Source organism: Chloroflexus sp. MS-CIW-1, assembly GCF_030444705.1.
Taxonomy (GTDB): domain Bacteria; phylum Chloroflexota; class Chloroflexia; order Chloroflexales; family Chloroflexaceae; genus Chloroflexus.
In genome coordinates this window covers 3,123,432-3,181,102 of record NZ_JAUBWR010000001.1, presented here as the reverse complement: position 1 = coordinate 3,181,102, position 57,671 = coordinate 3,123,432, and the positions used below count along the sequence as shown (strand labels likewise).

Annotated in this window: 36 protein-coding genes, 1 tRNA gene and 1 rRNA gene (2 of these 38 cut by a window edge); 20 read left to right on the top strand and 18 right to left on the bottom strand. The window is 54.0% G+C overall.

Annotation, left to right across the window (positions count from 1 at the left end; translation table 11 throughout):
- The 8 genes from folE to QTO31_RS12575 form a co-directional block, all read left to right on the top strand.
- Positions 1-457, top strand: partial view of a GTP cyclohydrolase I FolE gene (gene folE / locus QTO31_RS12610; RefSeq protein ID WP_031459156.1) — the 3' portion only. 224 nt of this gene lie to the left of the window's left edge; 457 of the gene's 681 nt are visible here — the last part of the coding sequence; its start codon lies beyond the left edge, outside the window; the stop codon is at positions 455-457.
- Positions 458-751: 294 nt separating this feature from the next.
- Positions 752-1,447 (top strand): SDR family oxidoreductase, encoded by a 696-nt coding sequence (locus QTO31_RS12605; protein WP_301429345.1) that lies wholly within the window; start codon positions 752-754, stop codon positions 1,445-1,447.
- A 399-nt stretch (positions 1,448-1,846) separates the two neighbouring features.
- Positions 1,847-1,922, top strand: a tRNA-Thr gene (locus QTO31_RS12600).
- A gap of 96 nt (positions 1,923-2,018) precedes the next feature.
- Complete coding sequence (gene uvrA, locus QTO31_RS12595) at positions 2,019-4,859, top strand: excinuclease ABC subunit UvrA (protein WP_301429344.1); 2,841 nt, start codon at positions 2,019-2,021, stop codon at positions 4,857-4,859.
- 134 nt (positions 4,860-4,993) lie between these two features.
- Entirely contained in the window at positions 4,994-6,484 is a 1,491-nt protein-coding gene (locus QTO31_RS12590) for a multidrug transporter (RefSeq protein ID WP_301429343.1), read from the top strand.
- A gap of 26 nt (positions 6,485-6,510) precedes the next feature.
- A complete protein-coding gene (locus QTO31_RS12585) occupies positions 6,511-7,461 on the top strand; it encodes a response regulator (protein ID WP_031459160.1) in 951 nt (316 codons plus the stop codon).
- 95 nt (positions 7,462-7,556) lie between these two features.
- Positions 7,557-15,911, top strand: a complete 8,355-nt coding sequence (locus QTO31_RS12580; protein ID WP_301429342.1) for a GAF domain-containing protein — start codon at positions 7,557-7,559, stop codon at positions 15,909-15,911.
- A complete protein-coding gene (locus tag QTO31_RS12575) occupies positions 15,908-16,744 on the top strand; it encodes an alpha/beta fold hydrolase (RefSeq protein WP_031459162.1) in 837 nt (278 codons plus the stop codon). The genes QTO31_RS12580 and QTO31_RS12575 overlap by 4 nt, the downstream gene beginning before the upstream one ends.
- A gap of 181 nt (positions 16,745-16,925) precedes the next feature.
- On the opposite strand, the gene QTO31_RS12570 is transcribed toward QTO31_RS12575, so the two are convergent.
- Entirely contained in the window at positions 16,926-17,486 is a 561-nt protein-coding gene (locus tag QTO31_RS12570) for a helix-turn-helix domain-containing protein (protein WP_301429341.1), read from the bottom strand.
- 526 nt (positions 17,487-18,012) lie between these two features.
- Here QTO31_RS12570 and fni point away from each other — a divergent pair.
- Together fni and recF are read left to right on the top strand one after the other, a co-directional pair.
- Complete coding sequence (gene fni, locus QTO31_RS12565) at positions 18,013-19,053, top strand: type 2 isopentenyl-diphosphate Delta-isomerase (protein WP_301429339.1); 1,041 nt, start codon at positions 18,013-18,015, stop codon at positions 19,051-19,053.
- Positions 19,054-19,073: 20 nt separating this feature from the next.
- On the top strand, positions 19,074-20,252 hold the full coding sequence (gene recF / locus QTO31_RS12560; RefSeq protein WP_031459166.1) for a DNA replication/repair protein RecF: 1,179 nt from the start codon (positions 19,074-19,076) through the stop codon (positions 20,250-20,252).
- Here recF and malQ read toward each other — a convergent pair.
- The gene (malQ, locus tag QTO31_RS12555) at positions 20,216-21,787 is read right to left on the bottom strand and encodes a 4-alpha-glucanotransferase (RefSeq protein WP_301429337.1); all 1,572 of its coding nucleotides are present in this window, start codon (positions 21,785-21,787) and stop codon (positions 20,216-20,218) included. The two genes, recF and malQ, sit on opposite strands and share 37 nt — an antisense overlap.
- A gap of 541 nt (positions 21,788-22,328) precedes the next feature.
- On the opposite strand from malQ, the gene QTO31_RS12550 reads away from it, so the two are divergent.
- From QTO31_RS12550 to QTO31_RS12530, 5 genes are all read left to right on the top strand, one after another.
- Complete coding sequence (locus QTO31_RS12550; protein ID WP_031459168.1) at positions 22,329-23,573, top strand: BMP family protein; 1,245 nt, start codon at positions 22,329-22,331, stop codon at positions 23,571-23,573.
- Positions 23,574-23,830: 257 nt separating this feature from the next.
- The gene (locus tag QTO31_RS12545; RefSeq protein ID WP_031459169.1) at positions 23,831-25,327 is read left to right on the top strand and encodes an ABC transporter ATP-binding protein; all 1,497 of its coding nucleotides are present in this window, start codon (positions 23,831-23,833) and stop codon (positions 25,325-25,327) included.
- Positions 25,324-26,328 (top strand): ABC transporter permease, encoded by a 1,005-nt coding sequence (locus tag QTO31_RS12540; RefSeq protein ID WP_031459170.1) that lies wholly within the window; start codon positions 25,324-25,326, stop codon positions 26,326-26,328. The genes QTO31_RS12545 and QTO31_RS12540 overlap by 4 nt, the downstream gene beginning before the upstream one ends.
- 48 nt (positions 26,329-26,376) lie before the next feature.
- The gene (locus tag QTO31_RS12535; RefSeq protein ID WP_301429336.1) at positions 26,377-27,363 is read left to right on the top strand and encodes an ABC transporter permease; all 987 of its coding nucleotides are present in this window, start codon (positions 26,377-26,379) and stop codon (positions 27,361-27,363) included.
- A 165-nt stretch (positions 27,364-27,528) separates the two neighbouring features.
- The gene (locus QTO31_RS12530; protein WP_330216972.1) at positions 27,529-27,846 is read left to right on the top strand and encodes a DUF507 family protein; all 318 of its coding nucleotides are present in this window, start codon (positions 27,529-27,531) and stop codon (positions 27,844-27,846) included.
- Position 27,847: 1 nt separating this feature from the next.
- Here QTO31_RS12530 and QTO31_RS12525 read toward each other — a convergent pair whose 3' ends face one another.
- The 4 genes from QTO31_RS12525 to alaS all read right to left on the bottom strand — a co-directional run bounded on the left by QTO31_RS12525 (position 27,848) and on the right by alaS (position 33,555).
- Complete coding sequence (locus QTO31_RS12525; protein WP_031459173.1) at positions 27,848-28,291, bottom strand: GNAT family N-acetyltransferase; 444 nt, start codon at positions 28,289-28,291, stop codon at positions 27,848-27,850.
- Entirely contained in the window at positions 28,266-28,727 is a 462-nt protein-coding gene (gene ruvX, locus QTO31_RS12520) for a Holliday junction resolvase RuvX (RefSeq protein ID WP_301429335.1), read from the bottom strand. Before ruvX ends, QTO31_RS12525 begins: the two co-directional genes overlap by 26 nt.
- Positions 28,720-30,777, bottom strand: a complete 2,058-nt coding sequence (locus tag QTO31_RS12515) for a hypothetical protein (protein ID WP_301429334.1) — start codon at positions 30,775-30,777, stop codon at positions 28,720-28,722. The genes ruvX and QTO31_RS12515 overlap by 8 nt, the downstream gene beginning before the upstream one ends.
- A gap of 93 nt (positions 30,778-30,870) precedes the next feature.
- Complete coding sequence (alaS, locus tag QTO31_RS12510) at positions 30,871-33,555, bottom strand: alanine--tRNA ligase (RefSeq protein ID WP_301429333.1); 2,685 nt, start codon at positions 33,553-33,555, stop codon at positions 30,871-30,873.
- 421 nt (positions 33,556-33,976) lie between these two features.
- Between alaS and QTO31_RS12505 the strand changes: the two genes are divergently transcribed.
- Both QTO31_RS12505 and QTO31_RS12500 read left to right on the top strand, forming a co-directional pair.
- Entirely contained in the window at positions 33,977-34,762 is a 786-nt protein-coding gene (locus tag QTO31_RS12505; protein WP_301429332.1) for a hypothetical protein, read from the top strand.
- Between the two features lie 352 nt (positions 34,763-35,114).
- Entirely contained in the window at positions 35,115-36,443 is a 1,329-nt protein-coding gene (locus QTO31_RS12500; RefSeq protein WP_031459178.1) for an acyl-CoA dehydrogenase family protein, read from the top strand.
- Positions 36,444-37,008: 565 nt separating this feature from the next.
- Here the strand turns inward: QTO31_RS12500 and QTO31_RS12495 are convergent.
- Positions 37,009-38,497 (bottom strand): 16S ribosomal RNA (locus tag QTO31_RS12495).
- Positions 38,498-39,068: 571 nt separating this feature from the next.
- Here QTO31_RS12495 and QTO31_RS12490 point away from each other — a divergent pair.
- Positions 39,069-40,217 (top strand): glycosyltransferase, encoded by a 1,149-nt coding sequence (locus QTO31_RS12490; protein ID WP_301429330.1) that lies wholly within the window; start codon positions 39,069-39,071, stop codon positions 40,215-40,217.
- Positions 40,218-40,433: 216 nt separating this feature from the next.
- On the opposite strand, the gene QTO31_RS12485 is transcribed toward QTO31_RS12490, so the two are convergent.
- Positions 40,434-40,718 (bottom strand): 50S ribosomal protein L25, encoded by a 285-nt coding sequence (locus QTO31_RS12485; protein WP_031459808.1) that lies wholly within the window; start codon positions 40,716-40,718, stop codon positions 40,434-40,436.
- Between the two features lie 131 nt (positions 40,719-40,849).
- On the opposite strand from QTO31_RS12485, the gene priA reads away from it, so the two are divergent.
- Together priA and eno are read left to right on the top strand one after the other, a co-directional pair.
- Complete coding sequence (priA, locus tag QTO31_RS12480; protein ID WP_301429329.1) at positions 40,850-43,393, top strand: primosomal protein N'; 2,544 nt, start codon at positions 40,850-40,852, stop codon at positions 43,391-43,393.
- Positions 43,394-43,660: 267 nt separating this feature from the next.
- Complete coding sequence (gene eno, locus QTO31_RS12475; RefSeq protein ID WP_301429328.1) at positions 43,661-44,941, top strand: phosphopyruvate hydratase; 1,281 nt, start codon at positions 43,661-43,663, stop codon at positions 44,939-44,941.
- Between the two features lie 274 nt (positions 44,942-45,215).
- Here eno and QTO31_RS12470 read toward each other — a convergent pair whose 3' ends face one another.
- The 10 genes from QTO31_RS12470 to QTO31_RS12425 all read right to left on the bottom strand — a co-directional run.
- Positions 45,216-46,502, bottom strand: a complete 1,287-nt coding sequence (locus QTO31_RS12470) for a citrate synthase (protein ID WP_031459811.1) — start codon at positions 46,500-46,502, stop codon at positions 45,216-45,218.
- A gap of 237 nt (positions 46,503-46,739) precedes the next feature.
- Positions 46,740-49,712, bottom strand: coding sequence for a hypothetical protein (locus tag QTO31_RS12465; protein ID WP_301429327.1), 2,973 nt, complete (start codon positions 49,710-49,712; stop codon positions 46,740-46,742).
- 13 nt (positions 49,713-49,725) lie between these two features.
- Positions 49,726-50,892, bottom strand: a complete 1,167-nt coding sequence (locus tag QTO31_RS12460) for an MFS transporter (protein WP_301429326.1) — start codon at positions 50,890-50,892, stop codon at positions 49,726-49,728.
- 97 nt (positions 50,893-50,989) lie between these two features.
- Positions 50,990-51,991 carry a formimidoylglutamase gene (locus tag QTO31_RS12455; RefSeq protein ID WP_301429325.1) on the bottom strand — a complete coding sequence of 334 codons (1,002 nt, stop codon included), beginning with the start codon at positions 51,989-51,991 and terminating at the stop codon, positions 50,990-50,992.
- The gene (locus QTO31_RS12450; protein WP_012259644.1) at positions 51,988-52,233 is read right to left on the bottom strand and encodes a hypothetical protein; all 246 of its coding nucleotides are present in this window, start codon (positions 52,231-52,233) and stop codon (positions 51,988-51,990) included. Before QTO31_RS12450 ends, QTO31_RS12455 begins: the two co-directional genes overlap by 4 nt.
- Before the next feature lie 31 nt (positions 52,234-52,264).
- Positions 52,265-52,786 carry an FHA domain-containing protein gene (locus tag QTO31_RS12445; protein ID WP_031459814.1) on the bottom strand — a complete coding sequence of 174 codons (522 nt, stop codon included), beginning with the start codon at positions 52,784-52,786 and terminating at the stop codon, positions 52,265-52,267.
- Between the two features lie 17 nt (positions 52,787-52,803).
- Positions 52,804-54,060: a vWA domain-containing protein gene (locus QTO31_RS12440; protein ID WP_301429320.1), complete on the bottom strand. Its 1,257-nt coding sequence runs from the start codon at positions 54,058-54,060 to the stop codon at positions 52,804-52,806.
- Positions 54,057-55,013 carry a protein phosphatase 2C domain-containing protein gene (locus tag QTO31_RS12435; RefSeq protein ID WP_301429319.1) on the bottom strand — a complete coding sequence of 319 codons (957 nt, stop codon included), beginning with the start codon at positions 55,011-55,013 and terminating at the stop codon, positions 54,057-54,059. Before QTO31_RS12435 ends, QTO31_RS12440 begins: the two co-directional genes overlap by 4 nt.
- Positions 55,014-55,041: 28 nt before the next feature.
- Positions 55,042-57,057 carry a PQQ-binding-like beta-propeller repeat protein gene (locus QTO31_RS12430; RefSeq protein ID WP_301429318.1) on the bottom strand — a complete coding sequence of 672 codons (2,016 nt, stop codon included), beginning with the start codon at positions 57,055-57,057 and terminating at the stop codon, positions 55,042-55,044.
- A 146-nt stretch (positions 57,058-57,203) separates the two neighbouring features.
- Positions 57,204-57,671, bottom strand: partial view of an FGGY family carbohydrate kinase gene (locus QTO31_RS12425; RefSeq protein ID WP_301429317.1) — the 3' portion only. The gene runs 1,017 nt beyond the window's last position; the window shows 468 of its 1,485 coding nt (coding positions 1,018-1,485); its start codon lies beyond the right edge, outside the window; its stop codon occupies positions 57,204-57,206.

Genomic DNA, 57,671 nt, shown 5'->3' with positions numbered 1-57,671 from the left:
AACAGCCGGTTATCATATTGATCCCCAGGCGTTGATCAACGGCGCCATCTTCAGTGTAGCTTATGATGAGATGGTGTTGGTCACCAACATTGACTATTATAGTCTCTGCGAGCACCACATGTTGCCATTCTTTGGTCAGGTCCATGTGGCCTACATTCCAAACGGCAAGGTTGTCGGTCTAAGCAAGATTCCGCGTATCGTCGAGATGTTTGCCCGACGTCTACAAGTTCAGGAACGGATGACAGTACAGATCGCTGACTTTATCAATGAGGCACTAGAACCTGCTGGCGTCGCTGTGGTTGCCGAAGGCGTTCATATGTGCGGAGTGATGCGCGGGGTGAAAAAAGCGAATGCTCGTATGGTGACCTCGGCGATGCGTGGTGTGTTCCGCGAAGACTCGAAGACGCGGGCTGAATTTATGGCGCACATCAACCGCTCTAGTAATCGGCAGGATTAAAACGTGTGCGTAAAGCGATCTATGGGTAGGCGAAGGCTCTGCCTTCATCTACCCGAGAAATTTGCGCTGAAAGATTTTGTGAACTATCCCCGTTCGCCTGAGAGTCGTTTTACCGATACGTGCGTTAAGTTAATAGGAATAAGTGGACTTCGCTTTTAGGTGTTGTCTGTCTGCCCCTTCTCGGTCAGCACAAAGGAATCCTTTTCAAGCGTATGTTTGAAGCTTACTCCCACTGCTATGCGTGAGTCCTATATTCGGATAGGCTCTTATTCCGTAAACGCAAAGGATGATCGTATGCGTTCGATTCTGATAACCGGTGCCTCACGCGGTATTGGCGCTGCTACCGCTTTAGCTTTGGCCAGACCTGGTACCCGATTGACCTTGGCTGCCCGCAATCGGGCGGCCCTCGAAACGATCGCCGATCAGGCAATTACTGCTGGCGCCGATTGTGTAGTGGTTCCATGCGATGTAACCGATCCAGATCAAGTTTCCAAAACCGTTGCTCAGGCTGCCGAAACGGGACATCTCGATGTCGTTGTGCATAGCGTAGGTGGTGCGCTGGTTGCGCCACTGTCGGCGATCAACATTGATGAATGGGAGTCCCATCTACGGACCCAGCTCACCGGTCTCTTCCTGGTGGCCCAGGCGGCGAGTGCTCGGATGGATCAAGGCGGGTTGATTATTAACATCGCCTCAGTGGCTGCCAGACAGGCATTTCCCGGTTGGTCGGCCTACGTAGCTGCCAAACACGGTGCGCTAGGCTTTGCGGCTGCCATCCGTGAAGAACTGCGACCACGTGGTATTCGAGTGTGTTCGATTTTGCCTGCGGCTACTGACACCGCAATCTGGGATACCATTCCCGGCAATTGGTCACGTAGCAACATGTTGCAACCAACCGATGTTGCAGCGGTCATTGCAGCTATCGTTGCTTTGCCACCTTATGTAACGGTCGAAGATTTGACTATCGGTCATGTCGCAGGTCGGTTGTGAAACGTTAGCGGTGTTCAACGCTTTCAGTCTCTGTACTGCCACGTATGTTTCCTCCCTTATCTTCTTCTCCTTGCCCTCTTTCTCTCCCCTTGGGAGAGGGGAAGGGAGTAGGTCGTCGTACAGGAATCCGTTCCTCTCACTCCTCCTATTTGTCCATCACCGTATTACGGAGGCATCGAGGATGTCCCGTTGCACGCCACACAATATGAACCAGCGGTCCGTCCTTCCAACACCTGCATGAGACATGGGTATGCAGAGGCGCTAGATGGCGTTCATTGTCTGTGGCAGGCCGGTCGTTCACCGTTATGGCGTCTTCAACTGAAATCTCTAAAAACCCTATGAAACCTGTCAATTGCTTGACAAACCACTGCTCTTCGACTAGAATCGTGATGGCGATGTGCCAATGTAGCTCAGTCGGTAGAGCAGCTGTTTCGTAAACAGCCGGTCGCCGGTTCGAGTCCGGCCATTGGCTCCATCTATCTAACATAGTGTAGGGACCCATGGTGATGCTTGTCATCCCGTGGGTCTCAGGCTTTTTACAGTTATCCTCGTTCAGTGGTAGACTTCTGCGATGAGCTGGATTCGTATTCGCGGTGCCCGCACTCATAACCTGAAACAGATCGATCTTGATATTCCACGTGGCAAATTCGTGGTTATCACCGGCGTTTCTGGTTCCGGTAAAAGTTCACTGGCGTTCGACACCATCTTCGCCGAAGGTCAACGTCGCTATGTCGAAAGCCTGTCGGTGTATGCCCGTCAATTGCTTGGGCAACTTGAGAAACCCGATGTCGATCTGATTGAAGGATTATCACCGGCTATAGCTATTGATCAGAAAGGTGGTGCGCGCAATCCGCGCTCTACGGTTGGCACCATCACTGAGATCTACGACTTTTTACGCCTCCTCTTTGCCCGGATCGGCCGCCCTCATTGTCCGCATTGTCAGACCCCATTGCGTCGCTATACCCCGCAGCAAATGGTCGATCTGATCGTCAATCGACCCGCGGGGCAGCGTCTGTTGTTACTGGCGCCGGTGCTCGGCGAGAGTGAGGCAGTGCTAAACGATATTCGTCGGCGCGGCTTCGTGCGCGCCCGCATCGACGGTGTTGTCCACGATCTCGATGAACCTATCCGGCTCGAGAAGTATCGCTCACATACGATTGAAGCCGTCGTTGACCGATTGATCATTCGCCAGACTGCCGATGGCACACCGGCGCTGGATCGGGTGCGGGTTGCCGATTCGGTAGAGACTGCGCTGAAATTGAGTGGTGGTCAGCTAATCATTCACGTCATTGATGGGGAAGAGCAGTTACTCAGCGAACACTACACTTGCCCCCAACACGGCCCGCTTGAACTGAGCAAGCTTGAGCCGCGTGACTTTTCGTTTAACACCCCCCAGGGAGCCTGTGCCGCCTGTCATGGTCTTGGAGTCGTGCCGGAGATCGATCCAGCACTGGTGATCCCTGATCGTGATCAACCGCTGCTTGAAGCAATCGTCCCCTGGCGTGAGAGCGAGTATTATCGTAATGTCTTGCGCTCGTTTGCTGCTCATTTTAACATTGACCCGAATACACCGGTGCGCGCTCTTCGCCCCGAACTCCTTGGCGCTCTGTTGTACGGTACCAGTGGTGAACCGATGACCTTACGGTATCACCTTCATGGTCAGATGCGCACTATCGAGACCGATTTCGAGGGCGTCATCCCAAATCTGCGACGTCGTTTAATCGAGCAACGTGCCACCAGTGAGTCATCACCACTCGAACAGTACACGACACCCCGCACCTGTCCGACCTGTAACGGCACCCGTCTGCGTCCAGAAGTACGCTCGGTTTTGATCGCTGGCCACTCCATCGCCGACATTCACCACATGACTATCGGTGCAGCTTTGCAATGGGCAAACCAGCTTCACGAACAAGCGCAGCTTCGTCCGCACGAGCAAACAATTGCGCGCCCCATCGTGCGCGAAATCACGCAGCGTTTGCGTTTTCTACAAGAAGTAGGGCTGGCATACCTGACCCTCGACCGCACGGTTATGACGCTCAGCGGAGGTGAACTGCAACGAGTACGTCTGGCGACCCAGCTTGGAGCCGGCTTGTCAGGGGTTCTCTATGTGCTCGACGAACCCAGTAGTGGTCTCCATCCACGCGATCACGACCGTCTGCTAAACACGCTGCTGAAATTACGCGACCTCGGCAACACTGTGATCGTGGTCGAACACGATGAAGCGACCATCCGTGCTGCTGATTGGATCGTTGACATTGGCCCAGGAGCCGGGCCGCATGGTGGTGAAGTGGTAGTTAGCGGTAGCCTGAACGACGTGATAGCATGCCCCCGCTCGTTAACCGGTCAGTATCTCTGCGGGCAGCGGCGCATACCGATCCCCGCCCACCGACGACCAACGCAGGGACGCTGGCTTGAATTGCGTGGTTGTCGTGCCAACAATCTCAAGAATATCGACGTGCGCATTCCGCTTGGCTGTTTCGTCGTTTTCAGTGGTGTGAGCGGTAGTGGTAAAAGCACCCTGGTGATGGACACCCTGGCGCCACGCTTGAGTCAATTGCTGCACAACAGCCATTTGCGGGCCGGCGAACACGATGCTCTGCTCGGTTACGAATATCTCGAACGGATGATTGTGGTGGATCAGAGTCCAATTGGGCGTACCCCACGTTCAAATCCAGCTACGTACAGTCGTGTTTTTGATCAGATCAGACAACTATTTGCCGCTACCAACGAGGCAAAAGCGCGTGGTTATGATGCGACCCGCTTCAGTTTCAACGTTAAAGGAGGACGCTGCGAACACTGTGCTGGCGAAGGGTTAATCCAAGTTGAGATGCAATTTTTGCCCGATCTGTTCGTTCCATGTGACGTTTGCGGCGGAACACGGTACAATAGAGAAACGTTAGATATTCGTTATCGTGGACTCAACATTGCAGAGGTGCTTGATCTCACGGTTGCCGAAGCGCTTGCATTCTTCGCTCGTGTGCCGTCAATAGCCGAACGATTACAGGCATTACACGACGTTGGGCTTGATTATCTCAAATTGGGGCAACCGGCCCCAACCTTAAGCGGCGGCGAAGCCCAACGTATCAAGCTGGCTGCTGAACTCAGTCGAAAAGGGAATGGTCATACGCTCTACATTCTTGACGAGCCAACGACCGGTCTGCATGTTGCCGACATCGAACGCTTGCTTGATGTCTTGCAACGTCTGGTTGATGCCGGAAATACGGTGCTGGTTATTGAACACCATCTCGATCTGATCGCTGCTGCCGACTGGGTAATTGAACTAGGCCCAGAAGGTGGCGAGAAGGGGGGGTATGTGATCGGCGCCGGATCACCGGAAACTATCGCAGCACAGCCTGACTCACCGACTGGGACCTATTTACGGCAGCGCCTGCGTAACAAACCATTGCAGTGAGTCGGCATTCTAATGCGGTAAATGCGGTAATCCGACTGTAATCTATCCGCCTTGAGTCTAGCGGAGCTACAACCTATAGTACCAACAGACGATACGCTCACTCCGTGCCGATAATGGCAGAAAGGACTCGTTCGATGGAGCGGATTATTCTACGCGATCCAACGATCATACCGCCCTTCGCTGAGCCTGCTCGTGATCTGCGCATTCTCAATAAGCCACTCTGGCTTTTGCAGCGCGATTTGTTGAAGACGTATGGCAGAAGTGCGACTGAAATCGATCACCTGAGTGAAGTAGCCGAGATAGCGGCAGAAGATGAACGCATTGTCTACCGTGATAACCTTTTTTTCAACGCAGAGCTGATCGATACCTTCATCCGTGAAGCTCGTATGCGTGGTACGCCAGCTCAAATCGCATTTAAGGCTACCAATCCGGCAACCGGCCAGAAGGGCGATCCCAGTATTGAGCGTCACGCTACGCAGCTCTCACGTCATATTCGTCGGGTAGGCGATTATTACGTTGCCGATTTGTATTATCTGCCCGCTGGCTGTAACGATCTCTCGCAGGTTCAGCCGCTCGTTATCGACACACTAAGCCACGAGATGGGCTATTACCGTATCCCAAGCTATATGGCCCATAAGGGCGATCTGACCTATCAAATCCCGATCCGCGCTTTCGTTTCTATCGAGAGCTGGCTCCACGTCTTAATGGCCAACATCTTGATGGGGGTCTTTTCATGGGCTGCTGCGCTTGATGTGCGGATGAGTAAAGCTCGCTTGCATAACATTTTGCGGTGGACGGCTGAAGACTGGCGGCTGTTTCCAGGTAAAATAGCGTTCGCGCTCAAAGCCTTCTGGGAGAAGATTAATCCCCTGGAAGAGCAATGGCGTAACCATTTTCTTGCGTCGCGAGCACTGGTGAAAGTTGGGAAACGCTGCTCGATAGATCCCACTGCTATCATTCATGGCCCCACCGTAATCGGTGATGATGTCTACATTGGTCCAGGTGTGGTAATAGCGAACAGCTATATTGGAAACAACGTCAATATCATGCAGGGATCACAAATCATGCTCAGTGTGGTAAGTGATCGCTGCTTCCTCCCGTTTAATGCCGGTCTTTTTATGACGGTGTTGATGGAAAACAGTATGGTCGCCCAAAACAGCACTTTGCAGCTCTGTGTGGTGGGACGGAACACCTTCATCGGTGCCAACAACGTCTTTACTGACTTCAACTTGCAGGGAGAACCGATTAAAATCATTCATGAGGGTGTACCGGTCGAAGTCAATATGCCGGTGCTCGGCTCAGCAGTGGGGCATAACGTGAAGTTGGGTAGTGGATTTGTCGTCTACCCTGGTCGCATGATAGAATCAAATGCTGTTATAATCTTTGACAACGAACAGAATCTGATTCGGAAGACGGTGCCCGGCCACGATCTAAACGATATTGATGAGACAACTGGCGAGCCACGTCGAATCATCTATCACTGGCCGAATGTCTACTACGATCCGGCACGACCGGATGTTAGTCCATCAGCAGAAGGTGAAACATCGCGATCAATGATGACTATTCGCACAAAACATGAAAACAGTCGCCTATCCGAGCATATCAGTGCGAGTCAGCGGTTGTAACCGCCACTTCGCGAGGAGAAATCGCTGTGAGCAAAGAACGCATCCTCGTCGTTGAGGACCAGCCAGACATCTCTAGCTTGCTAAAGATCTACTTTACCGCGCAAGGGTATGAAGTCTATACAGCGCTTCGTGGGCAGCAGGCGCTTGAGATTTGTAGTAAAACACCTCCCAATCTGGCTCTGCTCGACGTCAATCTCCCTGATATGGAAGGCTATGATGTTGGTCGTGCTCTGCGCGCCAGTCCACGAACCCGTCACATTCCCATCATCTTTCTAACTGCACGCGGTGAGCGACGTGATCGGCTGATTGGCCTTGGCGAAGTACAGGCTCAATACTACATCGTCAAGCCCTTTGACATTGAAGAGGTTCATACTATCGTCAGGAATCAGCTCGAAGAAGCTCGTCGTCGTAACCAACTCCATCCAGTGACCAACTTGCCAACGGCTGAATTACTAAACGAACAGCTTCGACAGTTGCTGACAGCATCAAGCTGGGCGTTGATCAATGTCCATATTAACGGCTTTGAAACATTTACCAGTGTGTACGGTTCAGTCGTTGGCGAAGATGTTCTGCGCTTCGTTGCCCTTATGCTCAACGAAGTGGTGAGTGAACTGGGTGGAAATGAAGAGTTCATCGGCCAGCAGTCGGTTGGTCAATCGTTCCTCATCACCACTGTCCCTGAGCGCAGTCGTGCGATCTGTGAGCGGATCATTACTCGTTTTGACGAGGAAATAGGTCTGCACTATAACTATCGCCACCGGAAACAGGGCTACATTGAGTTTGTCGATGATACTGGCGAGACCCGGCAGGCGCCACTGATGTCGCTCTCAATTGGTGTGCTGACGCAGGATGATGGCCCCTTTGCCGATATTCGTGAGCTGAGCGAGATTTCTGAAGAGGTGCGTCAACGAGCACTTATTCAGGCGCGTGAGCAAGGCAAACGTAGTTTTGCCGTCTACGGTCGCTCTGCTGGCTAGCCGATGTTCGTTGCTAAATGTTGTTCTGCGTTTCGTTTATGCTTACGTAGTCACCAGTGCAGTACAGCACGCTGGCAGGAGCGGTAGCGTTATCTATGGAGACAACAGTCACTGCAGCACCAACCCAGGGTTGGGAACTCCTCGCGCAATTGGCCCTGTATGGTCAGCAACCCTTGGGCCAGACTGAGCCGACCGTCTTGGGCGGATTTATCGGCGAAGTTCTGGAACGGTATCTCGGTGTAGGCGGTCGTCTGACACTGCTAGCTGATGAACAGGAACTTGCCACGATTACCTGGGGCGAAGCGCCGGCAAACGGACATGGGTTTGAATTGCGTGACGCAAGCCATCTTTATGGTCGACTGACGCTATCAGCAACGTTTGAAGCGGGGTTTACGGCTGCACTTACCACTCAAATTACGACGCTGCTGGCGATCTGGTACCGTGCACGCATCAACGAGCGGATCGAACAGTTGCGCAGCCTTGGCTACGCTACGCTCGAACATATCGGTGTGGGTGATACGAACGTCGTCCTCGAGCGGTTATGCCGAGATGCCTGTGCGCTCTTGCCGACGAAAGCTCTTGCCCTCTACTGGCTCAACTTTAATGAGCAATTGTTGGTCAGAGCAGTAAGTAGTGCTGGTGACACGATTTTCCCATCACAATTAGCTATTAACGACAATGAAACAATTGTTCGGGCGATAACATTCCAAACGACGCAGCAGGGTGTCTGGTACAGCCGTCTGCAACGGCGCAACACAGCGGGCGAATGGCCGCTGCTGGTTGAACCATTAACAGTTGGGATCGAACTGGTAGGATTGTTACTTCTTGTCCATCCTGGTCCTGAAGCAGCACAAACTATTCACTCATTGGCGCGACCGCTGGCATTGTTACTGCACGCTACCGCCCTTCAGCAGCATGAAAGTCGTCATGCTCGTGAACTGTTTGTACTGTATGAGAACAGTCTCGAAATTGGTTCAGGGCTGGTCATTGAAGAGACGATCGCTCGTGCAGTTGAAAATATCGCCATAGCGCTCAATGCTGATTTTGGTGCCGTCTACCTGATCGATCCAGAACAACCTGATTCTGCGCAAACCATTGCTGTGTACAGCGAACGCGAGACAGCTTCGCCGTATCCGACGCACATACTGCTTACCCCAGAGCTGCAACAGATAGGTGCCCGCAATGAGCCAATACTGATGACGGTTGCTGAAGGTTTGGATACCGATGGCAATAACCCTGTTGTCAGTCACGCTACTGCGGCTGGCTGTCACAGTGTGTGGGTCGTTCCCTTACGAGGAAAAGAACAATTCGTTGGCTTGATGGCCATCGGCTACCCCACGGCAGGGTATGTGCTTGATCAGATTGAAAGAAATCTGTTGCAAGTTCTAAGCGCGCAGATTGCTACGACGGTACAGAACCGTCGACTCTACGATGCGCTCCAGCAACGAGCGGGTGAGTTAGAGCGTTTACAACAAATCAGCCAGCTTCTCGCTGCTGATCTTTCTCTCGAGGAAACCCTTGAAGCAACGTTAACCAGTGCAGCAAAGTTGATCCAGTTTAGCGGTGGGCGCATCACCCTCTTTGACGAACGTTATCAGCAACTGCGGGTCGCGCACCAACACATGCTTTCCTGTCAGGTAGGTAATGAAAGCGACGCGCTCAGTTCCTGGCTGGCTCGCCATCAACGCCCACTACGGATCGACGATCTTACCCAACCGCCAGCATGGCTCGGCGCACTCGATGATATCGATGGTCTGGCCATGGTGAATACCATCCCGGTACGAAGTTATCTGGGAATGCCGTTACGCATTGGTGATACATTGTTAGGCACGCTGGAGCTTGTTTCAACTCAGCCCGATAACTTCAGTGCTGAAGATGAACGGCTACTAGGCATTTTAGCCAGCCAATCGGCCCATGCTATCGCAAATGCCAGTCGGTTCAGCCAGGTAGATAGTAATCTGCGACTACGCATCGAACAGCTACGTGCACTCCAACGCATTAGCAGCCAACTGTCGATTACACTGAACCAAAATGAAATCCTGGCGTTTGTTTTGGAACAGGCCTTGCGGGCAACCGATGCCAGCCGTGGCCTGATTGCGTTACGGGTTGCGCAAAACTGGGTTAATAACCGTAACGTATCGTATTTCCCGCAACTGATTGATGATGATTTAGAAGGTGAAAACAGCAACTTTTTGATTGTTGAAGTGATTGGCTATTCACCACCCTTCCGTAGTAAGATGGTGGGGAACCTGCTCGATCATACGATCCTGATCGCGCAGGAAGCTTTGAGCCGACGTGAAATTGCGCTGAGTGACTGTCTGACCGAGCACGAACGGGAAGTGCTCTACGCTCCGGACGCATATTCAGCGCTGGCTGCACCAATTTTTTATCAGGGGAGTGTGTACGGTCTAGTGCTGCTGTTATCCGAACAACCACGCCACTTTGATGTTGAAGCGAGTGAATTCATTCGGGCCTTGACCCATCAGGCGGCGATTGGGATCGGCAATGCTCAGCATTATCTTGAGCTTGAGCACATGGCCAAGATACTACAGCGGCGGGCCGACATCCTGAACGATGTGCTCGAGATCGGGCAGGCTATGCGGGTTGACCAACCGTTATCAAGCCTGCTGGAACAGATCGGGTATAGTATCATCGAAGCTATTGGCCTGCGCACGGTGCTGTTCTGCCTGATCCGTCTCGATGATCCGCAACACCTTTATTTGGAAGCAGCAGCCGGCATCCCACTGGCTGAAATGGCACAACTGGCAACACACCCTCTCGATATTACCCTGGCAACGCGCTATCTCGATCCACGCTTCCGCTTAGGTCGAGCCTACTTTATCCCGGAAGAAGAGGCGCACAAACTGGAGCAGGGGTTCGACACCGGTATCTTTGACTACCATCCATTCAGTGACGCTCGCTCTGCTGACGAATGGCAACTCGATGATCGGTTGTGTATTCCCCTCTACTCAACCGAGGGTACGCTGCTTGGCATGATCTTTGCCAGTGATACCGAAAATCGGCAGCGCCCAACCGCTCGTGAGATCGAGCCGCTGGAGATTTTTGCTAATCAGGCAGCAATTGCCATTGAAAACCACCTTCTGTTACGTGAGGCGCGTGATCGAGCCGAAGAGATGGCGGCTCTGTTTCACGTTGGCGCTGCGCTGACTTCAACTGTTGATTTCGACACCCTGCTCCAACGGGTCTATCAGGAAATTGTCGCCTTTCTCGGCACACCGGATTTCTTCTACATTGCTAGTTATGACGCTGAACAAGAGACCGTTCGTTTTGAACTGTTCAAACAGCACGGTGAAGACCTTAGTGAATATGTTAAGCAGGTCATCCCGAAGAGTGGATTGATCGCGAAGGTTATCGATGAAAGCCAACCGTTACGGATCGATGATCTGCTGGCGAGTGAGTTTCGTGCTCAGGCTCACATACTAGTCAGTGAAGCACAACAAGTTCGCTCGTGGCTTGGCATCCCTCTGATCAGTCAGGGGCGCGTGATTGGGGTACTCTCGGTACAGAGTAACACGCCAAAAGCATTTCACGATCGCACACTCCGCTTTCTGGTCGCGCTGGCCAATCAGTTGGCGATTGCGCTCGAAAATGCCCGTCTGTTTGCCGAACGAGAACGACGGATCATTGAGTTAAACAGTATCAACCGCATTGGGCAGATCATCGCCGCGACACTTGATCCAAAGCAAATGCTGCGTGATGTCCATCGGCATTTGCAAACGTTCCTTTCACTCGACTCCTTCGTGGCAATACTGTACGATCCCGAAAGCGGCGAGATGACCCTTTGCTACGAAGTTGATGAAGGGGTCGAATCGTTTACCGAGTATCGCCAGCCACCTGTACCGGGAAGTCTGACCGAACACATTATTCGAACACGCCAACCACTGCAATTTTTCGATCTGAGCACCGAGCGTGAACAGGCTGGTTTTCACTTCCAACCGATTCCATTTGGTTCAAATCGCCGATCAGCCTCTTGGCTAGGGGTACCATTACTGATTGGTGAGCAAACGGTGGTTGGGGTGCTGGCAGTCATGAGCTACACTCCGGGCCTTTACCGCGAGCGTGAACGCGCATTTCTAACGACGATTGCCAACCAACTGGCCCTAGGGGTACAGAATGCGCGTCTGCTCGAACAGGCTCAGGCACAGGTTGAGCGGCTCGCCATCGTGAACCGGGTCGCGGCAGCAACCAACGCTCTCACCGATTTGAAAGCTATCTATCAAGAGATTGTGAACGCAATGGCCGCTGCTACCGGTGTCGATCAGGCGCGGATGGTGATATACGATCGCGCCAGTGGGTATGCACCGGCAGTAGCTGAATACGTTCATAGTGGGATCCTGGATCAACTACGGATTCAACTGTTCGATAATCCATCAGTTGATTGGCTGGATCGGGAGAAGCGCCCACTCGTTTCAGAAGATGCCCAGAATGACCCACTCTTTGCTCCATCGCATCCGATTTTCCGTGCACTTGATATCCGCTCGATCGGGATCATCCCAATTATTCTGAACGACGAAGTGATTGGCGCAGTAGGTCTAGACTTCGTTGGACGATACGGTACCTTCTCACCCCAGACTCTTGAGCTGTGTCAGACAATTGCCAATCAAACCAGTACAGCCATTGCCCGTGCGTGGGCAACGGTTGAGGCCCAGCGCAGTGCTGAGGCAACGCGCCAGAAAGTTCGTGAACTGTCCACCCTACTTGATGCGGCTCGTATTCTGTCGTCGTTGTTACGCCCCCAAGAGGTGCTGAACAAGCTCCTAGAACTGGTAAGTCGCCAGCTTAACGTCACGACGGTAGCTCTGTGGACGATCAGTGAAGGGAATCTACTCATACCAGCAGCCCTTGATGGCATCCCTGCTGAACAGGCGCGCACGATGAGGGTGCCTATCGGCCAAGGTTTTACCGGACGTGTTGCTGAAACCGGTCAACCACTGATCATTGAGGATGTCAATGAGTTGGGTGGGTCACTCTACCCCAACTACCAGCGCCGCAATAACTTGATTTCGTTTATGGGCGTACCGGTCATCTATCGCGAGCAAATTATTGGTGTGCTCAGCGTGATGACCAACTACCGACGGCAGTTTACGAATGATGAGATGATGTTACTGGTCGGTTTAGCTGACCAGGCAGCCATTGCGCTGGAAAATGCGCGCCTGTTTGAAGAGCGTGAGCAACGAATTGCCGAACTCTCTATTATCAATCGCATTAGTGCCGCAGTTAATGCTTCGTTGGATATTTACGAGCTGATTGAGAGGCTCCATCAGGGAATCAGCGAGATCATTGATACGAGCACCTCACTCATCGGATTGTACGACGAGAGTACCAATACGATCAGCTATCCGATCGCTTATGATCGTGGTAAGCGGCTTGTACTTGAACCGAGACCTCTAGGGAGTGGTACCAATGCCTGGGTGATCCATAATCGGCGTCCGCTGTTACTCAGCACTGCTGCAGCAGTGCGGGCGATGGGATTGGTGATCGACCAGGGCCGTGTCGGTGATGAAGAGGCAATAGAAGAATCGTACCTCGTCGTGCCGATTATCTACGGTGATCAGGTTCTTGGTGTCATTAATATCCAAAGCTATTCACCCCATGCGTTTGATGAAAACGATCTCCGCTTTGTCACAACGGTCACCAATCAGGCCGCAGTAGCGTTGAATAATGCCCGCCTGTTCAGTGAAATCAGACAAAACGCCGCTGAGATGAGCACGCTGTTTGAGGTGTCTCAAAATCTGTCGGGTACGCTCGAACCGGATACCATTCAGATGTTGCTGGCTGATGCGGCGGTACGCTTGCTGCGCGCTGAACTTGGCGCCGTTCTCCGGCTTGATCGCCGGGGGAACATCGAACGGCAGGTGCTGATCGATGGGGTTGAATTTCGCGAAGATGTACAGATCGATTTTCGGCGTGATGGTTTGACGGCTGCCCTTCTTCGTCGCGATCAGCCGATTGCCATTAGCGATCTGGCAGATTTTGAGAATGGTGGTCATCACGCCCTGAAATGGGGTGTGCGTAGTGCGCTTGGCATTGCCGTCGGTCCTCTCGAAGAGCGGCTAGCGGTTATTTGGGTCGGTATGCGCCGACCGTATGAATGGACAGCACACCAGATTTCGCTGCTATCGATTCTCGCCAACCAGGCTGCCCAGGCCCTCAAGAGTGCACAACTCTTTGCTAACGAGCAAAAGCGGCGCCATCAGGCCGATATGTTACGTGAAGTTGCACAGTCGTTTACCTCAACCCTGGCGCTGAACGAAATTCAGACGTTGGTGTTGACACAGTTGCAACGGATCATACCGTATGATGACGCAGCCATGCTCTTGCGTGATGAGGGTTACGGTGATCTGCGCGTGGTTGAAACACGGGGTTTTGGTGCTGAACAAACGTTAGTCAGCAGGATTGCACTGGAAGATAGCAGCCTCTTCCAGACTATGGCCATTGAACAACAGCCGGTATTTATCGCGAATACCTGGCTCGATCCGCGTTTCAATGAACTGCGTCGTTTAGGTTGGCGTGATGGCTCATGGATTGGTGCACCACTGCTGGTTGATAATGAATTGGTCGGGGTGCTTGCTATTAGCGCCAGAGAGCCAGATAGTTATGACGAAGAGGCACTGGCCGTTGCCTTTACCGTTGCTAGTCAAGCTAGTCAGGCAATACAGAATGCACGATTGTTTGATCAGATCAGCAATCTGGCTGCTGATCTCGACATGCGTGTGCGAGAACGCACTGCCGAACTCGAGCAAGCGACACGGTTGCTCTCAGAGGAAAAAGAACGGCTGGAAGCCGTTAACCGAATTACCCTGGAACTGACGACACAGCTTGATCTCAACCTGATCATCCAGCGCGCACTCGAACTCACTTCCGAAAGCATTGGTGTTGAGCGTGGCTCGCTCATGCTGCGTGATCCGGCTACTAACGATCTGGTTTGTCGGGCTATCCTGAAAGGCCGTGGCCAGGCAGAGATTGCAAATATCCCGCTCCGCTTTTCAGATGGTACTGAAGGCCTGGCTGGCTGGATTATCCAACATCTGGAACCGGTCAATATTCCTGATGTCGAGCGCGATTCGCGCTGGATTAGGGAAGCCGGTCGGGCTGAGAAAGTTTGTTCAGTGGCCGGTGTTCCGCTCCAGACCAGCGATACCGCAATCGGTGTCTTGATCTTGTCAAGCCCAGAGCGGCAGTACTTCAGCGACTCGCAGATGAACCTGCTCGGCACGATTGCCAGTGTGGTTGCTGCTGCTGTGAACAATGCTCAGCTCTACAGCTATATCAACGATCTGGCGCTACGGAATGCGGTTCTGCTTGAAGAGCAGCGCGAAGAGACATCTAAGAGTGCGGCGGTCTTCCGCTCGATGTCGGAAGGAGTGATCGTGCTCGATCCACAACAACACGTTACGCTGTTCAATCCTGCTGCTGAGCAAGTACTGGAAATCGCAGCGGATGATCTCTTACATCAACCATTCAGCCACCTGGCCGAGATTGGTCACGATGAAGCCAGTCGTCGCCGCACGCAAACGATATACAACGGAATTGTACAGGGACTGCGTCGAATGCGCGAAACGCAGAAAATTTTCAGTACGTCGATTGATCTTACCGATCCAAGCCAGGTCATTGCCGTCAATATTGCGCCGGTACGCAGCCCTGATGGACAACATTACGGTGAAGTGGTCGTTTTGCGCGATATTACCCGTGAAATCGAGGCCGACAAAGAGAAACGCCAGTTTATTTCAGACGTTAGCCATGAGCTGCGGACACCGCTCACCGCTATTAAGGGATATGTTGACGTCTTGTTGCTGACGGCAAGTCTGAATTTGACACCGGATCAGATCAGCTACCTGACGATTATCAAGAATAATACCAATCGGTTACGGGCACTGATTGAAGACATCCTCGAATTCTCGCGACCCGACTCAAAGAAGAAACTAACTTTTACTCAGGTCGATATTCCTACCGTGATCGAAGAGGTTGTACAGTCGCTGCGCCTCGAATACGAGCGTAAGGGCATGAATGTGCGGATTGAGACTTCACCATCGTTGCCGCCAGTTACGGCAGATCAAAAGCGGGTGAGTCAAATCATCTTCAACCTCTTCTCGAATGCAGTGAAGTATACCTACGAAGGCGGGTCGATCACGGTGCGCGCCTTCCTCAACCGGGCGAATATGATGCAAATCGAGGTAGAAGACACCGGCGTAGGAATGTCACCGGAACAGTTGAAGAAGTTGTTCCGCCCGTTCTACCGTGCCGATAACCCGTTACGCGATATTGCCGGTGGTACCGGGTTGGGCTTGAGCATCGCCAAACAACTGGTTGAAATGCACGGCGGTGAAATCTGGGTAACGAGTGAGTTAGGAAAGGGTAGTACCTTTGCTTTTGCAATTCCGTTGCAGCAAACGGTAAACGGTACCTCTGATGAGGGGGTGGAAGTATGAGTGTTATCCACCTCGATAACCGTCTGGCACACTACGAAGTTTTTGGGCGCGGTCAGCCGATCATTTTCCTGCATAGCTGGATCGGCTCGTGGCGGTATTGGGTACCGATCATGGATCTGGCTGCTGAACGGCATCGCGCCTACGCCTTTGATTTCTGGGGATTCGGCGAAAGTGACCGTCGCGGTAATCAGTTTACTGTGCCGACGTATGTCGAGATGCTGATTCAGTTCATGAACCGCCTTGGCATTGCCCGTGCCACGCTCGTTGGTCATGGGATGGGGGGTATGGTTGCGATCATGGCCGCGCATCAGTATCCCGACCGGTTTAACCGTCTGTTGACCGTTGCTACCCCGCTTCATGGTCAAGTTCTGGCCCAGCATATCAAGCCAGGCACCCTGTCGCGATTGCTGGGCATGAATACCAGTCAGAATGGTTGGGCGCGTATGGTGCGCACGCTCCAGGTGGCCGATCCGGAGATTCAGCAAGAAATTGAAGAAGATACCTCAAATCTGAGTGAGCAAGTACTCTCGCAAGTTCACGAATCGTTGTTAGAGACAGATTTACGCCCACTCATTATCTCATTGCAAACACCACTCCTGGCCGTCTACGGTGGTAAAGACCCGATTGTCAATCCGGCTCACGCTTCATTCCTCAACGAGCTGGCCGAACGACCGATTCAGTTGCTGGTGCTGCCGAAAGCCAGTCATTTTCCCTTCCTCGAACAGGCAAACACCTTTGGCCGGTTGCTGCTCGACTTTCTTGTTTCGCAGGGTACGGCGATTGAGATTAAAGAAGAGTGGCGCCGCCGCGTGAATCAGCGCGAGTATTTGTAAGACCAGGCGAAAGTGCCGGTAAAGCTTTTCCGGCGCTTGGTGCTAAAACAAGTAGTTGTACAACGATACTCCCGACCATCCCCGATTCAGAGAAACGACTACCCTATCGTAAACTACACAAGCATACGTCCAGTGTGGATTGAGAAGCTGTATCTTCACCTCCTCTGGCACTTAGGGAGACTCAATCAGCATTTGTCTCTGCAGACTCAACCATCTCAGCAGCTTGCAGCGGATGCCCCATAATAAATATCCGACGCTTGATCCTTCCTTCGGCTGGTGGTAGCGTTTCCATCGTTTGGAGTAATTCGTAGATAGCCTCACGCACGTGCTTGAACTCTTCCTCAGTAGCATAGAAGACATGATCGCGGGCCGCAATATTGTTCAGGTCCGGATCACCGCGTTTCAATACATAATCAGCCAATTCCTGAGCGACAGAGGTACCGTACAGGCGAACATGGTCGGCAAACTGCTCGAGACCGCCTGGTTGGTACACGTCTGCCGGGTCGATCAACCCCTCGTTCGCAGTAAAAAATCGCTCCTCGATACCATTGACAAGCCTCATCCGGGCAACGTGGATAACGCCGGCATCGAGCAGCTTGTGAATGTGTCGGTACAGCGAAGGTTTAGGAACATCCGGTAAGACTTTGGCCAGTTGATTGATCGAAAGTTCAACACCGTTGAGGGCCTGAAAAATGCGCATACGTACCGGGTGGTTGATTACTGCGAAGTTTTTAAGTGGCATCGTTGACACCTTTTGCTATGAAAAAATTGTTTCCAATATCGTTATTGAATATAATAATCTGGAAAATCCAAATTTGCAAGTCGCGAATACTGATGGTCACGAATGACCCGTTAGCCCATGTGCGACATCGGAGCGTTTTCCGCAGATAGTCATTTCCAGTTGGAGACTATTCCGCTGATGGGAATGACGCTGAATGTACGGTACCGTGCCGCTGCCGATGTCGAGGCGGGAAGATGCAAACAGTGTCGATTGCGCCGGGTTGGGAATGGTGCTGAACTAGAGATGATCGTACAACCGTTGAGGCAAGAGGTAGATCGAAGGTGGCAAGACGACTACATCGATGGCACCATACCTGTTAGCAGGATAGGATTCGGTACCATCTGTATATGAGACTACTACAGATTTGATAGGACCTTCTTTCCAAACTGGGTATTCTCCGTTTGACGCACCCCCTTTTTGTTGGTATGATCGCTCTATAGAGGTGAATCAAGGGTTTGCCTTCCCTTGTCTGTAACAGGAGTTTTCTATGCCCGGTGACGACAAAACCGAGTCACGAAAAGTTGATCATATTCGGATCGTGTTAAACGAAGATGTTGCTGCGAAGGGAGTTGCTACCGGTTTTGCTGCTTACCGTTTACCCCACCGGGCATTGCCTGAACTTGATCTGAATGAGATCGATACCCGCACGACCTTTCTTGGGAAGCCAATTTCGGCACCAATCTTGATCAGTTCGATGACGGGTGGTACATCGAGTGCCGAGCGGATTAATCTGGCCCTGGCTGAGGCTGCGGAACACCTCGGTTTACCAATGGGGGTTGGATCGCAGCGGGCAGCAGTGATGGATCCCCGCCTAGCCAGTACCTATCAGGTGCGACGGGTCGCGCCGCGGATTCCGTTGTTAGCTAATGTTGGTGCGGTTCAGCTTAACTACGGGTTTACCGTCGATCATTGTCGCCGTGCGGTAGAGATGATTGAAGCTGATGCGTTGATTTTGCATCTCAATCCGTTGCAAGAGGCTGTACAGCCTGAAGGCGACGTTAATTTCAAAGGCTTGCTGGCAAAGATTGAACAGGTCTGTCACTATCTGGAAGTACCGGTGATTGTCAAAGAGGTCGGCAATGGGATTGGTGCTGCCGATGCTGTACGGCTCTACGAAGTGGGAGTACGGATTATCGATGTTGCCGGTGCGGGTGGTACCAGTTGGAGTGAGGTCGAGCGTTTTCGGCAGCCTAATGATACCGGTCGGCGGGTAGCCGGTGCCTTCGCCGACTGGGGATTGCCAACAACCGAGTGTATACGTGAGGTACGTGCAGCTCTACCGGATGTCACCTTGATCGCATCGGGTGGCGTGCGGAGTGGTGTTGATGTGGCGAAGGCTATTGCATTGGGAGCCGATCTCGCCGGTACTGCCCGACCTGCGCTTTTCGATGCCATTCATGAGCGTGGTGCTGAGGCAGTTATTGAAGGGTTAGGTGCATTTATCCGCGAGCTGCGGGTCGCAATGTTCTGTAGTGGCTGCGCTGATTTGCAGGCTCTGCGCAAGGTGCGTCTTGTTGCGCGTGCGTAGCCTGCCGCAACGGCCAGCGTATGTTTGTTCATCACCTTTTTCTGCGCGATTTTCGTAATTATCGGCGACTTGAGATCACACTGGCGCCGGGTACGATCCTTTTCTACGGACCGAATGCTGCCGGCAAGACAAGTCTGCTGGAAGCTATCTTTTATCTGGCAACAACACGCTCACCTCGCCTTAGTAATGATCGCGAATTGGTGCGTTGGGATGCGGTTGGTGAAGCAGGAGCGCCTCCTTTTGCCCGCATTGCTGCCGAGGTAGAACGTCGCATCGGAGCGGTGCGGCTTGAAGTGTTGGTGCAACGACGAGCCGATGATGATGGCCAGCCGCTGAACGGAGCACAGAAGTTGGTGCGGATCGATAAGCGACCGGCACGAGCAATCGATCTGATCGGCCAACTGCGTGTTGTGCTCTTTACTCCTGCCGATCTGACACTGGTTGATGGTGCGCCAACCGAACGACGTCGCTACCTCGATATAACCCTCTCACAGCTTGATGCGCATTATGTTCGTACTCTGGCACACTATCAGAAGCTCCTGTTGCAACGCAATAGTTTGTTGCGCGCATGGCGTGAACAACGGCGCGTGCCGCGTAATGTTGATACTGAGCTGGCGTATTGGGATCAAGAGCTGGCCGCTGCTGGTGGTTATCTACTGGCCGAACGGTTGCGTGCAATCGTGGAACTGAACGATGTGGCTGGTCCTCTCTATCGTGCGATCAGTGGTGGAGAGAATCCGTTGCACATCGAGTATGCGGCTAGTTGTGATCTCGGTTCGGCACGCGATGCCGGTAGTCTGGCCGAGCGTCTCCATCTTGCCTTCGCCGCTCTGCGTAGCGATGAATTAGCCCGCGGGCAAACGCTCTGTGGCCCGCACCGTGATGACCTGATCTTTACGGTTGCCGGAATTAATCTTGGTCGCTACGGTTCACGTGGTCAGCAACGTTCAATTGCACTGGCTCTGAAGCTTGCTGAGGCCGGCCTGATGCGACAGCGCGGTGGTGATGCACCCGTGCTGTTGCTCGATGATGTATTGAGCGAACTGGATGCTCAGCACCGCGCTCATCTTCTCGAACTGGTGTATCGTCCTGATCAACAAACTTTGCTGACAACGACCGATCTCAGTGATTTTAACGCCGATTTCCTGACAAAAGCTCAGCGTTATCGGGTTGAAGATGGTCGCGTGTTCCCCGGTTGAAGGCGGCCATAGATAAACGTTAGTTGACGTAATGTGTCGGCTAATTCTGCACTGAGTGCCTCAGCCGGACATCGCCAGGCCCAGTTGCCACCTAATCGCCCAGGGGTGTTCATGCGTGCTTCGGTACCCAGTCGCAAGACATCCTGGAGTGGGGTAATGGCATACTGCGCAACTGACATGAGGCCCAACCGCATTAAATCCCACGCAATATCGACCGTCTGTTCGTCACGACCGAGGTACGTAAGCACAGCAGTTCGTGTAGCTGGATCGAGGGTAGCGAACCAGCCAACGGTCGTATCGTTGTCGTGTGTGCCGGTATAAACCACATAATTGGGCGTGTAATTGTGAGGTAGGTAAGGATTGGTCGGATCATCACCAAAAGCAAACTGAAGTACCTTCATGCCAGGCAGATTGAAAGTAACCCGTAGTACTTCAACATCAGGTGTAATTAACCCAAGGTCTTCGGCGATAATGGGCAGTGCACCTAATTCAGCTTGCAAGACGCGAAACAGGTCGGCGCCTGGCCCTGGTACCCAACGTCCTTCAACGGCAGTGGGTGAACTTGCCGGCACTTCCCAGTAAGCTGCAAAGCCACGAAAATGGTCGAGACGTAAGACATCGTAAAGCGTCAATGATTGACGCATACGCGCTACCCACCATCGATACCCGGTAGCTGCCATGCGATCCCATCGATACAGTGGGTTTCCCCAACGCTGGCCGGTAGCGCTGAAATAATCCGGTGGTACACCGGCAACAACAGTGGGCATACCTTGCTCATCGACGAAAAAGAGATCGCGATTAGCCCAAACATCAGCACTATCATCGGCAACGAAGATGGGGGCATCGCCGATGATCAAAACACCGTGATGATTGGCGTATGCTTTCAGCGCCTGCCATTGGCGAAAGAAGAGAAACTGAAGATACCGATGGTAGTCAATCGTTGCGGCCAGTTCCTGGCAGGCCAATTCGAGGGCGGTCGGTCGGCGATCACGGAGATCAGGCCGCCAATCGTGCCAGCTTACCCCACCCTGCGACTCTTTGATCGCCATAAACGTGGCATAATCGGTGAGCCATTCACTGTTATCTTCGCAGAACTGACAGTAATCTTTCTGGAGGTGAGAACTGTACCCGCTCTGAAACCGTTCAAAGCTGCGCCAGAGGAGAGCGTATTTCGCAGGAATAAGAGCGCCATAGTCAACGTGATCAGTGGGAAGGTTGCCAAGTGCAGATCGCGCTTCATCAACGGTGAGCAAGCCCTGTTCAATAACATCGTCAATGCTGATCAATAATGGATTACCGGCGAAAGCCGAAAAACACTGGTACGGCGAATCTCCGTAGCCAGTTGGCCCCAGTGGAAGCACCTGCCAGAGGGATTGTCCCGCTGCAACCAGAAAATCAACAAATCGATACGCCATCGGTCCCAAGTCGCCAATTCCCCAGGGGCTGGGTAATGATGAAGGATGCAGCAAAATCCCACTTGCCCGTTGCAGATCAAATGTTTTGGTTTGCGCATGTGCGCTGGAAGTTGTATTCATATGCGATTCAACCCACATCTACGGTTTACCGCCAGATGTTCTTGTAACGAGAACTAGCCGGTATTGTAGCATATTGTTGTGGTTGCAATCAATTGGTGAACGTTGCAAAGAAGGCGCTATTAGTATTTTCGCGAGCGCGGGCCGCTGGCCCGCGTTGTGCGGTGCGTGGCTAAGCCATCGTTTGGCGCATCAGCATACACCTTCTTGCAGGCGGGTGAAAGTAGACGACGTTGTAACGAGAGTCGGTGCGTATCCTCATACCAGTGCTGTCAGGACGCAGCGGGTATCATACTGCCAAAAAACTTGTGCAGCACCTAGCGAAGGTGCACATTGACAGTCAAGCTGCTCTCGGATATACTCGCTCTGTAATCGGGCGCTCCACGATAGCGCCCTGATTGGCGATGATGCCATCAGGGAATCCTCCCCGTCAGAGGTGTTAATCTGCGAAAAACCATCCCGGCGCAGCAGTGACTTGTTCATTTGTTGCGCCGCTTCATTGTTCGTGTTAGGGGTTTGCAGATGCTCAAAAAGGAGTCGACCGATGAATGTCCGTCTTGCTCGCTGGTCATTGCTGGTTCTTACGCTGTTAAGTCTTGTGTTGGCAGCGTGTGGCTCACAGCCAACCACCGGCTCAACCCCTGTACCAACCGCCGTCTCAACCGAACCAACGACACCATCTGCCGGTGAAGAGTTTATCTTCGGTATGGTATTGGTTGGGCCGATTAATGATGGTGGCTGGAATCAGGCTCACTACGAGGCAGCCCAGTACGTGGTTGAGAAGGTACCAGGGGTCAAATTCATTTACATCGATAAGGTGAATCCGGCAGATCGTCCTAATGTAAAAGTCGAGCAGGCCATCGAAGAGTTGATCGGCCAGGGTGCTCGCCTGATTATCACCAATTCGGCAGAGTTTGCCGATGGAACAAATGTTGCTGCTGCGGCGCACCCCGAGGTGGCCTTTATCCATGCGTCTGGCGATAAGGTGTTAACTGGCGAGGCGCCGCCGAATGTACGAAATCTCATGGGGCGCATGGAGTACGGTAAGATGATCGCGGGTTGTGCGGCGGCCTTGACCACTGAAGCCGGCCGTCTGGCCTACCTTGGTCCACTGATCGATCCGGAGACACGCCGATTGGTGAATTCGTCTTATCTTGGCGCACGGTATTGCTGGGAAACCTATCGTGGTCGTCCGGCTGAAGAGCTGGCATTCAAGGTGACCTGGATCGGCTTCTGGTTCAACATTCCAGGCGTTACCCTCGATCCAACCAAGGTTGCAAACGATTTCATTAACGAAGGTTACGATGTTATTCTCTCTGGTATTGATACGACTGAGGCGCTGGTTGAGGCAAATAAAGCAGCTCAAGCTGGGAAGCGGGTCTTTGCTATACCCTATGACTTCAAAGGGGCCTGTGCGCAGGGTGAAGCGGTTTGTCTCGGTGTGCCCTACTTCAACTGGGGACCTGATTACAAACGTTTGGTGGAACTGGCCCGTGCCGGTAAATGGGAGCCAGCCTGGGAATGGACAGGGCCGAACTGGAGTAATTTGAATGATCCTGATACGAGTATGATCGGTTTTGTTAAGGGTCCGGCCCTCAGTGCGGAAAACGCAGCGAAGCTCGATGAGTTTATTGCTAAACTGGCCGATGGAAGCCTGAATCTCTTCACCGGGCCGCTGTACTATCAAGATGGGAGTGTCTTTGTACCAGAGGGTCAGGTTGCCGATGACAAGACCATCTGGTATACCTCTCAGTTGTTGGCCGGTATCGAGGGGCAGAGCGCTCCATAGCATATAATAGAGGTTGAGACGGGTCTGCGGTGCCCGTCTCAACTTTTCCGAAGTTCTCATCTACTACGTTGTGAGAAGCCGTTTAAAAGCGAATAGAAGCGATAGCGCACATACTGATCGGTGCCAGAACCACAAGGGTGAACCCCACTGCATTGCGATAAGGAAGTAGGGAATCGTCTTCAGACAGGTTCAGCGTTTGGTGTTGTGAACCGGTCGAGCGTATACCCGGCCGTTCACGACGTAAACTCACAAAACCCATGCGGATTGCGGTTGAACAACTAACAAAGCGATTCGGTACCGTGTGGGCGAATAATCGCCTCACGATAGAGTTTGCTGCCGGGCAGATTCATGGTGTGCTGGGTGAAAATGGTGCCGGTAAGAGCACACTCATGAAGGTGTTGTCCGGCTATCTTCGTCCAGACGAAGGACGGATTCTGTTTGACGGTAAACCCTGTCAGTTGCGTGGGCCGGGTGATGCATTGGCTGCCGGGGTAGGTATGGTGCATCAGGAGCCGCTCGATATTCCTGCCTTTACCGTGCTAGAGAATCTGCTCTGCGCTGCGCCGCCAGGGGTCTTTCGTTCATGGCGAGCTGCCCAAAGAGCATTAGAGGAATTAGCTGAACGTCTGGGTTTTGCAGTCGATCCGGCAGCCCGACTCGATCAGTTGACAATAGGTCAGCGGCAGCAGGTCGAGATTATGCGGTTGCTGTTGTGCGGTGCGCAGGTGCTCATTCTCGATGAGCCAACTACCGGCATTACGGCAGCGCAAACGCGCGCACTGTTTACCGCATTGCGTCAGATTGCTGCTGAAGGTCGCACTGTCTTGTTTGTGTCACATAAACTGGAAGAAGTTGCTGAACTCTGTCATACGGTGACTGTCTTGCGAAATGGTGAGGTGGTACCACCAGGTCAGTTGGTGATGCCTCAACCGCAAGAGTATTTGTTGACATTGATGTTTGGCGATGCCGGCACAACCCCCCCTGTTTATCGTCCGCTACCATCGATTGATAGTCCACCGGTATGGGAACTGCGTCAGGTGACGGTGCGCAGTGGCACGCTCCATCTGCTCGATCTCAACCATCGCTTTGCTGCTGGACGCATTATCGGGCTAGCCGGGCTAGATGGAAGTGGTCAGCAAGTCTTATTACGTTTACTGGCCGGTCAATTAACGCCTGATCGTGGACAGATATTGGTGAATGGTCGTGATCTCAGTGGCGCAGGTGCGATTGCTTTTCGCGAAGCCGGTATTGAGTATTTGCCGGCCGACCGGTTGCGTGATGGTCTGATCGGTGCTTTATCACTTGCCGAACACTTTGCATTGCTGCAACGAACAGGAGTGATAGTTGATCGTCGCACTGCTGAAGAGTTGGCCCGCCAGGCCATTGCCGAGTATCAGATAAAGGCGACTCCGCTGACACCGATTGCGGCGTTATCGGGTGGTAATCAGCAGCGTGCAATGCTGGCCCTGGTGCCGCCGACCGCACGCGGTATTCTGGCCGAGCAACCAACTCGTGGATTGGATGTTGCGTCTGCGCGTGCTATCTGGAGCCGTTTGCAGGCCCGGCGTGATGCTGGATGTTGTATTGTATTCGCTTCCCCCGATCTTGATGAGATTATGGAGTACAGTGACGAAGTCATTGTTTGTTTTGCCGGTCGCATTGGCCCGTCGATTCCGCGAGCGTTATTGTCTGCGGGACGGTTAGCCGAGCTGATCGGCGGAGTTGGCTTCGAGGCCCTGGTGGAGGCGGTATGAAGCGGGTTGCGGTACTGATTCAACCACTGCTGGCACTGGTTGCAGCCTTTGTGCTAACGACACTGGCTTTGCTGAGTACCGGTGTCTCGCCGCTTGAAGCATACCGATTGATCATCTTTGGCGCGTTTAGTACACCGGTTCGTCTGAGCGATATGATCATGCTGGCAGCACCTTTGCTCCTCTGTGCAGTTGGCCTCAGTATTACCTTTACCGGTGGGCTTTATAATCTTGGGGTTGAGGGACAGATGATTATCGGGGCGATTGCTGCAATGGTGCCGCTCCGTCTGTGGCCCGATTGGCCGCCGCTTCTCCTCTGGCTGATGGCTGCGTTGAGTGGAGCCGTCGGTGGAGCGCTCTGGGCACTCTTGATCGGTGTCTTGCGGCGCTACGCCGGCGTGAGCGAAATTTTTGCCGGCCTGGGCATGAATTTTCTTGCCGGCGGATTAGCTCTCTATATGGTGCTCGGCCCCTGGCGACGTCAGACCTCGGCTTCGTTATCGGGAACCGATCTGCTTCCCCGCGAACTCTGGTTGCCAACCATTGACCGTCTACGGCTGGCGCCGGCCGCACCGGTGATCGCTGTGCTGGCACTGGCTATCGTTTGGTGGGCATTAACTCAGACCCGCTGGGGGCTAGAGGTGCGGGCAGTGGGGCTGAATCCGGCAGCTTCCGAACGGCTGGGTATAGCTACTGCACGACGTATGGCCGAGACCCTGGCTGCCTGTGGAGCATTGGCCGGAATTGCCGGTATGTTGCAGGTGGTCGCTGTCCATCATGCCTTAATTCCTAATATTTCAAGCGGGATCGGGTTACTGGGTTTGTTGGTAGCACTCCTGTCACGTGCTGATCCACGCTGGCTGTTGCCGATTGTGGTTGCGTTTGCCGCTTTTACCGTAGGCAGTATTCAGCTACCCTTAACGCTGGGTATTGATAGCGCGATTGCTGGTGTATTGCAGGGCGCGCTGGTGCTGTTCGCGTTGGCAACTCGTGCACGACAGTGATCTGTCGAGTGTTCGGTGCCGTTGTAATCCAGGAGTAATGTCCCATCTATGGATCAACTATGGATTGATATTGCTGCGATTTTAGCGGTAGCAGCACCACTGGTGATTGCAGCGATGGGTGAGACACTCAGTGAGCGGGCTGGCGTGATCAATCTCTCCCTCGACGGCACCATGCTGCTGGCCGCAATGACGGGCTTCGCTGTCGCGCTCAACACTCAAAACCTGATCCTCGGCTTTGCTGCGGCAGCTCTGGTTGGCGCGTTGGTGGCTGCTATTCTGGGGGTGTTCAGTCTGACGCTCGGCCAATCACAAACGGCGGTTGGCTTTGTCCTGGCATTACTCTGTACCGATCTCTCTTCGTTTCTCGGTGCACCGTTTGTTCGTCTACCTGGGCCGGCAGTACCCTTCATGCCTATTCCTGGCCTGGCTGATCTTCCTGTCTTCGGCCAGATCTTATTTCGTCACGATCCAGTGATCTACGCCAGTTTTCTCCTCGTTCCTGCAACTGCATACCTGCTCTACGGCACACGATTAGGATTGATCGTGCGGGCATTGGGCGAACGACCGGCAGCAGTGTATGCGCGGGGTATTGATGTTACGCGCTGGCGCTACGCAATGCTGATCCTTGGAGGGGCATTGGTTGGAATTGCCGGTGCTGCCTTTTCACTCGATCTCAAGCAGGGATGGAGCTATCGTCATACGTTTGGTTCAGGTTGGATTGTGTTGGCAATCGTTATCTTTGGAGGCTGGCGGCCATTGCGGGTTGCGCTTGGTTGTTATCTCTTCGCAGCACTTGAGATTGTTGCTACTCGCTCGCAGAGTACTTTACCTGGGATTCCTTCGCAGATAATCCAGGTAGCGCCATTCGTCCTCATGATTCTGGTGTTAGCGCTGGTGAATCTGGCTTCGTCGCCAACCGTAGCCCGCTGGATCGCAACGCTGCCCTCTGTCTGGCAACGTCCGTTGCTGGTCGTCGTTTATCGGTTGCGGGCAACTGCCCCCGCCGCACTTGGGCAGCCGTTTGAACGACCGTAATGTTCTGAATGCGGCTGAACAATCCCTTTCTGCCGTTCCTCTAGCTCGCCTTTTTGTTGAATGATTCCTTGCACACCACGACAACAGGTGTCGCCAGGTGCCGAATCCATCCGGTTGAGAATGTGCTACACTTGCAATCTGAAGCACATAAGCCGGGATCTGTGAATCGCTGAGAGGAACGCTATGCGTCTGAGCGAAGATAAAGTCCGTCGAATTGCCGAACGACTCCACGATGAACTGGCCGAACGTGGATTACTGGTCTATCGTGATCAGCCCGGTCAACGTCCAAGCGATGGACGGGCATTGCGGGTTAAAGCGATCTACGACGCGATTGTAGCCGATCTCAAGATTGAAGAGGAGATCGATGCGGAAGTTGAACGTATCCTGTCTACTTACAATCGCGAGCTAAAAGGGATCGAGCGCGATGTTCTGTTCCGCAAACATAAGGAAGAAGTAGCTCGCAAGCGCGGCTATATTTTGTAATTTATCTGATCCAATACACCAACACGTAGTGTGGCCCGGTATGGGGAACGACAAATTCGTCGCCATGCGTCACAAAACCGTAGCTTAGATAGAAAGGAAGCGCACTCGTGCGCCCGTGACACCAGACCAGGTCACCGCCATATTGTTTTACATAGTGTATTCCGGCATCTAATAATGCCGTCCCGTATCCCTGTCGTTGAGCATCCGGCAAGACACCCATCCCGCGTAACCGCCACGCTGCACGGGCTGATACACCAGGGCAGGGTTCGGGAGTGAACGAGGCAATACCGGTTAGTTGTTCGGCGACGAAGGCACCGAGGTGCAGCGCCTGTGGATGATCATCGCCGGGATAAACCAGTTCGGCGATGGTTTGATGGGGGCGCAGGATGCGCTGGCGGAGAGGGCGCGTTTCGGCTGCACTAATCTGACGAATGCGGAGTTTCATAAGTCTGGTCGGCATTGGTACGTTGAGCGTCGAGATAATCTTGCAGGATGATCGATGCGGCCACCTGATCAATCTGTGCTTTGATCTTCGTCGGTTTCAGACCCAGATTGCGCAGCATCTGCTCGGCAGCGACACTGGTCAGACGCTCGTCAAACATCTCAACCGGACAGGGTAAGCTGGCGCGCAGGGTGTCAGCGAACCGTCGAACGACTTCCGCCTGTGGGCCATGTTCGCCACGCATCGTCAAAGGTAGCCCCACGACAACCCGACAGACATTGCGTTCGTGAACCAGCCGGGCAATCTGTGCGATTGCTCGTTCGGGGGGATAGGCCGCAATGGTCGTTAGTGGTGCAGCAATGCGGGCTTCTACGCTGCTAATCGCAACACCAATTCGCCGTTCACCGACATCAAGGGCGAGAATTGTTTGTTCATTCATGGCGTATCCGTAATTGCCAGCTCCAGCCGGGGAATCGCTCAACTCCATCTGGCAATTCAAATCCAGCTAATCGCCCGCTTGCTACCAGCTCTCGCAGTGCTGCTTCAGCTTCAGCACGGGTACGACCCAATACCGCATTCTGGATTGCTGCTTTGGTTGCCGGATCGAGTTCGTTGCCGCAGGCTGGGTCCGGGCCAATACCACCATCAACGCGGAGCGTGGTGCCGTCCCAACGCCATCCTTGTATAAAAGCTGCCCGACAGGTTCCCGGTCGCAATTGTGCATTCTGAATCAGTTGTGCGTTAAACGCATCGGCCAACTGGCGTTGGAACGATGTTGTAGCGCTGCGAACTGCCAGACCGCTATAACGTGATTGAACAGTAATGGTGAAGAATGGATTATCACGCGGTAACGACGTGCCAACCGGTGGATCAACAATCAGTTCAAATCCGGCCAGTTGTTCGAGTTCAGCTCGGCTCGGCGAGACGGTGGTTGGTTCCAGTTGTAGATTGCGTGCAATTGCCAGGCCATCAAGTTGCCGACGTGCTTCCTGGTCGAGGTCGGTAAGTGCCTGGGCCAGGTAACGACGAACATCACTCTCTTTGATCACTCGTACTTCTTCGTCGGTGCCGCCGCCGATGGCATCGTGCCTGATGGTCAGTACGCCACTGGTGAGATCAATGGTCGGGCCACCAGGAATACGCAATTCACGAATCGTATTGGCTGCAATATTGGAAGCACTACCCGGCGAGCGAGCTTCAATTGGCACCGATGCCTCGCCAAGGGTGGTAATAATCTGATTGCCGCTACGGGTCGTTGTAGCGCCAGGAATAGTAACATCTGTTGTGCTGATGAACGGAATCGGCTGATTGTTTGAGCCAAAAGCGACGAATTCACTGCCTGCTGGGATTGTGATCGGTTGTGCATTCAGATTCAAGAGGGTGACGGTACCGGCAGCGCTGCTGATTGGTGTCAAGACACCTTCGGTTACTTCTCCTCTGATACTGATGGCAACTGTCGTTTCAATGGGTTCAGCAGCCACTGCGCCGGAAGTTGTCGCAGTAACCGGCACCAGTGGGATAGCCAAACCGACGATAGGCGTTTCGGCTTGCACCGGTAAGCGGACAACAATGGTCACACTTTGGGTTACAACCAGCAAGATACCGGCCAACACTACTATCACTATCAGGATCCCCAACAGCACTCTGAAGAGGCGCGACTCAAGTGGTGCGATCGTGCGTCGCGACGGTGATGGTGTTGCAGTACGACCCGATGATGGTGTAGGAGTCGCCATGCGCCGCGGTTCGCGCTGGGTGGCAGCGGTGGTACGTTGGGTCCGATCAGCACTGCTGCGTTGACCGATCTGGCTAGCGTGGGCGATCTCTTCATCAGAAAGCTGAATATCTTCTGGCCGTATCCGTGATAATGGTTCTCTTGCCCGAGAGGTCGCTGGAATCGGTGGTGGCGGCGTACCGGTACGCTCCTGTTCAAACGCTGCGGACAGATCGTCGAGTGCATCGAAGAATTCGAGATCGTCGTCGCCCATCGCAGATGGTGCTGCCGCTGGTCCTTCAGAGGTCAGCGACACGGGGCGCGTTTCTGGAGCTGCAACAGGTCGCGTCTCTGCTCCAGCAGGTTTCGTGGGGGGAGTGGATGATGCAAAGAGATCAATATTCCTGCCCCCTGCTGTCAACTCATCGAGCGCAGCCAGAAACTCTAAATCTTCAGCGGGCAAATCTTCAGCGGGTGATGGCGGAGGCGGTGGCGGAGGCGGTTGCACGTGTGCACCGGTTACTTCAATCGTCGCTAGCCGGCTCTGACGGGCGGCTTTGAGAATCTGCGGGTCTGAACTAATAATCGTCAGTCCGATACCGGCCGCCTGTGCCAGATCACGTAGCGTATCGGTATCGGCGACTCGTTGCAGAGCCACCGTGCCTTCAGGAGCCAGAATTTGCACGTTCGCAGCGTGGGTAGCGCGTACCCTCTTCATCAACGACTCGGCTGTGTCGTCTGGCAGCGCAAAAACCAGCGCCGTTTCATCGGTGATCATAGCCTCTCCCGATTATACGCTCACAAGAGTTATAGTTGCGTGTCTAGACAGTGTGATCGCTCACTGCCTCCGCATCCCTTACCATCGCGATCGTTAGCCAGCTTGTCCGGCCAATACGTCAGCTGCAGCGCCAATAGCTGCGGTCAGTTGCTCAGGGTTGCGTCCACCGGCTTGAGCTATCTCTGGTCGACCGCCACCACCGCCACCTACCATTGCAGCCAATGGCTTAACCAGTTGCACCGCATTCAACCCACGGCGTACCAGATCGGTGGTGACAATAGTGAGCAGTTGCGGTTTGCCGTTAATCAAGGCACCTAACACAATCACTGCGCTACCGAGTTTGTCGCGTAGATATTCGCCCATTTCACGTAACCGATCAACCGAATCCGCCTCTACTTCGGCAGCCAGCAATGGTACACCAGCAACGTGTTGTACGCGACCCAGTAATACATCGAGCTGCTCGCGAGCCAGTTTACTCCGCAGTGCTTCAAGTTCCTGCTTGCGCTGGCGATGCTCGGCCAGTAATGCCTCGATCCGTTCAGCCAGTTGCGCTGGTTGCGCGTTGATCCGAGCAGCCAGATCGCGCAGTGCCTGTGCCTGTTGCTCGACCCACAGCTCAGCGCCACGCCCGGTAAGTGCTTCAATACGACGGATACCACTCCCGATGCTTCCTTCGCTAACGATCCGCACAAAACCGATCTCACCGGTACGGTTGACGTGCGTACCGCCACACAATTCCAGGCTGTCACGTGAAGCGTACTCACCCTCAGCAAATGCTTGACCGCGCTCGATAGTGACAACGCGAACGGTATCACCGTATTTCTCTCCAAACAAAGCAATTGCACCACGCGCTATTGCTTCCTGGTAGCCGGTGGTTTCCCAGCGGACAGTCGTATTTGCCCGTACCCACATATTGAGCCGGCGTTCAACCTCGCGCAATTCTTCGGGATCAACCGCTTTGGTATGGGTAAAGTCAAAACGCAGCCGGTCAGGGGCAACCAGTGATCCTGCCTGTGCAGCATGTTCGCCAAGAATGTCGCGCAAAGCGCGCTGAAGCATGTGCGTGGCGGTATGATTACGTTGAATATCGGCTCGCCGCACCATATCGACCGTTGCCTGTACCTGGTCGCCAACACGAATCTCGCCGCTGACGACTCGTCCATAATGGACAATAAGACCTGGCAACGGACGGCGCGTATCTTCAATCTGCACTGAGCCTTCCGGCCCAACAAGCAGGCCAGTATCGCCTACCTGACCACCACTCTCGGCGTAAAAGGGTGTGGTATCAAGCACGATCTGTACTTGGCGGCCAGCACGAACGGCGGGCAATACCTCACCATCAACCAGCATCCCAATCACTGTTGCCCGATCACTCAGCCGCTCATAGCCAGTGAAATGGGTGGCGGGAAGATCAAGTTCAGCCCACAGCTCGGCCTCGCCACTGCGTTTACTGGTTGCCGCCGCTCGTGAGCGTGCCCGTTGCTCTGCCATTGCCGCTTCATAGCCCGCTTCATCAACAGTCAAGCCGTGTTCGGCGGCGATCTTCTGAGTTAGATCGAGGGGGAACCCATACGTATCTTTCAGCACAAAGGCATCGTTACCTGGAATAACCTTCTCGCCGCGCGACTGCACCTGCTCGATGACACCGTTCAAGCGCGCAAGACCTCCGCTCAAGGTGCGTAAAAATTGGCGCTCTTCCTGGTCTGCCGCGCTCAGGATAAATTCACGTCGCTTGACCAGCTCAGGGTAGGCATCACCCATCTGCTCAATAACAGTTGTAATAACATCGGCCAGGAAAGGTCGCTCGAAGCCAATGGTTCGCCCCTGATACGCAGCCCGACGGAGAATACGCCGTAAGACATACGCTCGGCCCAAATTTCCTGGCAAGACGCCATCGGCAATCAAAAAGGCAATAGCCCGAGCGTGATCGGCAATCGCACGATATGCGCTACGGTGAGCCTGATAGTGCTGCTCATCGCTGCCACGGGTCTTGATAATCTGATTGATAATTGCTACAAACAGATCAGTTTCATACGTGCTATGGACACCCTGCATCACCATCGCCATCCGCTCTAGCCCCATGCCGGTATCAACCGATGGGCGGGGGAGCGGTTGCATTGTGGCGCGGTCATACTGCATAAACACGTTATTCCAGATTTCGACGTAATTGGGATCGTCGGAGTTAACACCCTCGGCCCGCATCTGGCTCAGATCATCGCCAATGTACATGGTAATTTCCGAGCAAGGTCCACAGGGGCCAGTATCTCCCATCACCCAGAAGTTGTCTTTGCGACCAAAACGCAAGACACGCGACGGGTCGGCACCTTGCGCAATCCACAGTGCAGCCGCTTCATCGTCGGGTGGTACTTCATCATCACCGGCGAAGACGGTAAACCAGAGGCGTTCAACCGGTAGTTTAAACTCTTCAGTTAATAATTTCCACGCGAAAGCAATCGCCTCAGCTTTGAAATAGTCGCCGAACGAAAAGTTTCCTAGCATCTCAAAGAAGGTATGGTGCCGTGGTGATGGTCCTACCTCTTCAAGATCGTTGTGCTTCCCGCTTACCCGCAAGCATTTTTGGGCGGTAACAGCACGACGGTAGGGCCGCTGTTCACGACCAAGAAAGACATCTTTAAATTGCACCATCCCTGAATTGGTAAATAGCAAGGTCGGATCGTCGGCGACGACCAGCGACGAGCTGGGAACATGGGTATGACCATGACGAACAAAGAACGAGATAAATGTTTCGCGAATTTGAGCAGCAGTTAGTTTTTGCATAAGAGTGTGGCCTGCATAACAGCCGATACCTTAATGTAGAAACGTTATTCCTGGCGTTATTGTAGACGATTGTGGTGCAGACCGTCAACCATTCTGCACACGGAATAGGGCTTGTAGCCGATTATCCAACAACAGAGCGACCTTAAGCATGTCATCTTATCTGCTGCCGATGACTCCCAAAGCCACCTGGGAACGCGAACCTCCGGCTCGCTAAGCGGCAAGAGGATAGCGTGGGAAAGCGAGAGCATGAGTGGGGACCTACGCCCATCTCAGAGCACGTCATCTGGGACGAGATCCAGATACGTACCGGTGATTTCCATTGGCGATGAAGATTTGGTATGATAAGAGATAATAACTGAAGTCCAAATAAATACTGGAGAGAAACCTCTAACCGGCCCCCTTATTGTATTTGTGAAACAGTATGCCGTTATCAGTCGCTCAGCTTGACACCGAAAACTATCCTGAAGTACTGTCGTTTTTGCGTCGTTCGCCGTATCGTAACGCCATCACTCTGGCGCAAATAACCCATCTGCGAACACACTCGTTCACATTGGCCGCATTCAGCAATGATACCGTGGTTGGCGTGGTCTCGATCCGGCGTGATCTGCCTCTCATTCGCCTAGCATTTACGGTTGACTTCCCCGCTGCACTTCCTCCTCTCCTGCACGCGCTGATCACGGGTGAACCGGAGTTGCAGCGACATACGTTTGCGATGATCGTACCAGCGGCTAGTCTGCCGTCTTTGAACAGAATGGTAAAGGTTGAGAATGCTCAATTGCTGTGTCAGATGGTTGCCGAACCAGAAACGTTCCGTCCGGTTGATAAGGTCGTAGCACAACGATTGCCAGGCGATGTTGCTCATGATCTTACTCCATTACGAGCGATAACGGCTGCCTGGCAGGCATGGCATCTAGCGTATGGGCCAGCATTTGGGATTCGGGCAGAGAACGGTCAGATTATGGCTGCTGCGGCAACCTGTTTTGCTACTCGCGACGTGGTCGAGATTGGTTGGGCAATGCAACCGGCCCAGTTGTCAGCACTCCAAGACTGTATCAGTAGTCTAACCGGCATTTGCTTCGGATTAGCGCCACGGGTGTATCTGTTTGCCGAAACAACCGATGATGACATTATTCTATGTTGTCGTACTCTTGGTTTTTGGGCTGCTGAGCGATTTGTGTGGGTGCTGGCACGTTTGTGTCTGTCATAGAGATCAAATCTCCCTGGCTGGTTGCCTAGGATTACCGGTTCCCCTGTTGTGCGTTGTGTAGCTGGTACCCCTCGCCGCCCTATTGCTGCGATGACGGACGTAAGCGGTGTACCTCCGCACACGCAGCGAATCGGTTAGGAACCCGCCGCTCCACTTCCCTCTCTTTTCCTTCTCTCCTCATCCTACCACCGCCAGATAGGGTGAAGACGATGATGTCAGAATTGTCATTGACATAGATAGTGTTGACGTGTTACACTCAAGATAACGCACCGCGTCATTCTCTTTACTCATTAGATGTACTTCCAAAAACAATGAGGTTGCTTATCACTTCAACGACGAATAGGAGGCAATTATGGCGCTCGTAACTCTTCCCGCAAACCTCACGCGCCTGTTCCATCAGGTACATGTTCCCTTGTTTGATACCATCCGTGCCTTACGTAGTGTCACGCCACAAGAGATTGGCCTGTTGTGGAAGAGTATCACAACCAAACGGCGACCCAAGCGCGTACCACCGATTAACAGTGATTTCTACGAGATTCTGGCTGAACTTTCACCTGAAGAGCGGGCAGTTCAGCAAAAGATTCGCATGTTCATGGAAGAGCGTATCCGTCCGTTAGCAAACGGCTATTGGGAACGGGGGGAATTTCCTCACGAAATTGTACCGGATTTTGCCCGTCTTATTGATGAAACCTTCGGCTCGCGACCGTATGCGATTGATGCGCTTGGCCCGGTACTAACCGGTGTAGCTTGCATGGAAATGGCCAGAGTCGATCCCTCTATCTACACCTTTTTTGGTGTACACTGGGGTCTCTGTATGGGTTCCATCGATCTCTTCGGCTCACCCGAACAGAAACAGCGCTGGTTACCGCCACTGCAACGTTTTGAGCTGATTGGATCGTGGGCATTGACCGAACCTGACGTTGGTTCGGCCACTGCTGCCGGTTTAACAACGACTGCTCGTTTCGAGCGTGGCTTTTGGGTGCTTGATGGCGCCAAGAAATGGAGTGGTAATGCACCGATTGCTGATGTAAATATTATTTGGGCGCGTGATGTTGCCAGCAACCAGGTACAGGGTTTCATTGTCGAGCGTGGTATGGCTGGCTACGAAGTCGAGCGGTTAGAGGGTAAAATTGCCTTACGTACCGTGCAGAACGCTAACATCCGCCTGAATGGATGTCGAGTACCTGAAGCCAATCGCTTACCTAACGTCGGTGGGTTTCGTGGTGTTGCACGTCAGTTAGCGATCACTCGTGCTGCTGTTGCCTGGGCAATGACTGGCGTGGCAATGGGTGCTTACGAACGGGCATTAGCGTATGCGCAGCAGCGGATTCAGTTTGGTCGCCCGATTGGTAGTTTTCAACTGGTGCAGAACAGTTTGGTGCAGATGTTGGCAAATGTAACTGCAATGCAGACAATGTGCCTGCGTATGAGCCAGATTGCTGCCCGAAATAGAAGCATCAGCCAGGAACAAGCGTCGCTGGCGAAAGTCTTTTGTGGTGAAAAGATGCGAGAAACGGTTGCCTTAGCTCGGGCTGTGCTTGGGGGGAACGGTATTCTGCTCGAACATGGAGTGGCGCGCTATTTCGCTGATGCAGAAGCGCTCTACTCTTATGAAGGCACCCATGAAATGAATACACTGATTGTCGGGCGAGCTATTACCGGTATCTCGGCATTTGTGTAGAAGCGATCTGAAACGTCCTGCTTTTCAGCGTGCTCAGCTTCAGTTACCTTTGCTGACCGGAAAATGCCACAATAGATCAGCACCGACGAACCACACGCATCCGCTGCTAACGCTCCCCGATACTCGTAGGCACCAGGGTGCACTCCGAGAAGGTATCAGCCCCTGAGTAGAGGATGGGAGGTCTGAAGGCTGAGAAGCTCTAAGGGCGTATTGAGCAAGTATCAGACCTCGATCCTCCTTGCAGAGGATGGGGGTGCCTTCCCTTACCGTGCGCTGATTGGATAATCGGGGTACCGGTGGGGAACCTGGTCACAGGCTGCTGTCGTAACAGCAAGTCGTTACTTTTGCGCACGCTGCTACAATCGTTTCTCGTTCCTCTCAGCTACCTGGTAGGATGTAAACTTTGAAATCTCCTGCCCAAAAAGAATCTCTAAGCATTCGCTTCGCTTCATATCCCCCATAACGCAACCACCCCCAACCGTGAGGTTGGGGGTGGGCACCTGAACAGGCAAGCGTGATCACATCACGCCTCGTAGAAGAAGGAATGATGGGAGTGACTCCCTAGAAAGGAGGTGATCCAGCCGCACCTTCCGGTACGGCTACCTTGTTACGACTTCGTCCCAGTCGCGGCCCCTGCCCTCGGCCGCTGCCTCCCCGTTGGGGGGTTAGCACACGGACTTCAAGCATTGGCCACTCCCATGACGTGACGGGCGGTGTGTACAAGGCCCGGGAACGTATTCACCGCGCCATGGCTGATACGCGGTTACTAGCAACTCCGCCTTCACGGGGGCGAGTTGCAGCCCCCGATCTGCACTGAGACCACGTTTAAGCGATTAGCTCCGCCTTGCGGCTTGGCAACGCATTGTCGTGGCCATTGTAGCGTGTGTGTCGCCCTGGACGTAAGGGCCATGCTGACTTGACGTCATCCGCGCCTTCCTCCGCCGGTCACGGCGGCAGTCTCGGTAGACACGGGTAACTACCGACGCGGGTTGCGCTCGTTGCGGGACTGAACCCAACATCTCACGACACGAGCTGACGACAGCCATGCAGCACCTGTGACGCACCCTCGCAGGCGGCCGTCTTTCGACGGCGTGCAGCGTCATGTCAAGCCCAGGTAAGGTTCTTCGTGTTGCGTCGAATTAAACCACACGCTCCGCTGCTTGTGCGGGCCCCCGTCAATTCCTTTGAGTTTTAAGCTTGCGCTCGTAGTCCCCAGGCGGCCAGCTTATCGCGTGAGCTAAGGCACGCAGCGCACAACCGTGCGCCACACGCCGAGCTGGCATCGTTTACGGCGTGGACTACCCGGGTATCTAATCCGGTTTGCTCCCCACGCTGTCGCGCCGCAGCGTCAGGACGAGCCCAGGTGGCCGGCTTCCCCACTGGCGTTCCTCCGGATCTCTACGCATTTCACCGCTCCACCCGGAATTCCACCACCCTCTGCTCGCCTCAAGTCTGCGCGTATCGGCACGCCTCGCCCCGTTAAGCGGGGCGCTTTCAGCGCCGACGCCGCAGACCGCCTCCGCGCCCTTTACGCCCAGTAACTCCGGACAACGCTTGCCCCCTCTGTCTTACCGCGGCTGCTGGCACAGAGTTAGCCGGGGCTGCTTCTGGTGGTACCGTCGTGGTCGTCCCACCCGAAAGGAGTTTACAACCCGAAGGCCGTCGTCCTCCACGCGGCGTTGCTCCCTCAGGCTTCCGCCCATTGGGGAAAATTCCTTGCTGCTGCCTCCCGTAGGAGTCTGGGCCGTGTCGCAGTCCCAGTCTGCCCGGCCGTCCTCTCAGACCGGGTACCCGTCAGTGGCTTGGTGCGCCGTTACCACACCAACAACCTGATGGGCCGCAGGCCCCTCCCAGAGCGCCCGTAGGGGCTTTCCTCCGTAGAGCGTATGCGGGATTATCCCGTCTTTCGACGGGGTATCCCCCACTCTGGGGTAGGTTACCCACGTGTTCCTCAGCCGTTCGCCACGCAGCCAGCCGAAGCTGCTGCGTTCGACTTGCATGCATTAGGCACGCCGCCAGCGTTCGTCCTGAGCCAGGATCAAACTCTACATACTTGGACGAGGGCGTGAGTGATCACGCTTGGTTGTTCAGGTGCAGGCACCATCGGGGGAACAAAAAACTAGGTCACGGCTGTGACACTAGTTGGCGATGACGCGCCCGATGGGTTGTCAGGTCTACCGGCGAGGTGAGACCGTTGCACTAGCAACGTGGGGAAGTATACCGGAACTTGCGCGGTTTGTCAAGTGGTGTGGACGCGGGTGGTTTGTCGAGGATGCCGTGCGCAGCAGGCACGCCGGTGCCAAGCGAGAGAAGCGGCGGGAGAGGCAAGGGGGCAGAGGGAAAGTGAAAGGGCTGGTGCACTGGTCCACCGTTCAGCCCGGGGCAATGGATGTCCAGGTTTCTGCTGATCATGTCCGTCCTCGCAGGGTAGGGGTTGGCACAGACCGCTCGCAGCCGTGCCGTCGCCGAATATACCTGTCATCTCCGCACCGGCAGGTCGGATCAGCCGTTCTCACGCCTGGTAAGAGTGCACCGGGTTGGGGGAAGGTAAGGGCGTATGACAGCTTGCCCTGATCTCAGGTTATACTATCTTCAGTTGCCTACTGTCTACCAAGAGGTGTTACCATGGGTCTGGCCGTGTTTGGGATTGTGATCAGCGTGGTGCTGGTAGGGAGTTTTATTGGGCATTGGCAACGAATGCGCCGAATTCCGCGCCTGTTACCCCCGAACATTCCGTCTGATCCGCCGTTTGTGTCGATTTTGATCCCGGCGCGCAATGAAGAGCGGGGGATCGCTCGTTGTGTCAGGGGAGCGCTGGCACAACGTTATCCTCGCTTTGAGGTGATTGTGGTTGATGATGGTTCAACAGACCAGACGCCGACTATTCTGGCCGATCTAGCCGCGACTGATGCACGTTTACATCCGGTTGCCGGAAAACCGTTGCCGGCGGGTTGGGTGGGGAAATGTCACGCCTGTCAGCAAGCAAGTAGTGTTGCCAGGGGGGAGTGGCTCCTTTTTCTTGATGCTGATACTGTACCGGCTCCAGACCTTACCGCTGCCCTGCTCTGCTATGCGCTGGCAACGAACGGTGATATGGTGACGATTTTTCCTTTTCTCGAACTCGAAACCTGGGCTGAACGACTGGTACTACCGCCGTTCGTAGCCTTGATCGTTTCGATCTTCCCGTTTGAGCGTTTGTCGCAACCCGATGTTCGTCCTGAAGAGGTGTTGGCAAATGGGCAATGTATCTTTGTGCGGCGCGCTGCGTATGATGTGGTAGGTGGTCATAGTGCTGTTCGTGGTGAAGTGTTGGAGGATGTTCGTCTCGGCCAGACGCTGCGGGCTGCCGGGTTTAATGTGCGAGGAGCGATTGGTATAGAGTATCTGAAGGTGCGGATGTACACGAATGCGGCTGAGGTTGCGGAAGGTTTGATGAAAAACGCTTCGGCGGGTTTGCGCAGTGGTGGCTGGCGCTCGTGGTTTGCGATGACGATATTGCTCGCGCAGGCGTATGCGCCGTTTCTCTTGATGATAACCGGCTGGTTGTTAAGCGGTTGGGCAGGGAGTGTCGTTTTTCTGGCCGGTTTGCTTGCCTGGCTGGCCGGTCTGCTTTTTTGGGGCATGTTGTATCGGCGATTTTACCATCTTAACCCACTTCACGCTCTCCTCTGGCCCATCGGTTTGCTGCTCTATCTGCTCATTGCCGGTTATGGAATTCTCCGTGTGCAGTTGGGGCGAGGCGTTACCTGGAAAGGGCGACGATATGCCGGTTAAGAAGCGTCGCGTTAACGATCAGGGGCGCGTGCAGCTCGTGCTCGGTTTCTGCCCATTAGAGGGGAGAAATGCGCGTATGCCTGAATGTCTCTTGTGGAGCAGCCCTCTTGTGCCCACGCGGCAGTCAGTCGGTGAGGTAGTGGGTCCTTCGGTCGGCAAAAAGAAAGCCCCATCAGGGGCTTTCATTATCTGCGGCTCCTCTTCGCTGATCCGCGATTAGGCTAGCTTGAAATCAATGTGCAAGAATTTACGGGTTACCGGGTGACGCTGCACGACATAAATCACAACCGGGTGGATTGTTCCTTCAATGTCAAGGTTGAACGATTCTCCTTTGGGCACGGTGCGAAAGATCTGCTCAAAATCGCGCTCGCTGATTTGAATAGCGGTGGTTTCGACACCTTTGCCGTAGAAGTTGGCCGGTAAAATGCCTTCGCGACGCAGGGTCTTGACCTTTTTGCCGAAGATGTGACGGCGTTGTGCTTTGAGTGTGACGTTTACCATTCGTTACCTCTCTTTGGTATTTACGGAGGGGAGAAGTCTGCCCATTGCCGACCCGAGACCCTCCAACGATCCGACGGAATAGTATATCATAAAGCCACGACAGTCGATCAGATTGAGGTGTATTCCTGTGTATGGATGTCTCCCCTGAACATTTTTCGCTTGAGGTGGTTGCTGATGTTGTAGTGATGGTGCCGCTCTCAGGCCGTTATCATCAGCGTCTCTTTTCATACCGTGTGCCCGATCATCTACGGGAAACAATAACGGTAGGTCAGTTGGTTTGGGTGCCGTTACGACAGCAACAGGTGCGGGGAGTGATTATTGCGCTACAGCATCGCACAGCCGATGGTTTACGTGATCTCATCGATTTGGTTGATCCGATGGTCTCTATCCCCGAAGTTACCATCCGATTGGCGCGCTGGGTTGCCGAATACTACGACGCTCCGTTGGCGACGGTACTCGATCTCTGTCTTCCACCTGGTACAACACGTCAGATCGAGATGACCTGGCGGGCGACGGCAGCCGGTCTGATGTGTGAGTTGGGGGCATTGCCAGATCGTGAGCGGTCGATCCTCTTCTACTTGCGGCGTCATGGTGAGCAGAGCGAAGCTGCGTTACGGGCTGTACTGCGTGGAAGCAATGATCAGTTACGCACCGCCTACCGGGCACTAGCCGAACGTGGGTTGATTGTACGGGGAACCCGCATCGATCCGCCACGAGTGCAACCACGGCGTGAGCAAGTTGTTCGTATGGCGGTTCGTGATCTAGAGCAGGCGTTGACCGAGTTGCATCGCGCACCACGTCAGGCAATGGCCCTGCGCTGGTTGGCCGAGCGGGTGGCGGATGAACCGCCAACGCTCAGTGAATTTCGGCGGTCAACAGGAATTGACGGGGCGGGAATACGGGCACTCGCACGACGGGGATTTATTGACCTGAGTGAGCGTGAAGTCTATCGCGATCCGTTGGCAACGGTGACGTTCTCTCCCGATGCCGCACCACCACTAACGATGGCACAACGTCAGGCGTATGAGACGATGGTAACGGCCCTTGAAACCGGCACCGGTGGTCGTTTCTTGCTGCACGGTATTACCGGTAGCGGGAAGACAGAAGTGTACTTACGCCTGATTGCCCGTGCGTTACGCCTTGGTCGGCAAGCGCTCATGCTGGCGCCAGAGATTGCGCTCACTACCCAGTTGGTACGCCGTCTAGCTGCTCGTTTCGGTCATCAACTGGCAGTATTCCACAGTGGGCTAAGTGATGGTGAACGGTACGATGAGTGGCGCCGATTGCGACGCGGCGAAGCCCGGATTGCTATTGGCGCACGTTCCGCCCTCTTTGCCCCGCTCCCCGATCTAGGGTTGATCATTGTTGATGAGGAGCATGATCCTGGCTACAAAAATGATGCTGTTCCCCGCTATCATGCCCGTGATGTAGCGTTACACCTTGCCGAGCTGGCGCGAGTCACGGTTGTGCTTGGTAGTGCAACACCGAGTGTTGAAACCTTCTACGCGGCGCGGAACGGCTCTATTCAGTTGCTCGAACTACCTGAACGGATCACTGCTCAGATCGGGATCGATGGTCTCGTCCATAGTCGCCCGCTCCCACTGCCCCCAATCCGCATCGTTGATATGCGGCGTGAATTGCAACAAGGAAATACCTCCATCTTCTCAAGTACACTCTCGCATGCGCTGGCCCAAACGCTTGCCCGTGGTCAGCAGGCGATCCTCTTTCTCAATCGCCGGGGAGCGGCATCATTTGTTGTCTGTCGGGATTGTGGCTATATTGCCCGTTGTGAACGTTGTTCCGCACCTCTTACCGTTCACTACCATACGGAGTCTGAGGCCGAAGCAGGAGCACCGGTATCGGTGTTGCTCTGTCATGCGTGTGGCCAACGTACCGCAGCGCCGGTCATTTGTCCACAATGTCTCAGCCGTCGCATTCGGGCGTTGGGGATCGGCACCCAACGGGTTGCTGAAGCAGTACGTGAGTTCTTTCCGTCAGCCCGAGTAGCACGCTGGGATCGCGACAGTACAACCGGAAAACATTCCCATGACGCGCTCCTTGAAGCAATGGTACGCCACGACATCGACGTGCTCGTCGGTACCCAGATGATCGCGAAAGGTCTTGATCTGCCGCTGGTTGGTCTGGTAGGGGTCGTTTTGGCCGATACCGGGCTGTACCTGCCTGATTTTCGGAGTGGTGAGCGGGCATTTCAACTCTTGACCCAGGTGGCCGGGCGTGCCGGTCGGCGCAGCGAGGGTGCGCAGGTAATCATTCAGACCTATCAGCCAGAACATTACGCCCTGCAGGCGGTTCGTGACCATGATTACCGGTCATTCTTTCGCGAAGAGATGGCGTTTCGACGTGCGCTAGCCTATCCACCGTTTGGTCGGTTGGTGCGTTTTGTCACGACAGCAGCACACGAGGAAACATGTCAGCATCGAGCCGAACAGTTGGCGGTAGCGTTACAAAAGTGCATTACCGACCGTGATCTCGTGGGATGGCGTTTGATTGGACCGGCACCGGCATTCTTTCGTCGTCAACGCGAGCGCTGGCGCTGGCATCTATTGTTGCGCGTACCACCAGCAACCACCACACAGGAACTTCGAGCAATACTCGATGCGGTCGGCCCCTTGTCTGGCTGGGTGATTGATATTGACCCGGTGAATGTGTTATGAAGACTCCCGTAGACGTGTAGGGACGAAACGGTACCTCACTCTAGACGGTACCTTGCCCCGACCCGTGATACCATCGGTATTAGCCTGGTCACGATTCCCATCGCCTCCATCGACAGGTTTTATTCTGTCGTGACGTGAAGGCAAGTTATTCGGATTAGCGCCACTACCCTGCGGAGAGGTGATTCCCTATTCGTGATATACTGAACATCGGCCAGCCAACTTCCTGTTGTCTGGCCAATGGACTGGGGCTTGTTACCCGGAGGGAATATGTCAACACTAATTGAAGCAATCGTTGCCCGTGAGGTACTCGACTCGCGCGGTAATCCAACCATCGAGGTCGACGTTCGGTTAGAGAGCGGTGATGTAGGACGGGCGATTGTCCCCAGTGGTGCATCGACCGGCGCCCACGAGGCACTCGAGTTGCGTGACGGCGATACTTCCCGGTACAACGGTAAAGGTGTGTTGAAAGCGGTACGGGCAGTCAACGAAGATATTGCTGAAGCGTTAATTGGCTTTGATGCTGCCGACCAGATTGGTCTCGATCAAGAGTTGATCGCACTCGACGGCACGCCGAATAAGAGCAAACTCGGCGCCAACGCGATTTTGGGCGTATCACTGGCCGCTGCTAAAGCTGCTGCTGCTGCATTTGGCCTGCCCCTCTATCGTTATCTCGGTGGTGTGTACGCTCATGTCTTACCGGTACCGATGATGAACATCATGAATGGTGGGCAGCATGCGACCAACAGCACGGACTTTCAGGAGTTTATGATTATGCCGGTTGGCGCTGAAAGTTTCCGTGAAGGGTTGCGCTGGGGGGCCGAGATTTATCACACCTTGAAGAAAGTTATTCACGACCGTGGCTTCAGTACGACCGTAGGTGATGAAGGCGGATTTGCACCCAGCCTACCAACCAACGACGCACCGTTGCAATTGATCATGGAGGCTATTGAGAAGGCTGGCTATCGACCCGGCGAACAGATAATGATCGCGCTTGATCCGGCTACCACTGAGATCTACGAAGACGGCAAATATCATCTCAAGCGTGAAGGTCGTTCACTCTCCAGTGCCGAGATGGTTGATTATTGGGTCGATCTGGTCAATCGCTATCCGATTATCTCGTTGGAAGACGGTCTGGCAGAGGATGACTGGGAAGGATGGGTGCTGTTGCGGGCGAAACTGGGTGATCGTGTGCAACTGGTCGGCGACGATTTCCTGGTCACGAATGTCAACCGACTCCAGCGCGCCATCGATGCCCGTGCTGCCAACTCGATTCTGATCAAGCTCAACCAGATCGGTTCGCTTACCGAGACGCTCAGCGCGATCCAACTGGCGCAACGAAGTGGTTGGACGGCGATTGTATCACATCGCTCGGGCGAGAGTGAGGATGTTACGATTGCCGATCTGGTGGTGGCAACAAATGCCGGTCAGATCAAGACGGGTGCACCGGCTCGTACCGACCGGATTGCCAAATACAATCAGTTGCTGCGTATCGAAGAAGAGCTGGGCAGTGCGGCACGTTATGCCGGTCGCAGTGCGTTTAAGGTCTGAAGGCGCGTTTGCCGGAAATTCTCTCGTTGGTGCGCACGGGCCACTGGCCTGTGCTCTGAGTGATAGGGTGAAACCGGTAGCCGTGTGATACACTGCCCGGCTAGCTGGCAGTCGAGGAATTCGCTTCTACCGGCTCACCAGAGGCTTGGGAGAGGAATCATCCTGCTTATGGCGGGGGCGTGCCTGGTCAGAGATAAGGCGAAATACGTCGGAACAAAAAACACGATCCTCCTTTCTCTCTGAAAGGAGAGAAAGGAGGATTGATCAGCGACTCCTACCGTTGATCGATAGGTACATAATCGCGCCGCTGCGGCCCAATGTATACCTGCCGGGGACGGGTAATCTTTTGCTCAGGATCATTGAGCATCTCTAGCCATTGTGCCAGCCAGCCAGAGGCACGAGGAATTGCGAACAGGAAGGGGAAGTACTCAATGGGGAAACGGAGCGCCTGGTAGATCAGACCACTGTAGAAATCAACGTTCGGATAGAGCTTCCGTGAGATAAAATACTCGTCTTCCAGCGCAATTCGCTCTAACTCGATGGCTACATCAAGCAGAGGATTGGTTGCTGTTGCCGCAAAGACTTCATGGGCAATTTTACGAATAATCTTTGCCCGCGGATCGTAGTTCTTGTACACCCGGTGACCAAACCCCATCAGCCGGGTTTCTCCCTTCTTCACACGCTCGATAAAGGCCGGGACATTCTTTGGATGGCCAATCTGTTGCAACATTCGTAGCACGGCTTCGTTGGCGCCGCCATGAAGTGGGCCATACAGTGCCGCGGCAGCGGCAGCCAGTGCGTTATAAGGATCGGCATGGCTTGAACCAACACTCCGCATCACCGATGTCGAGCAGTTCTGTTCATGATCGGCGTGCAAGATGAAGAGAACATCCAGTGCCTTCGCCAGAACCGGATTTACCTCATATTCACGTTGGTTCATGTAATCCATCATGTAGAGCAGATTAGCCGTGTAGCTAAGAGAACTATCTGGCAAATTGAATGGCCGCCCGATACGGTGCCGGTACGCGAAAGCCGCGATGGTAGGGATTTGACCAATAATACGCCAGATCTGTTTTTCACGTACCGCCGGATCGTGAATGTTCTTGGCTTCAGGATAGAGGGTAGACATCGCGGCCACCGAACTAATCAAAATCCCCATCGGATGGGCATCGTAGCGGAAGGCTTGAATCAACTCAACCAGACTGTTGTGCAGGAAGAGATGGCGACTGATCCGGTACTCCCACCATTCCAACCGCTCTTTTGAGGGCAATTCTCCGTACAGGAGTAAATAGGCAACTTCAAGGTATGAACTCTTCTCGGCTAACTGCTCGATGGGGTATCCACGATACTCTAAAATCCCTTTGTCGCCGTCGATGTAAGTAATACTACTTTTACACGACGCAGTGTTCAAGTAAGCCGGATCGTAGGACATTAAGCCGAAATCGTCATCTGAGACTTTGATCTGGCGTAAATCGGTGGCTCGAATCGCGTTGTGCTCAATTGGAATCTCATACGTCTTGCCGGTGCGGTTGTCAATGATAGTGAGTGTGTTCTTTGTCATAGCCGTGCTCTTTCGTTATACCTGCGACTACACCGTCTGTGGTCCGTCAGGGTTACCTTGCGGGAGTTTGGCATCCTGAAGCGGTTGCAACCTGTCGTTTCGGGTGACGTTGCACTCATCTATATTTATATTGTACCAAAAGTTGTTACAGGTTGCACGGAGTTGGACCAAACCCTGGATCGATAGCCAATACGGATTGTTGGGCAAACGTACTCATAGCTGTACGTCATGGATTCCTTAACGACTGGTTGGGAGCGCTTGTACTTCAATCGGAATTCGCCGACCGGTTTCCAATGTATCCGACCATACCAGCGGTTCAAGTGACGGCCAGCGATAGCTCCCGATGACTAACCAGTAGCGACCCGGTGGCAGATCGGCAGGAATAGTCAAGCGCCGATCGTCGATGATCACTTCACCCGTGCGCCACTGAGTGGTCGGTCGTCCACCACTGGCAGGTGGGCCGTCGGCATCGATGATCCGTTCATCTGCACTATTGCGGAGGTGAAGCATGATACTGCGCTCATCGAGCTGATTGTGCAAGGACTCCCACCAGAGCGTAATGGCAATTGTATCACCGGCTGCAATCTGTTCTGTGCTCAGATCGTATCCGTGTAGCAACATATCTTCACCGATGCACGTATCCAGTACGTTGAGGGGGCGATCAATGCTGGTCATCATAAGTGGGTGCTGTGCTACCCAATCGAGGGTGATCATACCACTACGATGAATGGTAAATGCAAAGAGATCGACCGGTGTTAACAAGGCTCGTTGGTCTGTGCCGATCCAGAGGCGGGCCGTATATGAGCCGGGTTTTGCTCCACCCGACTGGATACCGAGCGGTAATGTGGCACCAGTGCTATCTTGCGCTATTGCCGTACCACTGCCAAGATCAATCGTTATTGCAACCTCTCGTGGCACGGTAGCCAATGGCATCCGTAACCCGTAGCGTCCGAAGAGGTACCCGTGCTGGTTATCCCAGAGTTCGATGGCGGCTACTACTGGACCACTATCTGGGTTTAGCATGACGAGAGTCGTTGTGATGTGTAAATCCTGTGCGTTACTGGTAGCACTCAACACGATACTGTGCGGTAATTGACCAAGAATAGCCGGTGGTTTTGCGGTGAGCATGGCACTCTGCAACAACACTGGATCAGGATCAGGTTGACGAATGGTTACCGTTTGTGGTGTTGTCAATGGGCCAATGCTGATCCAGTGCCTGCCGGCAGGAACGTTGTACGTTTGCTCCTTAATCAGCAGTTTACTATCCTTCAAGGTTGCTACTTGCAAGATGAGCCAGCGTTCGGCACGTTCATCATCGAGTAGCGATGCATGTCCTGCCAATTGATGAGCAGTTATCGTGAGCGTCGTTATCTGATCTGCCGTAAGGAGTTGATCGAGCGGCTGATACGCAAGCAGTGTATCCGGTTTTCGGTAGAGCAGATATGGGCCGCCGCGCCAGATCGGCGGATCGGTCAGACCCCACAAGCGAGGGTCTTCGTCTCGTTGAAGCAGGACGTATTCTCCAATTCCAGTACTGGTTGTCGCTGTTGAAGTGGCATAGCCGGTACGTACTGAGCCGTAGACGGCAGCGTGATCGAGGAGATACGCGGCTAGTGCGCTGGTAACTCCCTGCACACGCGGGTCGCCCGACAGAAAGACTGTACTACTGGGTGGTACAACTTGACGTAAATCACGGAGCGCAGGCAGGACTCCGGCAAACAAACCCGGTTTTCCCCAGTGGTCGGCCACGACACGTCCGGCGGTGAATGTGATCGGCCCGCCGATCAGCATTATCGTTCCGGCTATGACAACGTAGTATAACCATTGTCGTTGCGATGATAATCGTTCGCTGAGCACTTGTAGACCGGCAACTGCCAATGCACTTACGATCCATCCCAGATAGGCTGCCGCTTTGAGATAACCGTAATGGTAGACTGACACAAAACGGAGGGTAAGGAGAAACAAGGCTGCCCCGGTCACCATTCCCAGCCAGCGACTACGTTGCGGTGCAGCCATCACAGCATAGCCGGCCAGAAGGAACATCGTACAAGCAGCAATAGCGGTGAGTGGGGTTAGTGTTTCTGGTGCGTCACGTAAACGGAAGAGCGTCAGACCAACAATGTCGCTCAGTGGCACAAAACGAAACAGGCCCAGTGTCGTTAGCGGTAAGCTATAGCGATAATTGAAACCGGCAAAATAGTCAGGGATGGTTGGCGCTGCCAGTACCAGCGCAAGCAAGATCAGGCCAATACTTTGTTTGAGCACCAACCGGCGTTCGTGCTGCTGCCAGAGCCTAACAGCGCCAATTCCGGCGGCCATTAGCCCAAGCGGGCCAAGTGCTGGGTAGTACGTGATTGGAACAGCCGCCATAGCGATGGCGGCAATGAGCAATCCTTCGCCAAAACGCGCCGACTGTACAGCATGCAGGCCGAGAATGATCACCAACGGTATAAGGGGCCAGGCGGCGATTTGCATACCAAAGTTGAAGAAACTGACCCATAGCAGAAGACCATTGAGCACGGCCAGCAAAGCACCGAGAGTTGCTGACCAACGTCGTAGATCGAATACCGACTGCAAAAGAATGTAGAGACCGATTCCACCTAGCGCCCGTAGCCAGGCCAACAGCGGCCCAAAGCTAGTCAGCGGCTCGCCACTGCTCAAGAGATCGACACTACCCTGCCAGATACTGAAACCAAGCGTTAATCCGATACGTGGTGGACTGGCATTAAGATCACGGAGCGGGTTTGGTGGAGCAGTTGCAATTGCGCTTACCGGCCCTCGGGTCAGATAGCGTGCAGTGGGCCAGTAATTTTCTATATCCCAACCCTCGCCAATAGGGGCGGAATAGCCGTAACTCAACAACGGAGCAATGCCAATCGCTATCCCGACAAAGCCAATGAGAAGCGCTGTCCAATGTTGATGGAGCGCGGTTAGTATGCGCGGTGGCCCAAGCCGCCGCCAGGCCAGCCAGTTCAGCACTCCGCAAATTGGTAACAACAGACCCAGTGCCAGCCCCAATCCACTGAAAAAGCGCACGACCCAATATCCGGTCAACACCGTTAACGCATACCCGATCAGTGGCGCCAGGATGGCGCGCCATGGCTGGAGCGTAGCTGGCAAAAGTAAGCGGGTTATGCCCCATCCATTCCAGAGAGCGAGGGCACTGGCGACAGTCATGGTCGACAACAGTTCAATGACGAATGTGTTCATACGATGAGAAGTACTACCGACGGGCAACGCTCCAGAGTACTAACACCGCAGTGAGATGTAAGACCACGGAAACGCCAATCAATGCCGGTCGTGATATATCATACAGCAAACCGAAACATGCACTACCGACAAACCAGCTTATGCCGAAACCGGCATTAAACAGACCATACGCCGCGCCACGTCGTTCCAGTGGTGCAAACCGAGTCACTGCGGCGCGCAAGATCGACTCTTGCGCCCCCAAGACTCCACCCCAGATTACAATCCCAATGATGACCATCAGAAAACCATCACTGAAGAGGAGGGGTGTGCTCAGCGCAGCCAGGGCCGTAATCCCAACCAGCGCGTAGAGACCAATACGGTCGTAGAGAAAACCAAAACCGAATGCAGCCACTGCATCAACTGTCATTGCTAATGCGTAGAGCGCTGGAATGGCGGCTGACGCAATAATACATTGTTGCTGGAGATGGTATGCAGCGAGCGCAAAATCAACACTGGCCGCAGCGAAGAGTGTTACACCTATCATATAGAGCCAGAACTGGCGCGAAAAACCGGTGGTTGACAGCGTCGGTGTCTTGCCAATCAGGTCAGCCGGTTGGGGAAACTGTCTCCTTGCCGTGAGAAGAACAGCCATGCAGAGCACCCCTGGAATGATCAGCAGCCCAAATGCTAGTTGAAAACTATTGCTAAACGCCAGCACACCGGTCAACAGCAGAGGAGCAGCAATCGCGCCAACTTGGTCGAGCACTTCGTGCAGACCAAATCCTTTGCCTGCACCAACGCGCTCGGCGGCATATGAAATAAGCGTGTCTTTGGCGGGGCTGCGCAACGCCTTACTCAAGCGTTCAACCATTAAGAGACCAACAGCCAGCGGCCAGTTATTGGTTAAGGCGAGAAGCGGCACCGCGATAACGGTCATACCGTAGCCGAGAATGGTGAGGAGCCAGTAGCGACGAGTGCGATCACTCAGGTAACCAAAGACCAAACGCAGACCATAGCCGATCAGCTCGCCAATACCGGCAGTCAATCCTACAACTGTGCCACTCGCACCCAGTAACGCAAGGTATTGTCCACTCAGGCTACGTCCCCCTTCGTAGACCATATCGGCCAGCAGGCTGACGATACCCATCAAAACAATGAACTGGAAGGCGCGTTGGTAGGTTGCGGCTGCTCTTGATTGCATGATTACATCTCGCTTTCCGGCTCGAGTATAGCGCATCGTCTGTGCGAGGCACAAACCAGAGGTACTTGTTCTTGTTCGGAATGTGAGTCGTGTTGTTTCAGACGCCAAAAGGTTGAACAGGAGGGGTAATATTGCCACTCGCTTCCGATCTGGACCTACGGTGAGCAGCAAACGCAACCAGTGCATGCCAGATTGCAACCGCAGCCAGTCGAGCCGTGCGATCATCGAGGTCGTATTGAGGATTCAGTTCACTGAACTCAATCAAGCGGGTACGTGGTTCGGCTCCAGCTAACGCAGCCAGGGCAACCAGTTCATCGCCGTGCATCCCCAGCGGGTTAGGCGCACTGACACCAGGGGCTTCTGCCGCCTGTACGACATCAACATCAAACCCCCACCCGATACTTGCGGCATCACTGGTTGCGAGCATTGTCCGCATCGTATCGGCAACACCGTAATGACGTGCGGTGCTTAACTCGACAATAGTTGCCCCTCGTTCACGAAGATACTCAGTGTAAGCAGGTGCATTGGCAAACGGTTGTACCCCAAACACCCAATACCGGTGTGGATCAATGAAGCCACCTTCAATCAATTGCCGGTACGGTGTGCCACTGTTCGCCGGTTGATCGGCGCGCACATCGTAGTGGGCGTCGATATTTATCGCCAGTATTGGTGATAGCGCAACTGACGCCAATGCTGCTATGTCGGGAAAACTAATATCATTTCCTCCGCCCAGCGAAATCAACAACTTTTCATCGGCGATAATACGTGCTGCCAGGCGCCGTAACCGGTCGTGGACAGTTTCCAAATCACCTTCGGTTGAAACATCACCGAGGTCGCAGATGGTTATGTCGGTGAGACCGGCAATACCGAGGCGGTACAACCACCGCCGAATGGCAGTTGGTCCCTGGGCAGCACCGGGGCGACCACCGTTGCGGCGCACACCGATGTCTTGCGGGCAGCCGAGAATGACGACCTGGGCAGCATCATAAGCGGCAACACCGGGCCTAACGATTTCGCCCAGGCGCTGGTCGTAGGGATCATTACGGCGGTAAAAAAGATCACTCGCCGGTGGCAGCAGATATGACCACAATTCGTTCACTGGCGGAAGAAATCGATAACCTGACTGCGTTCCTCTTCACTGGGCATCAATTCGATGAACGTTATGCGGTGCCAGGGAAAGATAACGGCCTGCACACCGGCCGCCAGATACGGTACCGGTTTACCGTCGCGCTTGCGCATATTGGTCACCTTTATGAAGAGATCACCAGGCTGTGGCTCTTGATCAATATCGGCCAGCAGCGGATCTTCGCCGGTAAGATGAAGAATAACTGTTTTCGGCATAGAGAAGCCTCCGCAAACGAAATGGGTCACGTTATCCGTTCATTTCAAACCGTACCAGTAACATCCCAAGTTGTATCTCATCGCCGTGATGCAGCTCAACAGGCCGACGCGGAGCTATCCGTTGACGATTGAGGAACGTTCCGTTGGAACTGCCCAAATCTTCAAGCAGATAACTCCCATCACGACAGATAATGCGGGCATGTTGGCGTGAAACACCGGCATCGTATCCACCATCAAGACTCAAATCCACATCAGGGAAGAAGTTCCGCTGCTGGTCTTTACGCCCGATCAATAGTTCAGGTGTAACCGGTAAGACAATACGCCGACCCGAACTCAGAACGATCAGAGCGATCGTGTTTGTTTCGGGCGCTGGTGTTGGTGCGGGTAAGATAGTTGCTTCATCAACCTCTGCTTGAGCGGTTTCGGCAGCCGCACGGTTGAGTGAAGCCGTTGTTTGCCGCTGAGGTTTTGCGCTTAGCAAACTGGCACCACACACTGTACAAAAGATTGTCCCGTCGAGTTGTTGAGCCTGACAGTGGCTACAAATCACCATGTGCTGTCTACTCCAGGTTATGATTGTTCTTCGCGCCCGATCAAACCACGGGTACCATATTTGATCCGCTTACGCCCTTCAGCACTCGCCTGCCCAGAGCGTAGCAGGCGGGTCGCTTCTTCCTGAACAGTACGCGCCAGTTCGATTTCGCCAGCCTCAAACAGGCGCGTTCCGGCCATTTGCAAGCGACGAGTTGCCTCTTCGAGTTTTCCTTCCTCGGCGGCCTGCCAGGCACTGGCCTGGAGACGGTAGGCGACTAACCGTTCTAACCAGTGTTTTACCGTTGGATCGACTTCAGATGCAACTTCATCAGGATTGCGTACTCCCACGACCAGGTTCTGTTCGTGATTTGCCGTTGTACCCTCGCTGCCCGGCACGCGGTAACGAAGTTGGAGGCGCAGCATAGTGTGCCGACCAACCGGTAAGGGGGGAACCACAATTTCCATCAGGAGAGCCTGAGCATCACTTTCCGGCCAATCACCGAGGGCCGCCGTCCAGGCGAAATCGGCCTCTTCAATGATGGGTAGTGGGCCGATGTACGGACGCACCCGATCAAGCGAGCGGAGTAAACCCTGTGGCGGTAACGTCGCCCGCAGTTGAACATCCTGAGCAAAGATGTTGTGCATACGCTCGACCTCAGCGGTAAAGATTTTCGTAATCTCAGCCGCTGAAGTAATGTAATGGGTACGACTATTCTCACGGGCAGCAATCGTTTCGAGCAGGTCTTCATTCCACTCGCTCCCGATACCAAGAGCGGTGATCCCAATGCCCCGCGCCTGAGCGCGTCGGGCAATCTCAACACAACGTCCTTCATCACCGTAGGTGCGTCCATCGGTCAGCAGCAATAGCCGATGAATGGCGCGTGGCATCATTGCCCGCTGCAATTCTTGCACTCCCAACGCCAGGCCTGTTGCCATTTCGGTACCGCCAGCCGCTTCAATGGCACTGATCTGACGCTTGATTTCAGCCCGTGCCCGTGCCAGTTGCGCCGGAACTACGACTTCAGCTCGATCGTTGAAGGTAACCAGCGCAAAGCTCTCGTGATCGCCGAGCAGATCGAGAATTTGCATCGCAGCTTGCTTAACCTGCTGAAGCCGTTCGCCACGCATTGATGAACTGCGGTCAATCACCAGGCAGAGGTTGAGAGGGAGTCGCGGCATCTTCGTTGCACCACTTTGGGCCGATAGCTCGATGAGGGCGTAGAGGAGCTGTGGCTCCTGACTGGCTGGCAGTACACTACGACTCGGTGTGATGCGTAGATCAACCTTACTCATAGCGACCTCTCATCGAGCGGCAACGAAACAACCACCACTGAAATGTTATCGTCGCCACCGGCCAGGTTGGCTAATGCGATCAGCTCGCGGCAGACATCGTGTGGCCAGGGACTGTGCTGAAGGGCCTGTTCGATAGCTTTCTCTTCGACTAGACTCCACAGGCCATCGCTGCACAGCACCAGGTGCGAACAATTGTTTAACTGGTGGTACACAAAATCAACAGCAACGTGAGGCTGTTGACCAACGGTACGATAAAGCTGATTGCGCAGTGGATGTTCACGAGCTTCTTCCGGATCGAGCTGACCCAGCGCGATGAGCCGTCCAACGGTTGAATGGTCGGTCGTAAGTTGCCGCAAACCGGCCGGTTCGTAAACATAACAACGTGAATCCCCGACATGGGCGACGTACAGGCCATTCCCAATGACCAGTGCTGCGGTACAGGTGGTGCCCATATCTGAACCGGCAGCCTGTGCTTCGCGCCAGATCACTGCATTTGCTTCTTGCACTGCCTCAATCATCAACGGCTGCAACGCCTCAATGATCCCATCTTCGATCACCGGTAATACCAGTCGCTCAAGCACACTGGTCAGCACTGTTTGCACCGCCAACCGGCTGGCAACCTCGCCACCGTGATGACCACCCATGCCATCGGCGACGATAAATAAGCCCACAGTTACGTCTTGCCCTTCCCGTGGTACGGTCATGATGGTTGCCAGGGCACAATCTTGATTCATATCGCGTACTCGCCCAATATCGCGGAGGGCGGCTGCCGCGAAACCTTGTGCTGAGCGTCGGAATGTCAGTGCTGGTTGATAATCCTGACCGATCTGACGAGTCCCATCCTCTTCAGGAGGGGTTAGACCGAGTTGCCGCTGACGTTCAGCTTCGATGTCGGTTAAATTGAGCGGTTCGGTTGGCGTTTCATCTGGTGAAGATTGTGTTTCGTCTGGCATAACCGCCGCAACCCCTTTATGAGTCGTTTTACGCCTTCAGTGCGTAAAGATGGTGGTCCATTGAGCCAATATACACTACACCATTCACAATCATCGGTGTTGAAACAATTGCGCCTTCGGTGGGATATTTCCAGATCAGTTGTCCATTACCGGCATCGAGGCAGTAGACTGCCTGATCAACTGCCCCGAAGTAGAGGCGACCACCTTCAACTCGTGGTGAGGATGTGATCTGACTCCCAACTTCGTACTTCCATACCAGGCGGCCACTCTTGGTATCGAGCGCGTACATGATGCCATCGACTCCGCCAATGAAAACGCGCGTACCTACCACACACGGAGACGAGTTGATGTAATGGCCGGTGCGGAAGCGCCAGGCCGGCCAGCCGCCTTCCGCATCAAGCGCATAGAGGTTCTGGTCCAGTGAGCCAACAAAGACAATACCATCGCTGTATGCTGGCGATGAGCGAACTGGTTGTTGCGTGCGCTGCTTCCATTTCACCGCGCCAGTCCGCGCATCAAGACAATAGACGTTGCCGTCATCACCACCAATGAAAATAGAGTTGCCGCTGATACACGCCGAAGAGCGAATAGGGTTCCAGGTCCGATACTTCCAGATCAGTGTGCCGCGTAAGCCATCAATTGCATAGATATGCTGATCATCGGAACCAACAAACACAACCCGATCTTCAATTCGGGGTGAAGAGCGGATTGGCTTACCGGTACGGAATGTCCAGCGTACCCCGCCCCGGCGCATATCGAGGGCGTACAGCGTGCCATCCTCTGAACCGATATAGACCATATCTTGCCAGACGGTGGGTGATGAGCTGATTCCGCCCTCTGTCGCATATTTCCAACGAAACTCACCGCGAGTAGCCTCGAGGGCATAGATATTTGTGTCGTAGCATCCAACAAATACCAATCCGCCGCTCACAAAGGGTGACGAGCGCACTTCATCTTCAAACTTAAATCGCCAGACCAGCTCGGTCGTCTGTGCGCCCTTGAGCACAGACGGTACAGCGACTGTTGTTTTGGCTGTGCCGGTACCAACCAGTGACGGAACCTTCAGCAGAGCCTGTCGAAACTCTTCGGCGCTCTGCCAGCGCGCTGCCATATCGTATTCCAGCGCACGGGTTACTGCTGCTTCCATCTCAGGTGAAACGGTCGGGTTAATCTGACGGATCGGGCGTTCCTGGAATGTGAAAGGGGTTTCAAGACGCGGATCGGTGTTGGTAAGGAGATGGTGGAGCGTGGCGCCAAGCGCATAGATGTCACCAACCGGTTCAGCAATCCCGCGGTACTGCTCAGGTGGTGAATAGCCCTCAGTACCGATCATCGTCCCTTTTCGATCACTGCGATTGAGAGTGCGGGCAATACCAAAGTCGATCAGTACAATCCGATCATCGCCAACCACCATCACATTGGATGGTTTCATATCGCGGAACACAATTGGCTCAGGCTTATGATTGTGCAGGTACGACAGCACGTCGCAAATTTGCAATGCCCAGCGGGCCACGTGCTCTTCATCGAGCGGTTTGCCGTGCTCTTCCAGAACTGTCTCGAGGTCTTTACCGGGAATGAACTCGAGCACGAGGTAGACTTTGCCGTTCTCTTCAAAAAAGTCGTAAACCTTGGGGATTGCCGGGTGTTGAAGGGTCGCGAGCAGGCTAGCTTCACGTTGAAAGTTTTTCAGGTTGAGCAAACGGGTTTGCGAATCAGGGGCGCTTTGCGCCATCTCCTTGATCGCACAGTAACGTACCACGTCTTTGAAGCGGAGGTCACGCCCGCGATAGACGACACTCATCCCGCCGATCCCAATAGGCGCTTCAACCTGATAGCGCCCTTGCAGAATTATACCGGGGCTGAGCATGGTCGGTACGGCCGGCGCCGACTGCCCGCCTGGCCGCGCCTCGATCTGGCGGGTGCCCTCATCTGCCGCCGGGTGGGCGGTAGGGCTGATCTGGCGCGTTCCTTCCTCGGCAGGAGCGCCAACGTCGGGCGGTTGGGTATTGATAGCTTTAGTGCCAACCCGTTTGATCAAACCCATGCGTCACCTCACCCAAGGTATGTTTGCCGAACAGAAACGAATATGACTGTTCCTCTATTATAGAAGGTGTTGTCAGCTTCAGCAACCGCCAAACGAGGCAGAATTGATATGCGATCAGGCGTAGTTTTTGTTACGGCAAGGTGTTGCTATTCTTGTGCCCATCCCTGAACGCGAGACAATGCCATGTGCCATCGTTCGTAAACGGCAGTCCGTTCTGCTAGCGACAGCCGTGGCACAAATCGCCGGGCACGTTCGTCGAGCAGGCTCGGTAAGCTGTCGAGCGACCAGACACCGGCACCAATGCCGGCTAACAAGGCAACACCACGGGCGGTCGTCTCGGTATCGCAGGCGCGGATCAGCGTAATCCCGCTCAGATCGGCCTGGATCTGACAGGCAAGGTCACTGGCCGCCAGACCACCACCAACGCGCAGTTCGGCGATCGTTATGCCGGTTTCGGCCTGTATTGTTGCCAGAATATCGACCAGTTGGAAGCCAATCGCTTCGTAGAAGGCACGGGCAATATGACCTACTCCAACACCGAGCGCTAGACCAAAGATCGCCCCACGTGCACTCCGATCCTCACTTGGCACTCCCAGCCCATTCAGGGCCGGTAC

Coding starts and splice junctions, on each gene's coding strand:
- QTO31_RS12605 (WP_301429345.1), top strand. CDS start 752: ATGCGTTCGATTCTGATAACCGGTGCCTCACGCGGTATTGGCGCTGCT.
- uvrA (WP_301429344.1), top strand. CDS start 2,019: ATGAGCTGGATTCGTATTCGCGGTGCCCGCACTCATAACCTGAAACAG.
- QTO31_RS12590 (WP_301429343.1), top strand. CDS start 4,994: ATGGAGCGGATTATTCTACGCGATCCAACGATCATACCGCCCTTCGCT.
- QTO31_RS12580 (WP_301429342.1), top strand. CDS start 7,557: ATGGAGACAACAGTCACTGCAGCACCAACCCAGGGTTGGGAACTCCTC.
- QTO31_RS12575 (WP_031459162.1), top strand. CDS start 15,908: ATGAGTGTTATCCACCTCGATAACCGTCTGGCACACTACGAAGTTTTT.
- QTO31_RS12570 (WP_301429341.1), bottom strand. CDS start 17,486: ATGCCACTTAAAAACTTCGCAGTAATCAACCACCCGGTACGTATGCGC.
- fni (WP_301429339.1), top strand. CDS start 18,013: ATGCCCGGTGACGACAAAACCGAGTCACGAAAAGTTGATCATATTCGG.
- recF (WP_031459166.1), top strand. CDS start 19,074: ATGTTTGTTCATCACCTTTTTCTGCGCGATTTTCGTAATTATCGGCGA.
- malQ (WP_301429337.1), bottom strand. CDS start 21,787: ATGAATACAACTTCCAGCGCACATGCGCAAACCAAAACATTTGATCTG.
- QTO31_RS12550 (WP_031459168.1), top strand. CDS start 22,329: ATGAATGTCCGTCTTGCTCGCTGGTCATTGCTGGTTCTTACGCTGTTA.
- QTO31_RS12545 (WP_031459169.1), top strand. CDS start 23,831: ATGCGGATTGCGGTTGAACAACTAACAAAGCGATTCGGTACCGTGTGG.
- QTO31_RS12540 (WP_031459170.1), top strand. CDS start 25,324: ATGAAGCGGGTTGCGGTACTGATTCAACCACTGCTGGCACTGGTTGCA.
- QTO31_RS12535 (WP_301429336.1), top strand. CDS start 26,377: ATGGATCAACTATGGATTGATATTGCTGCGATTTTAGCGGTAGCAGCA.
- QTO31_RS12525 (WP_031459173.1), bottom strand. CDS start 28,291: ATGAAACTCCGCATTCGTCAGATTAGTGCAGCCGAAACGCGCCCTCTC.
- ruvX (WP_301429335.1), bottom strand. CDS start 28,727: ATGAATGAACAAACAATTCTCGCCCTTGATGTCGGTGAACGGCGAATT.
- QTO31_RS12515 (WP_301429334.1), bottom strand. CDS start 30,777: ATGATCACCGATGAAACGGCGCTGGTTTTTGCGCTGCCAGACGACACA.
- alaS (WP_301429333.1), bottom strand. CDS start 33,555: ATGCAAAAACTAACTGCTGCTCAAATTCGCGAAACATTTATCTCGTTC.
- QTO31_RS12505 (WP_301429332.1), top strand. CDS start 33,977: ATGCCGTTATCAGTCGCTCAGCTTGACACCGAAAACTATCCTGAAGTA.
- QTO31_RS12500 (WP_031459178.1), top strand. CDS start 35,115: ATGGCGCTCGTAACTCTTCCCGCAAACCTCACGCGCCTGTTCCATCAG.
- QTO31_RS12490 (WP_301429330.1), top strand. CDS start 39,069: ATGGGTCTGGCCGTGTTTGGGATTGTGATCAGCGTGGTGCTGGTAGGG.
- QTO31_RS12485 (WP_031459808.1), bottom strand. CDS start 40,718: ATGGTAAACGTCACACTCAAAGCACAACGCCGTCACATCTTCGGCAAA.
- priA (WP_301429329.1), top strand. CDS start 40,850: ATGGATGTCTCCCCTGAACATTTTTCGCTTGAGGTGGTTGCTGATGTT.
- eno (WP_301429328.1), top strand. CDS start 43,661: ATGTCAACACTAATTGAAGCAATCGTTGCCCGTGAGGTACTCGACTCG.
- QTO31_RS12470 (WP_031459811.1), bottom strand. CDS start 46,502: ATGACAAAGAACACACTCACTATCATTGACAACCGCACCGGCAAGACG.
- QTO31_RS12465 (WP_301429327.1), bottom strand. CDS start 49,712: ATGAACACATTCGTCATTGAACTGTTGTCGACCATGACTGTCGCCAGT.
- QTO31_RS12460 (WP_301429326.1), bottom strand. CDS start 50,892: ATGCAATCAAGAGCAGCCGCAACCTACCAACGCGCCTTCCAGTTCATT.
- QTO31_RS12450 (WP_012259644.1), bottom strand. CDS start 52,233: ATGCCGAAAACAGTTATTCTTCATCTTACCGGCGAAGATCCGCTGCTG.
- QTO31_RS12445 (WP_031459814.1), bottom strand. CDS start 52,786: ATGGTGATTTGTAGCCACTGTCAGGCTCAACAACTCGACGGGACAATC.
- QTO31_RS12440 (WP_301429320.1), bottom strand. CDS start 54,060: ATGAGTAAGGTTGATCTACGCATCACACCGAGTCGTAGTGTACTGCCA.
- QTO31_RS12435 (WP_301429319.1), bottom strand. CDS start 55,013: ATGCCAGACGAAACACAATCTTCACCAGATGAAACGCCAACCGAACCG.
- QTO31_RS12430 (WP_301429318.1), bottom strand. CDS start 57,057: ATGGGTTTGATCAAACGGGTTGGCACTAAAGCTATCAATACCCAACCG.